Genomic DNA, 57,423 nt, shown 5'->3' on the forward strand with positions numbered 1-57,423 from the left:
GCTTCGTATAGAAGTCCGTCTTGATCGGAACGACTTCCGGAATCGCTTCTATGACCAGATCCGCGTCCGCTGCCGCAGCGGCCAAGTCGCTGTTGAAGGACATGCGGTCATAAGCGGCGTCGACTTCCGCTTGCGTCGCTCCCAGATCCTCTTGATAACGAGCTTTCAGCTTCTGAATGCGGTCCTTGGCCTTGCCAAGTGCCTCGTCGTTGATATCGTAAACCGTTACCCGGAAGCCCTTGAACGCCGTTTGATACGCAATCTGGCTGCCCAAGACGCCGCTTCCGGCAACCGTGATGTTCTTGTAATTCATAGCCATTCTCCTTCGCAATGTATGATGAACAGAAAGTATATGAATATCGAACAATTGTTTTGAACATTTATTCAAAACGTTTGTTCAACCCCCACTTTACTCTTCTAGCTTCCCCTTGTCAAATCCCGTTATTCCGTCAAAGACAAGCCAAAAACGCCCTCTGCGTCCGCATAAACGGACGACAAAGGGCGCCAGGTTCAAATTCCGTACGATAGGCTATTTGCCCATAGCCGATCTAACATAGGCCGTAATCAGAGGATGAGCTCGCCCGGCGAACGCCGAACGCTCCGGCTGGAACAGCGTCCCGATGAAGAAGGGATGGGAGTCGAGCTCCATAACCCGGATCTCGCCGTCCGAATCGCGGCCGGCAATCCGCAGCCCGGCTTGCTCCAGCTGCGGCGCGTATTCCTTAACCAAGCCGTAGTTGCAGGTGCCGAACTGCTCGACGATCTCCAGCACGCCGTAGCTTGCCGCCGCCTTCGTGCCCGGAACGAGCCGGAAGGCGAAGTCCCTCTCGCTTACGCTGCAAGCGAGCGGCGCCACCAGAAGCGCTGAACCCGCCGGATTCGTCTCCGCGTGATCCGCATCCTCTATACGAAGAACGTTCCTGGCGAATTCGATGATCAGGTGCTGGAAGCCTCCGCATGATCCCAGGAACGGCAAGCCGTTCTCTCTGGCATAGCGGATTCCGTTCAAGGCTCCCGTCATGCTGGCATAAGGGCTGGCTGGAACGCACCAGAGCGCCGAATACTTCGCCAATTGGCCCTCTACATCCCGCTCCAGGTTCGTTGTCGGAATCCAATCCGCCTCTACTTCGCATTCCAGTACCTCCGCCGCAAGCCACAGCGCTCTCGGAATCGCGATATGCGCCTTCACTTGCTCATCGTAATCGCCGATCAATCCAATACGCAGCATGACCGCCCAACCCTTCTATTGGCTTATTTTGCAAAAACAAGGCTTAATTCTACTTCACTTGACTCCGAGAATCCATGGTACTTCCGAATGGTTTGTACATTTATTTTCCATGAACAATCGACCTCTTGCATTATGAGGTTTACTCCGATAAACTTGAGTCAAGGTTTGGGTTTACCGAAGTAAACCTCCTAAGGAGGAATCGATATGGACAACAACAAGCTGTTCGACGCGGAATATAAATTCGTCAGCCTGATCTGGGAGCACGAGCCGGTGAATTCCACGGAGCTTGTGAAGCTATGCCAGATGAGCCTGGGCTGGAAAAAGTCGACCACTTATACGGTCCTTCGCAAATTATGCTCGCGCGGAATCCTGAGCAACGAGAATGCGACGGTTACGGCGATCGTTAAGCGGGATGAGGTGCAGAAGCACGAGAGCGAGGCGCTGATCGAGAGAAGCTTCGGCGGCTCCCTTCCGAAGTTCCTGACCGCGTTCCTGAACCAGAAGAAGCTGACCCCTCAAGAGGCGGAGAAGCTGAAGCGCATTATCGAGGAGGCTGCGGAATGAACGGACTTGTCGGTACGTTCACTACCGTCCTCAATATGAGCATTACCGCGTCGTATGCGGCCGCGGTCGTCCTGATTATCCGGCTGCTGCTGCGAAGGGCGCCGAGGGTCTATTCTTACGCGTTATGGTCGGTCGTGCTTCTGCGCATGGTCACCCCCGTTACGCTCGTCTCCGGCTTCAGCCTGCTCAGCTTGCTGAACGCGGGACAGAGCGACTCGGGCCGGCTGGAATACATTCCTCAAGATATCGACATGATGAAGCGGCCGGAGATCGCGACAGGAATCCGGCTCATCGACCGAACGGTTAATTCCAGTCTGCCGGGGGCCATTCTGACGCATAGCGCCAATCCCCTGCAGATCATCATGGCTTTGGCTTGCGCCGTCTGGATAAGCGGAGTTGTCATTCTGCTCCTCCATGGCCTGCTCGCATATTGGCGGACGGCAAACAAAATTCGAACGGCAACTCTAATAGGGGAGAACGTATACGAAACGGATCAGATCGCTTCCCCGTTCGCGTTCGGTCTGCTGCGCCCGAAGATTTACGTTCCGGTCGGGCTTAGCCAGTCGGAGCTGCGTTATATAACGGAACACGAGCGGGCGCACATCCGGCGGAAGGATCATTGGATCAAGCCGATCGCTTACCTGGCCTTGATCGTTCATTGGTTCAACCCTCTTCTGTGGATCTCCTACGGCAGAATGAGCAAAGACATGGAGATGGCCTGCGACGAAAGCGTTCTGAAGTCGCTCGGCGTGGATAACCGGCAAGGATATTCGCAATCGCTGCTGTCCCTTGCGTCGGGTCATTCGTGGGCGAGAGGCGGGCCTCTTGCCTTCGGCGAGAATCATGTCGCATCTAGAATCAAGCATATCGTTCGGTTCAGAGCGCCGAGCCCTAGAGGTCTAGCCCTCTCCTTCCTCGTTGTCCTGATCGCCGTCGCCGGACTTGCGGTGAACCCAGGAGCGCAGGCTGCGGAACCTCTTAGCGCTCCCCGTTCTCCAAAGATGGTCGAAGGTTATCCGATCCAAGAGCTGCTTCGCTATAAGACGCCTTATGTCGGAGCAGCCGGCAACGTCGGCAACCTGATTCAGCGGATGCCGCGCCCGGAGGGGCTGACCGGGGGAATCATGGAGCTTCACACCGTCGCCCCTCCTTATGGAGCTACTTTCCATTACAAGCCGGAAGCAGGGTTCACCGGCGTGATCCAAATAGAAGAACGGAATGCGGTCTTCTTCCGCAACGCGGCCATCCTGTTCAGCTTGATCGGCAACGTCGATACCATCCATGCCTATATCGAAGGAGCAGGCGGCGAGACATATACCGTCGCACGTTCTCAGGTCGAAGAAGCATTCGACGGGGATGTCCGCAAATATGCCGATGACGAGAGCAGCTTGGCTGCCTATATCGTCCAAGTCCAGGCTTATGAACTTAAGGCCCCATAACCTCCCTCTACGTAAGGCCGGATCGTCATCGATCCGGCCTTTTCGCCCATTGTTCGAGGGAGCACGGGGAGGATCAAGGCTCTCGGTGAATCCTCTTAACGGCATCAAGCCTCGAAGCCGCGGAACTTCGCCTACCGTCCGTTCATATATTGGATGGATAACCTGAGAAGGAACAGGAGGCTTTAAGGTGCCCTTAGTCTTGCGGTTTGACGCTAATGATACGGGAGCTATTACTTTTACCGGCAATACTTTGGGGCTGAGCCGATCGAATGTCGACGGCGTGCCCGGCACGCGCGATTTTATCGGGGCGTTCACGACGGTCGATACGTCCAGCCAGTTCGGCAGCTACCCGCCCGGGACGACCTCGGACTTCAACCTCGACAGCGCCAGCGCCATCTTGCGTTTGCCGGCCGGCAGCGAGGTGCTCTATGCCGAGCTTGTCTGGGCAGGGACGTATAACGTTACCGGCGGAACGAACAATTTCTTCGCCTTTATCGACAAGTCGGTTTCGATGAGGACGCCGGCAGGAATGACCTTCAGCATCGCTCCCGATCCCGCCACCGCTCAGATTTCCCATCGCAACGCGACCGACAACTACTTTAGGTCCGCTAATGTCACAGAGCTGGTTCGAGTGGCAGGCGCAGGAACCTACACGGTCGGAGGAGTCGTCGGGAATATCGACCTCGGCAACAGCACCGCGAACAGCTGCGGCTGGACGCTGTGCGTCGTCTATGAGAATCCGAGCTTGCCGTTCCGCAACCTGAGCTTGAACGTAGGCATCGTCGAGATTGCTACCGGAAGCGACCCTTCCGTGACGACGACGATCACCGGCTTCGCCACGCCGATCGAAGGACCGGTCAGCGGCCGCATGGCGCTATGCGCTCAAGACGGAGACGCCAACAAGAGAGGGGATCAAGTGCTATTCGGGCCAACGGAGGCCGATCTGGTCAACCTGTCCGGACCGAACAACTTCCTGAACAATTTCTTCGCTTCGCAGATTAACGACGACACCGGGAACCTGGACACGTCCGGAACGTTCGGCGACCGGAACCAGATCAACGGGGATCCGGGCACCCAAATCGTCGGGGGACGGCAGAGCTGGGACATCACGAACGTCGATATCTCCCAGACGCTGACGAACAATCAGACCTCGGCCGCCTTCCAGCTTCGCACGACCAATGACGGCTATTCGGTCATAGCAGTCGGCATCTATATCGATATCAACTCCCCGCGCATCACTATCGAGAAGAGCGTTGACGCCGAAGTCGCCGAGATCGGGCAGATCTTGACGTATACGGTCGTCATCGCGAATACCGGGACGGTATCCGCGAATGCGATGTTCCTGCTCGACAGCCTGCCGAACGATACCGTCTTCGTTCCCGGCAGCATCACGGTTAACGGGGTGTCGGTGCCGGGAGATCCGACGACCGGAGTGTCGCTCGGCTCCGTGGCTCCCGACGAGGCGGTTGTTGTCACGTATCAAGCGCTTGTCGTCTCTTTTCCGGAGAACGGCCTGATCTCGAACCAAGCGCTCGTCGACTTCCAATACCAGAGCGTGCCGGGCGGCGAGATTAACATGGGGGAGATTCCTTCCAACGTCGTCGTGACTCCTATCCTACCTCCCAACTTCAGCCTGACCATCGTCAAGACGGCGGACCGAACGACCGCCAACCCCGGGGATACCGTCCGCTATTCGATCACGGTAACCAACCCTTCCAATGCCCCCTTGACGAACGTCCGGGTCACGGATCCCGTGCTGCAATTCGAACAGCTCATTCCCTCCCTTCCTGCAGGCGAATCGCGAACGTTTACGGTCAACTCCGTCGTCCCCCCCGGAACGCCTGCGGGTACCGAGATCGTGAATACGGCAACGGCGACATCGGATCAGGCCGGCCCCGTATCCAGTACGGCCATCGTTACGGTGCTGCCGGTGCCTGACTTCACCATCGTGAAGACGGCGGACCGGACGACCGCCCATCCGGGCGATACGATCGTCTATACGATCGTCGTGACCAATACCGGCAATTCAACGCTGTCCTTCCTGCAAATCACGGACCCGCTGCTCGGCCTTGTCGAGACGATTCCTTCGCTTCCGCAAGGACAGTCCGTTCGTCTGCAGCGTTCCTTCACCGTGCCGCTCGACGCGGCCGACGGCTCGCGGATCGCGAACGTCGCTACGGCGGTTGCCGTGCATGCCCCGTCCAAGTCCACGGAGGAAGCGGTGACCGTCGTCGTTCCGCCTCTCACGGCAGCCAAGTCCGCTTCCTCCGACGAGGTCGCGGTCGATGGGCGGATCACCTATGCGATTCTCGTCACGAATGTCGGCCAGACGCCGCTCCTAAATGTCCGGCTTGCCGACGTTCTGCCCGAGCCGCTTGAGTTCATACCGAATACGCTTAAGGTGAATGACCAGACAAGACCGGGCGCCGACCCTGCCAATCTCGTAATCGGCACGATTCAACCGGGCGCTTCGGTTCGCGTCACGTTCCAAGCCCGACCGCAACGCGTCCCCGCGGACGAGAGAGTCACGAACCAAGCCGTTATCACCTTCCAGACGGCGCTGACCGGCCCGGAATTCACCGTGACCACGAATCCGACAGAGGTTCGCGTAACGGAAGAAGAGGAATAAGCTTGCCGATTAACTAAGAAACAGGCCGCCAGCCTTCCATACGCGGAGGCGGCGGCCTTTTGCCTTAAAGCAGCGCTTCGATATCCAATTCAAGCTCCCGGGGTTCCACCGTCGGTTCGAATCTCCCCCTGACCTTGCCATACCGGTCGATCAGGAACTTCGTGAAGTTCCATTTGATTCCGTCTCCCCCGGCGATCTCCGGAAACTTCTCCCTTAGGAACCGATCCATCCACTCTCCGCTCTCCGTTTGAAGGTCGAAGCCTTGGAATGGGGCTTGCCGGGTTAGATACGAATACAACGGATGGGCATTCGCCCCCCTGACCTCAATCTTCTCGAACAACGGGAACGTCAGCCCTCTGCTTGAACATTCCTGCTGGATCTCCGGATTCGATCCGGGCTCCCTTGCGTTAAATTGATTGCATGGGAAGCCTAGAATCTCGAATCCCAGCGCTCTCTTGCTCTCATACAATTTCTGCAGATCGGCGAACTGGCGAGAGTAGGCACACTGACTTGCGGTGTTGACGACTAACAGAACTTTTCCTCGATAATCCTCAAGCTCGATCTGCCGGCCGTCCATACGGACAGCGTGAAAAGAATAAATGGACATGCGGCCTTCCTCCCTTGTTAATCGAAGCGAAGATGAACTCCCATATCCATCCTACTCTCCCATTGCCTATAGCTGAAATATATTGTCACTATGAGATTTATAGCTTAGACCAATAGGCTGCGATTTCTTCGATCGAAGCGAGTCGCTTCGCTCGTTCTGCTCGTTGGCGAGTATCGACTTCCTGCATGCTACTAACGACTAACGGCCGGTTTACGGTGTTCCGCCTACGCTTTCGACCCACAGCTAACGGCTTAGCATACCGCTCACGGCTTACAGCTCACGGCCTACACTGCTTACCGTTCATGGTTACAGCTTATTGCATACCGTTAATCGCTTACCGCTTATCGCTAACGGAAATCCCAGCCCCTTACATTCCCGAAAATAGGCTTTCTAAATTCTTACGGAAATATGAGACGCTTATCTTGCATTTTAGCCTCGCCGAGAGGGGTTACCGTCCGCTAAGGGGCTGTGATTTCCTTTAAAATCCAAAACCTGTCTATTGGGACCTGTAAAGGTCTCAAATCTCCGTTACGATTCTGTTCCGTTACGATTCTGCTCCGTTACGATTCTGTTCCGCTACGATTCAGATCAAAGTGGAAGTACCGTCAACCTCGACTCTCTCCCGGTATTACTCCACCAACCCCCGGCGCCCCTCCTCGAAGTAATCGAGGCTCATCGCCTCCCTAACCTCTTGCATGGTCTCCTTGGCGATGGCGCGCGCCCGCTTGGTTCCGTCCATCAGAATCTCGTCGACGGCGCCCGGTCTTGCTTCGTAATGCGCCCGGCGCTCCCTCATGGGTTCGATAAGCCGCTCCAACGCCGACGTGATGAGCCCCTTGCACGCCGCGCAACCCATTTTCCCCTGGCTGCAGCCTTCCTTGATCTCCTCGGCGCCCTCCGGCCGGAAAGCTTGATGATACGAATAGATAGGGCAGATCTCCGGATGGCCGGGATCGTTCTTGTGAATGCGCGCCGGGTCCGTCGTAGCTCGTTTGATCCGAGCCGCGATCTCTTCGGTGGAAGAATCGAGCGGAATCGAGTTGCCGAGGCTCTTGCTCATCTTGGCGCTGCCGTCCGTACCGACCAACCGGGGCATATCCCCTACCAGCGCTCGGGGCTCGACCAGAATCGGCTTATACAGCTCGTTGAATCGGCGAACGATCTTCCGGGTCAACTCCAAGTGCGGAAGCTGGTCGTCCCCGACCGGAACGATGGAAGCCTTGCAGAACGTAATATCGGCCGCCTGGCTGACGGGATACCCCAGGAATCCGTAATACATCTCATCCAGCCCGCTGTTCTTCGACTCGGACTTGACCGTCGGGTTATGCCGCAGCGAATTCACGGTAACGAACATGGAATACAGAACCGTGAGCTCGGCGATCTCCGGAATAAGGGACTGGACGAAGATCGTCGCTTTCTCCGGATCGATGCCTACCGCCAAATAATCCAGAGCGACCTCCCGCAGGTGGCCCCGAATCCGATCCGGCTGGTCAAAATGGGTCGTCAGCGCTTGAACATCGGCCAGCAGCACGAAAGTCTCATATTGATCCTGCAATATAACGCGGTTGCGGAGACTGCCGACGTAATGGCCAAGGTGAAGCTTGCCGGTTACGCGGTCTCCCGTTAGAACTCGTTCTCTCATGGGTTAACATCCTCCTTGTTGGTAACAACAGAATGCAACAGAATGGTTGTATCGCCGACCATCGCCACCAGCCGCCCTCCATGGCCATCACCCCCTTTAAAGTCAAAAAAACTCCGTCCGATAAGGACGAAGTTGTCGTGGTACCACCTTAATTAGACCGTTCCGCTGCATGAGAAGCAGGCGTAACGATCCTCTCTTCACGGTGCGGAGACGATCCTGGATCGGTCTCGATACCGTCCCCTTGGTAACGGCGGGATGCCCGGCAATCCCCTACTGCGCCTTGCGGCGGTTCGGAGAAGCAACTCGGAAGGCCATTCGATCATACGCCGGACACCGGTTCGCAGCGACCACCGGCTCTCTGAGTCCTCTCTCGTATGCCTACTTACCCTTCTTCTGCGTTGTTGAAAATATTACGATTTATTTTATTGGGATTGGTTGGAAACGTCAATAGGGGGCATCCTGGACTCCGAATAAAATCCGGCATAGCCTCCATAATAGGGGAGTACATCATGGAAGGAGATGAGGTTCCGTGCTCGATAATCTGGAGAGCAACTATGATTGTTCCCATGCGGGGGATGACCTGCATCAGCTCAAGCAGGAGCTTGCCGAGCTTCGCGGCCAAGGCGCCGAAGACGCGGAGTCGCAGCAGCGGATCAACCGCCTGGAGAACCAAATTTCGTTCATCCAGAACAAATGCGACATCAACTCCGGCGGCTCTCGATAGGATATGGAACAAAAAAAGCACCCGAGGGTGCTTTTCTTATGGACGATGGAATCGATTTATTGCTCGCCTTCCCACTCCCGATGGAACCTGTCCAAGAATTGCTCCATATAAAGGTGCCTCTCCTCGGCGATCCTTCTGGCCGAAGGAGTGTTGAATAAGTCCTTCAGCTTGAGAAGCTTCTCATGGAAGTGATTGATCGCCGTCCCTTTATCGTTCCGGTACTCCTTGGCGGTCATGGAATCGCGGGGCGGCAGGCTTGGATCGTGAACGGGACGGCCCGTCCAACCGGAATAGACGAAGGTCCGCGCGATTCCGACCGCGCCGATGGCATCGAGGCGATCCGCGTCCTGCACGACCCGTCCTTCCAGCGTGCTCATCGGCGGGTTGGTTCCGCCATTGTAGGACATCGTGGAGATGATCTCCAGGATGCGGGCACGCTCCTCTTCGGGAAGGGGTTGGCCCTGCAGCCAGTCTCCGACCTTCCGAAGACCGGCTTCCTTCGATTCGTTCAGCTTCTCGTCCGCGACGTCATGCAGAAGGGCTGCCGTTACGCAGATAAAGGAATCGGCGCCTTCCTCCCGGGCAAGCCGCTTCGCCATCCGGGTCACGCGGTGGATATGCCACCAATCGTGGCCGGAAGAATCGTTCTCCAGCTCCGAGCGGCTGAACCTCTCGGCCGCTTCGATCACCCTCTGCTGCTCGTTGCTGTACACTCGCATTCCCTCCATAACCGTGTTTGATGTCAATTCGGTCTAACATAGAAGAAGCACGCCGCAATCGCTCGCGGCATGCCCTTATCCTCAATTCTTTACTTCGCCAGTACCGGCTGGTCCTTCTTCTCTTCCTGGACGGGCTTCCTGTACCACTTATTCAGCAAGACCGTCTGCACGATGATGAAGATTCCGCCTACCGCCCAATAAAGCGGCAGCGCGGCCGGCATGGCGAAGGCGAATATGCCCATCATGATCGGGGGAATGTACCCGATCACCGCCAGCTGCGGATTCGCGTTCTGCTGGTAGGAGGCCGTCATCTTCTGCGACACGCGGAATTGAATGAAATAAACCGCCGCCGCGATGAACGGAAGCACCATATCCGGCTTGCCCAAGCTGAACCACAAGAAGTTATGAGCCGCAATCTCCGGAGTCCGGCGGATCGCGTAATAGAAGCCGAGGGTGATCGGCCATTGGATCAGCATCGGCAGGCAGCCGATATTAAGCGGATTGACCTGATGCTTCTGATACAGCTGCATCATCTCGGCCTGCTGCTTGCCGCGAGCGTCCGCGCTCTTATCCTTCTTGTACTTCTCCTTCAGGGCATTCAGCTCCGGCTGGAGTACGGCCATCTTCTCTCTCATGGCGAATTGCTTCTTCGTCTGGTTCATCATAAGCGGCAGAATCGCCACTCGGATGAAGAACGTCATGACAATGATCGACAAGCCGTAATCCCCATGGAACGCATTGCCGAAGTACTTGATCAGGTTCGAGAAAGTATAAACGAAGTAATGGTTAAAGAACCCATGCGATGTCGAAGTAATCGGGTGAGACGGAGTGGCGGGCGCACAGCCGCTAAGCGCAAGAACCGGTATAATCGCAACGCACAATAGAAGAGCGAGCCTTGCCCGCTTGGAATGCCTTATTAATGAAATCACAGTCGTCCTCCCTATGGATGGAAATACGTCTTGGGATAGGGAGGACAAGGCAATCCGCGTCGTCGTCGGGAGCCTCTCTGCGCCTGATCGTCCGCACGATCCAACGGCGTACGCCGATGAACAGAGGCCAACTTACCGCAACCGATGGCGTCGAGCCGACCGCCACCGCTGCGTGGTTCCATTGGATCTCATGCGCGGAGAATAAGGTAAATGGAAGGGATGCGATCGAGCAGAGAAGGCCAAACGAGAAGACCAATTGAATAAGGTCAATCAACTGCTCCAGCTGCCCCACCGCAATCACCTCCCTCTAGAAGTCGTTCTTCAAGTCTATACGGGACTCATTATATCACGTTGCGCGAACATGCTAAATACGCCGCCCGAGCCGATCGGCGGCGTGTCGAATTCCGATAGGTTTCCGGCGCTACTCCCGGCAGATCATCAGCTTGTTCCCGTCCGGGTCCTTCACGACGAACCAATGATCATGCTCGATCTCCGTGACGAGCTCGACCCCGAGTCCCTTCATATAGTCCAACGAGCCTTGCAGGTCCTCCGTCATCAGCATGAAGGCGGGAGTCTCGATCGACGGAGCTCCTCCGGGCTCTTGCCCTCCCCACTTCGGCATCGTGTCCAGGATAAGACCGGCTCCATCCATGGGCAACGGGCACAAGTGGCCCCCGATAATCTCGCAGCTCTTCTCATCGATGCCGAGAACCCGGCAGTACCAGCCGCGAGACTTCTCGATATCGCGCACCGGGACAAAGATGCTGCCGACCTTGTTCTTGATCGGACTTGCCGATCCCATGCTTTCTTCGGACTGCAAGGGGTTGTTCATTGAGATCCCTCCGCTTATTATTCGGAAAGCTTTCGGTGCAACGAAGGGTCGGTAGCCCTCCGGCAAGCGCCGCCCGATCGGCTCGCTGTTCATTCCGGACACTCTCCTCTGGCAGAATGGGAAGATAAACCTTCACGACGACATCCTGTACGATGTCCATCCCCTGAACCGTGTCATATTCCGCGAACCATTGCCTCTCATCGTCTAGCCGATACCCGCCGCTTGCCGCGACCCAACGATGCATTCGCTCCAGAATGCCGGTCATCAGCCCGTAGGCTCCGGATACGCAGCAAGCGTACTTGCCAGCCCCCAATCGCTTCCGTTCCGATCCGGCGGAGTCGATCGGCTCCGATTCGTCCGTTAGTATGCCGTTCTCCCACCAGTACGGCTCCGAATCCGGATCTCCATAACGATAAGACATGTAATACCTTCCACGGGAGGCATGCTCTTGGCGGGCCGAATCGCTCTCGTACCAAGCGATCAACCTCCGTTCAGCCGTCTCCTGCGCCTCCTCCCCATATCCCCGGAAGAAGAATGCAGTTGCATCTGTCCGTTCGACAATCTCGATCGACGGATCGCGAAGCTTGCGCTGCACGGGCAGAAAAAGATTCATGCGAGCAACCTTGCCGTTGTAGGCGATGAATTCCTCGATGTATTGGCGGCGGCTTGTCTCGAAAGCGCTCTTGGGCAGCCATTCCGCCAGCAACCGATCCCATCCGTCCTGGATCACTTGCGGCGATAATGCAGCCACCTTTCTTACGGCATACATCCCTCCCTCGAACGGCACCTCCTCCAAGGAGACATCCATCGGCAGTCCCGCTTCACTCACGATTAGGATTCGGTAGCCATAGCCTCCAGCCGCATTATCCCGAGGGGGATCGACATTGTGGCCGAATATTCGCACTTTCGCGGCCTTATCTACCCCGCAGGCGGACAGCTTCTCGTGAACGATTCGGAAAGCCTCGTTCTCTATGCCCTCCTCCCTCTCGGCATGATGCAGATACGCATACGCCCTCTCCGGCATGAAGCGAATGACTTTGACGTCGGGGAAGCGATCGGCTTGCTCTTTGTCCTCCAAGTAGTCGACGCGTTCCCGCAGGCGAACCGGCTCGAAGCTGTAGTAAATAACGGCCTTGCGATAAGACGCCGGGGTCATTCCGACGATCTTCTTGAACACCTTGGCGAACGAATGATAGGATTCGAACCCGCTGTCCCACGCGAGCTCTTCCACGGAACGTTTGGAATTTCGAAGATGGCCGGCGGCGATGCTGATCCTTCTTTTGCGTATGTAGTCTTTGACCGGGTGGCCGGTAAGCGCGTAGAAGACCCGATACAATTGGGCGAGCGAGAGAAAAGACTCCTCGGCGATGCCGGCCAGATCGAGCTCCTCCTCCAGATGCTCCTCGATATAGTCGATCGCCTTCTGCACGGACTCCGCGTAGCTCATTTTCCCCACCCTTCTGCATAAGGCTTCTTCTTGATTCTCATTATAGCAAAAGGATAATCATCCATTTTGTTCAAATTTCTCAGAAAACAAAAGGATAGCACAAAAGGCCGCGAGCAATCGCCATTCGGCGGCTACTCACAGCCTATCTTGAAATAAATGAATTATTTTCTTAAAAGAAGATACAGGAAGTACGGGCCGCCGATGAGCGCGACCATGATCCCCACCGGAATGCCCGCCGGTTCGACCAGATGGCGGCCGACGGTATCGGCGAACAAGAGCAGCCAGCCCCCCATCAGAACCGCGACGGGGACATAGTGCTGGTGGCGGCGGCCGACGAGCGCTTTGGCGATATGGGGCGCCATCAGCCCGACGAACGCGATGCCGCCGGTAACGGAGACCGCCGCCGCGGCCAGCGCGACCGCGGTTCCGAGCAGCAGCAGCCGGTCCCGGTTGATGGAGACGCCGGCCCCGACGGCCACCGCTTCGTCCATCGCCAGCAGGTTCAAGGCATTCGACTTATAAAGCGTGTAAGGCAGCAGAATCGCGAGCCAAGGCAGCAGCGCCAGGATAAACGGCCAATCCGCTCCCCAGATGTTGCCGGCCAGCCACTTCGCGATAAAGTCCACCTTCTGAGGGTCGGTCGAGGAGATCAGCACGACCATTAACCCGTTCAAAGCCAACGCGAAGCCGACCCCGACAAGCACCAGCTTGACCGGCTGCAATCCAGACTCTCTGGAATAGGAGAATAGATAGATAGCGGCAGCCGTCAGCAGAGCACCCGCGAACGCGACGACCGGAAGAAGATAGGCGAAGTTGCCGGGATCGATCGGAACGAACAGGAAGAAGACGGAGATCGCGACGCCGGCCCCGGCATTGATCCCGATAACGCCGGGGTCCGCCAGGTCGTTCCGGGTAATGCCTTGCAGGATGGCGCCCGACAGGGCCAGCGCCATGCCCGCCAGCAGCGTCACGAGGATTCGCGGCATCCGGAAGGAGAACAGGACGAGATGCTCCTTCGCGGTGCCATATCCGAACAGCGTCGCTAGGAACCGGTCGAAGGTGAGCGCGCTGGAGCCGAAGCTCAATCCGACGATGATCGTCGCGACGATGAGCAGCAGCAGAGTGACAAGAACGACGGCTTGCTTCTTCTTAGCGGTCAGTGTCATGATAGCGACTTCACCCCTTTGCGCACGACGATCAAGAAGAACGGAAGCCCGAGAACCGCGATGATCGCCACGATCGGCACTTCGAAAGGAGAATAGATCGTACGGGCAAGCGTATCCGCGAGCAGCATGAAGGCGGCTCCCCAGACGGCCGACATCGGAATGACCAAGCGGTAATCCGTTCCGAAGATCGCTCTTGTGATATGCGGAATCATGAGTCCGATGAAAGCCATATTGCCGACAAGCGCAACGGAAGCGCCGGCCAGCAGAATAATCACGACGTAGAGAATGCCTTTGATATAAGCCGTTCGCAAGCCTAGGCCGACGGCGGACTCCTCATTCAAGCTTAGAATGGTGAGCGGCTTGGACAGGGCGGCGGCAACGAGAAGGGCGACGACGATAACCGGGCTGATCGCCTGGATCTGCTCCCAAGTCGTGCCGATCAATCCGCCCGCCGTCCACATCGTGACATTCTTGGATGTCTTGAATAGGAGGCCGATCCCATCCGCCACCGCATACAGGAAGGCGGATACCGCCGAGCCGGCGAGGACGAGCCGGAACGGCGAGAGGCCGCCTCTCTTAACGGCGCCGATGCCGATGACGAGCAGCATGCCGAGCGCGGCTCCGACGAAGCAGACCGTCATGATTCCGAAGTAGTTCAGCGCCGGAACCATGGCGACTACGAAGGCAAGCGCCGCGTTCGCTCCCGCGGTCAACCCGAGCAGGCCGGGGTCCGCGAGCGGATTCCGCGTCAGCCCTTGCATGATGGCGCCGCTCACCGCAAGCGCGGCCCCGACCAGCATCGCCGCAACCTCCCGCGGGTAACGAATCTCCCGGAGCATCGCGATTTTATCGTTGTCGCCGGCGCGGTTAAACAAGACAAGCCAGAGCTCGCGCACGGATACGCCTTTGGCGCCGAGCAGCATGGCCAGCCAGAACATGATCGCAAGCACCGCGACGCTGATTGCGATTCTTAAAGGATAAGATTTGGGGCTTCGGCCGCCTCGCATGATGCCATTCCTCCTTCAAGTCCATAACGGGCGCGAAGAAGACCGAGACCGCCTCTCTTGATGCCAGAGGCTTCTCGGCCTTCCTCCCCTTATTGCGTTAGAGAGATCGCTTATTTAAGGAAGCCTTCCTTGAAGATGTTCAGCAGATACTCGAGCGTCGTCGGATCGCTGTACGTGGATGCTTCGGTGTCGATCTCGATCACGCGGTTGTTCTTGACCGCGGGGATCTTCTTCCAGGTGTCCGTCTTCATGAAGGAGTTGTCTCCCGTCGCGCTTCTGCTGAGGACGAGGTAATCGCCGGCGTAATCGCTCAGAATCTCTGGGGAGAGCGTATAGTAGCCTGGTCCAAGAACGTCGGCCTTGACCTTCTCCGGCATGTTCAGCCCCATCGCTTGGTACAGAATCTCGGTGCCGCGAGCCCATGCGTCGCCGAAGACATAGAAGTTCTTGGAGTCCGTCTCGAATACGGATACCGTGGCGTTCTCGCCGATCTTCGCCTTGATCTGGTCGCCGATCTCCTTGGCGCGCTTCGTGAAGTCGTCCGCCCATGCTTGGGCTTCCGCTTCCTTGTTCAAGAGCTTGCCGATCTCGACCTGCTGCTTCAGGTAATCCAGCTTGCCCCATGAGAAGGCGACGGTAGGAGCGATCTCCTTCAGCTTGTCGATGCTCTTGCTGCTTGCGTCGACCACGATCAGGTCCGGATCCAGCTCGATGATCTTCTCGAGGTTGTCTTCGGACACCACTTCTACTCCCTTGAGCTTCTCGGTGAAGTGCGGGCTCTTGTTCGTCCACTCGTCGACGCCGACGATGCTGCCGCCGAGGGAGATGATGTTAGGAGCGTAGCCAAGAGCGACGATGCGCTTCGCGTTGGCCGGGACTTCAACCGGGCCGAGCTCGGATTGGTACGTGATCGTTCCGTTCTCGGAAGCCGAAGCGGACGGAGAAGCCGCCGGGGAAGCCGATTCGCTCGAGCTTGCGCTCGCGCTCGGGCTGGCGCTCGGAGAAGCCGCGCCGTTGTTGGAAGAATTATTGTTGCCGCAAGCGCTGACGATGACCACGGACAACATTAGCAGGAATGGAAGAAGAATTTTTTTGCTCATCTTGAGACCCCTTTATTCGCAATTGATATTGATTCTCAGTATCACATAAATTAATATAGCCAGATTGTTCAGGGTTGTCAATGCAATTCGCTCCCGCTGTCTTTCGATTCGAGCCTATCACCCGGATGTTTCACCAATTGGTATCTTATGGAATATGAGAGTAGAATAGAGAGGATTAATAGAGGGAAGGGGACTTTAGGATGGAGACGAAGTGGCTGGAATGGGCGAAGCAGATGCAGGCTATTGCCCAGACGGGCTTAACCTACGCCAAGGACGTGTACGATCGGGAGAGATACGAGAGCTTGCGGCAGCTTAGCATAGAGATTCTCTCCAGCTATACGGAAGTCGCCATGGAGCAAATCAAATTGACCTTCGCCAGCGATACCGGATACGCAACGCCGAAGGTAGATATCAGAGCCGTCGTGTTCAAGGACGACAAAGTCCTGCTTGTTCGCGAGAAGACGGACGGCGCTTGGGCGCTGCCCGGCGGCTGGGCGGATATCGGGTTATCCCCTGCCGAGGTGGCCGTGAAGGAAGTCAAAGAGGAATCCGGTTATACCGTAACTCCCCTCCGTCTGCTCGCGGTTCTGGACAAGAAGTTCCACCGCCATCCGCCCGAGCCTTACCATGTCTATAAGTTCTTTATTCAATGCGATATCGTCGGCGGAGAAGCGCAGGGAGGCGTCGAGACGAGCGAGGTCGATTTCTTCGGGGAAAAGGATCTGCCCGAGCTCTCCGTCGAACGGAATACGGCGGAGCAAATCGGGCTCATGTTCGAGTACCGGAGGGATCCGAGCAAAGCCGTCATCCTGGATTAAAGGTACCGGAATCTCTGCCTTCTCATCCATTGGGTCGCAACCCACTTGTCGCCCGTGACGACAGGGCTGCCCGCGTGAAGCGTTAGCTCGTTCAAGTGAGGATCGTTATAGAAGTATTCGAAGTAGACGGCGTTCCCTTTCTTCGGAGCTACGGCCAAACGCAGCGAGGGAAAAGCCGTCTCTCCGCCTTCCTCCACGTCGCTCAGGTAGATCACCAGCGTGCTGATCCGGTTGTTGGCGACATCGCCGGCCGTGAAGTAATCGTAGTGCGGCTGATATTGTTCTCCGGCCTGATAATGCAGTACCTGCAGCGGCTCGGCATGGGCGATCGGGACGTTCATTAGCTCGGAGACTCTAGCCTCGATGGCTTGAATCAGCTCGTTCTCGCCCTCTTCGAAGAACATGCTGCTGTTCGTTCGGATCTCGCTGACGGCGTGAGTCTTGCCGATCCTCGCCCGCTGCATGCGATCCTTCGCCAGCTCTACCAATGCATCGCATTCGGAGTCGCTTAGAACATTCTCCAGGATGAGAATAAGCGGCTCTTCCATTTTCCCTATTATCCTAATCTCTCGATCGGCCGTGCGAATAAAGTTGCCCGTTGGATTTACAATCGTCTGCTCTTTTACGGTCATCGATCTGTCCTCCATGTCTCATGCGATGGGGAAGCCTTCTGATGTTCGTGGTGTCAGATGATGTAACTATTTCTCCTCGGAACCGGGATTTCCTCTCGATACTTGCGGCTTCTCATAGACTTTTCTTCCTAGCCCGATAATGCTGAGGAGTTACGCCTACGACTCTCTTGAACAGGTTGGAGAAGCTGCCCAAGCTGGTATAGCCGACATTCTCCGCAATCTCGGTAATCTTGATCTCCGTCTCTTCGAGCAAGCGCTTGGCTTCTTGGATCCGTTCCTGAATCATCGCGTCGGACAAGGATAACCCGGTTTCCTTCTTGAACATCCGGGAGAGATAAGCCGGATTGAGGAAGACATGGGAGGCCAGCTCCTCCCGGGTAATCTCTTGGCTCAGCCGGGCTCGAATATAGGCGCGGATCTTAGCGACGACGGTAGATGAGATCTGGTTGCTGGCCTTTAGAAGCTGCACGGCTGCCCCGAGACAGTCTACGGCCCAGTCCTGCAGGTCGCCGAAGTGCTTCGGGAAGTTGTCCTCGTCGGCCAAGACCCTTAACGTCTCCGACTCGTGCATGGATAAGCCCTTCTTGGCCAACAGGGTATGAATGATAAACAGAATGCCGTGAATAAATTGACGATGCGACTCGTTCGTCCATGACTCCGTCTGGAGAGTCCGGAACCACGTCTTCACCCGGCGATCCAGCTCCTCTTGCTCTCCCAGCTCCAGGATCGTCGCCCATTCCGTGAACATCGCCATGGGAGCCGCCGCTGGCAAAGGATCCGTTGATTTGTCGGAAGAAGGATAAGACGGAGTGAACACCTGCCGGGAGAGATTACGGTTGCGCTGCTCCCTCTCCGTTACATAGGCATAGGCGCTAATGATCTCCGGCAAGAAGACGGACGGACTCATGTAGACGGACAAGGAGCAGCGAAGCAGTCGTTCGCTCTCGCTCAGGAATCGCCGGCAATTATTCATCATCAGCACGTGGTCGACGGACGGCCCTTCTCGTCTCTCATGGACGATTGCCAGATTCAGACCCGCATGATCTTGAAAAACAACCCCTTCCAGCTCGTTCAAGATCAATTCTCCCGCCAGATTGCGGAGGGCATATTCCATGATCGCCTCATCCCGGGCGCTTAAGTTCTCTTTCCACTTCTCCAGCCCGAGCAGAACCACGATGAACCGATCGCCCGGCTGGAGGCTGATGCCGTACGTTTCCGCGGACCTCTGCAGGGATTGCGGCATAAGAGAGGCTCGCTGGCTGAGGATGTCCTGCCAGAACCGCTCCACTAACAACGGCAGCTGATGCTCCCATCTTCCCCGATAATCCTGCATGAGCGCTTCGAAATGACGCTGTTCCTTCTGCTTGCTTGCCTCGGCGATGGCGTCTTCCGCCACTTTCCTCATCTGCTCATAGTCGACGGGCTTCAACAGATAATGAAACGCCCCGTGCTGAATGGCGGTCTGGGCGTACTCGAAGTCCGCATGGCAGGTCAGCATGATCGTTAAGGTGTTGGGCGAGTGCTGCTCTACCCAGGCCAGCAGGTCCAGCCCGCTTCCGCCGGGCATCTCGATGTCGCAAATCAGCAGATCGACGTCGTGCTGCCTCAGGCACTCCACGGCTTGCCCTACGTTCTGCGCCAGATGAACCTCCGTAACGCCGATTTTGTCCCACTCCACGCCTTGCTGCAATCCGATCAGAGCAAAATATTGGTCGTCGACGATCAAGACTCTGTACACGGAAACCGTCACCTCTTCTTCGCCATAGGAATTTTCATCTCCACGATCCCGCCGCCCTGAGGGCCATTGCGGAATGCTAGACTCGCTCGCTCGTCAAAGAACATGTTCAAGCGCCGGCGGACGTTCCATATTCCCAGATGGCGGTCCGTCGGCTCCTTCTCGTACCAGCCGGCATTAAGACTCTCCAGCCGCTCTGCGTCAAAGCCCGGTCCGGAATCGCCGATCTGGATGACCAAGCAAGGCTCTCCGTCGTTACCGGCTTCCGTGCTTGCCGTTATGGATACCTTAAACGGCAGCAGGTTATTGACGAAGCCATGCTTGATGGCATTCTCCACGAATGGCTGGACCAGAAGAGGCGGAACCAGCGTGTCCTCGAGCTCCTTCGGAAGCCGCTCTTCGAAAGTCAGCTTGTCCGGATACATGACCATCTGGATCTCCATGTAATGGCGGATGTGGTTCATCTCGCTGGCCAGCGTAATCCAAGAATCGTTGGTGCTCATGATGAACCGGAAATAAGAGACCAGATGGCCGATCATTTTCTTGATAAGAGGGTACTTCTGCAGCTCCACCAGGTGGAACACGATATTCAGCGAGTTCATAAAAAAGTGGGGGTTGATCTGAGCCTGAAGATGCTTAAGCTCGGCTTGCTGCACCTTCATCTTCTCTTCGTATACGTCGATCTTCAAGTCCCCGATCTGCTCGGCCATTCGATTGAACTGCTGCGTGATCAGCTGGAACTCCTTGGAGCTCCCTTCCTTCAGACGAAACTCCAGCTGCCCCTTGCCCAGGATACGCATCCCGCTTGTCAGCGTCTGGATAGGCCTGAAGACTAACCGGCTTAATAGAACGATCAGAATCACGAGAACGACGATAATCGCGACGGGGATGAACTTGATGACGCGCTGGAACAGGGGGAGTTCGTCCAACAGCGATTTCTCGTCCAAGAGGATGAACACGTTGAGATCCGAATAAAGCGAAGGCTTGTTCACGAACAAATAGGACTTGCCGTCATCGAGACGAACGGAGGCGCCGGTCCGGTTCGAAGAAGAATTCAATGCGCCGTGAATGCGCGTCAGATCTTGATCCGTGAATTTGCCCCACAGCAAATCCCCTTCTTTCGACACGATCCCGATCTTCTCGTCGCTCTTCACGGATTCCAGTTGAGTGAGCGGCTGCGCCAACGAGTCGATGCTGACCAGCACTCCGATGAGCAGCCTTCCGCTCTTGTCCGGCATCGCTTTGAACAAGGCCGGCTCGCCGCCGACGGCAACGGTCTCCCAGTTCGAGGAGGTCGGAAGCGCGGATGCCCGCAGCCGGTCGGACAAGCCGGAACGGATGTCATCCTTCTCCTGGTAGTATTCCTTCTGGCTGCTAAGGAAGAGCTCGTCCCTCGTCAGATGGTACACGAATACGGTGCGGATAATCGAGTAGTAGCTGACATCGCTGTACCATTGGTCCATAAGCTTGCGAATCGATAGATAATAGTTCACGGTGTCCGGGCCGCTCTCCGAGTAGAGCTCCAGCAGCATGCTCTCGCTGGCCGTGCGCACCAAATAGGCGTTAGTCTGCTCCAGCAGCTCGTCGAGCGAGCCGAGATGCAGCGTCAACGTATCCGAAGCGGACTTCGAGACCTTCTCGCGGACGATATTCGTCGAATAAACGTTGGTATAGTAGACGAAGAGAAACAGCGGCGTAACCAGGATCAGGACGAGAGCGCTTACTTTGAATCGCAACGATAATCTCATGGTCTCTCTCCTTCGCCTTAATCGTGCGCGAAAGGGGGAAGACCTGGGCAGGTCCTCCCCCTTGCTTATTCAAGATTGCTTCGCTTTCCACTCATCGTACTGCTTCTGAGCTTCGGTCCGGATCTTCTCGATTCCGTTAGCCTTTAGCTTCGAATTGTACTCGGCAAGCACCTTGTCCGCATCCAAGCTTCCCGTCTCGAGCAGAGGCCGGTATTCCTTGATGATATTGCTGATGACGGATACTTCGGTCTTGACGGGATCGGTATTGAAGTTAAAGCCGAAGGACTTCACCTTATGGGCGCTGTCGTTATATTCCTTGAACTTCTGCCATTTGTCAGCGCTTTCGCCATCCCACAGGTAAGTAAGCGTCTGATTGCCGATCATCCATTCGATACCCGGGTTCCATCCCGTATCGGTTCGCGTTGCCACGCCGTCCGGCAGCTTGATGAAGTTGTCCTTGCCCTCGATCTTTACATATTGCTTGCCCTCGACGCCGAAGTCGAACAGGTTGACCAGATAAGGGTCGGTATGAAGCAGGTTCAGAAGCATCATCGTGCGTTCCGGATCGACGGACGTGCGGCCGATGGCCATCATGGAGTTGCTGACGCTTGCCGTGCTGATCTCGGGTTCGTTGCCTTTGAGCTTCACGAGCTCGACGCCGGTCGCGCTGGAATCTTCCTTATCCGAACCCGGCTTGTCGGAGCCGAACTTCATCCAGGTCTTGCCGGCCTTCAGCGCGTCCTCCGCGCTTGTCTTGGTCGTTGCGGCATCCTTGTTGATGTAACCCTTCTTGAACCAATCGCTATAGAGCTTCCAACGGTAGATAGCCGTATCGGATTCCATGGAGCTGATCACCATCTTGTCCGTCTTCGTGTCCAGCACGATGACGGCCGGGGCGCCCGCTACCAGCTCGTAACGGAAATTCTCCTTCATGCTCTCTCTCGTCTTGTCGAAGTATGCGAGGGTATCGGAGCCGCTGCCCGACAGCCAGATCGGAGCATAAGCCGGTTCTTTCTCTTTGATCGTCTCCAGCCATGGTTCCAGGTCTTCCAGCGTCTGAATGGAGTTGACATCGAAGCCGTACTTATCGACGATGTCTTTCCTAAGCATGATGGTATGGCTCTCGCCGATCTCCTTGTTGGTCGGAATCGCGTAGATCTTGCCGTCTACGGTTCCGCCTTCCAGGAAGCGCGGGTCAAGCGACTGGGTAATGCCTTGTCCGTACTTGGCCAAGAGGTCATCCAGCGGCAGGAAGGCGCCCTTGGCGACGTTATTGGCGAAGTCCGCCCAGTTCGGAGCGAAGGTCAAGTCCACTTGCTCCCCGGACTGATAAGCGAGAACCATCTTCTCCGCCCAGGAGGACCAAGGGAGCCCTTGGAAGTCGATCTCGGCGTTGATCTTCTCCTTGAGATACTTGTTGATCTCGGCCACGACGGCCTTCGAATCCGGTTGAGGGAAGTTCCCTACGGTATACACTTTAAGCTTGCGGAATTTCGAGATATCCGGACCATTGGCCTTTGCCTCGCCGGATGACGTGCTTGTCGCCGCCGGTTGTCCGCTTGGCGATTCGGATGCCTTCGAGTTGCTGTCGTTATTGTTGCCGCATCCCGCGATGACCGGCATAGCCGCTACTAGCAAAGCCAGCGCCATGCCCCATTTTCTCGCTGCCTTCATTCGCTTGTGCCTCCCCAATATATTGTAATCATATATTCTAACCGGCATTTTCGCCAGAGTTAGACAATCAGCCTTTGACTGCCCCTATGGTCAGCCCTTTGGTGAAGTACTTCTGGAAGAATGGATAGACGAAGAGAATCGGGCCGATCGAGACGACAACCATCGCCATGCGCAGGCTCTCCGTCGGGACCGTTTCTCTCACCATCAGCGCCACGCCGGTTCCCGCCAATTGATTCTTGAAGAATTCCGCTTGCCGAATCATCTGGATCATGACGTACTGCAAGGAATACTTATCCGTATCGTTGATGAACAGCAAGGAGTTGAACCAGTCGTTCCAGTACATCAACGTCGTGAACAAGCCGATGGTGGCCAGAACCGGAAGCGAGATCGGGAGCACCAGTTGGAAGAAAATCCGCCATTCCGACGCTCCGTCCAGCTTGCCCGACTCGATCATCTCGTCCGGGACGGTCTGCTGGAAGAACGTTCGGGTAATGAAGATATAGAACGCACTCGAGAGGCCCGGAAGGATCAAGGCGATAAGCGAGTCTCTCAGATGCAAGTAATTAATGTAGAGCAGATAGAACGGCACCAGTCCTCCGGAGAAGAGCATGGTCAGGAGAAGGTAGATGTTGAAGGCCCGCTTGAACGGAAAATCCTTGCGGTACAGGGGATACGCATATAAGGCAATCAGCAGCACCGCCAACACGGTTCCTACGCAGGTCACGGTCATGGTAACCCCGTAAGCTTTAAGCAGCGTCGTCGAATTGGTGAACAGATAGCGGTAGGCGGAGAAGTCGAATTCGTCCGGCCAGAACTTGTAGCCCTTCAGCGTCAGCAGCTTCTCATTGGAGAAGGAGATCGCGACGATCAAGACGATAGGCAGGATACAGGCCAGGCTTAAAGCGATAAAGACGATATGAAGCGCGATCTCCGCCGTCCTGGATACCTTCTGATAGGATTTGATGCTCGCCGTATTCTTCATTTTCCATTCTCCATTCTAGAAGAGTGCCGTGTCCCGATTCAGTTTGCGGGCCAAGCTGTTCGCACCGATGACCAGGAAGAATCCGACAATCGATTGGTAGAAATTCGCCGCGGAGGACATGCCCAGGTCATTCAGCTGAATCAAGCCTCTGTACACATACGTATCGATGACGTCCGTCGTGGAGCGCAAAGCCCCGGAGTCCAGCGTCACGTGGTAGAACAGGCCGAAGTCCGAACGGAAAATGCCCCCGAGATTCAGAATCGTTAGGATGACCATGACCGGAGTAAGGAGCGGAAGCGTAATCCGGGTCACCTGCTGCCACTTGCTGGCGCCGTCCATGACCGCGGCCTCGTACAGCTCCTCGCTGATTCCGGTAATCGCAGCCAGGTAGATGATGCTGCCGATGCCGACGGAATGCCACATCTTGGTCAGCCACAGAATATAAGGCCACGCTTGAGGGTGCATATACGCATTGACGGAGGAGTGACCGAACAGGGGGAGCACGTACTTCACGAGAAAACCGTACTCCGGATGAAGAAAGGCATAGACGATATAGCTGACAACGACCATCGACAGGAAGTTCGGCATGATCATGACCGTCTGATAAAATTTCGAAGCCAGCTTGGCCCGAACCTCGTTCACGGCAATGGCGATCGCAACGGAGAGAATCAGTCCCGTTATAATGAAGACCACGTTATAGCCAACCGTGTTGACCGTTACCCTCATGGCGTCGGAAGTGGCGAAGAGGAACCGGAAATTGTCCAGCCCCGCCCAGGGACTGCCCAATATTCCATCGACGTAATTGATGTTCTTAAAGGCAATGAAGACGCCGAACATCGGGATATAGCAATTGACGAAAAATACGACCGTGGTGGGCAGGAGCATGAGCAGCAGCACTCGGTATCTCACAATGTTGCGCATTAGCCGGACAAGGCTTCCCTGTCGGCTCGAAGGCGCCGGTTTGGTTGAAGAATTCACAATGGATGGATTCGCCATGGCATGCAACCTCGTCTTCTTGATCAGGATGAGTTCATTATAGGGGCATCCCCTTCCCGTTCTCTCCATCGCAGATGACCTGTTTTATTCGAAAGTGACTTCTTGCCTTTCGTCGCTCCTGTATTTCGCTGACATACAGCTGTCAGTCGCCCCCCCTTATACTCGGTATTGCAGGGGAGTTCGAAGGGCTCCGCCAATCCGATTCGGGAGGGAATCCTCATGTATTCGACCATTCAAAGCTTCATAACCGAGTACCGTGACGAGAGAAAATTCACCGAGAATATCCTAAGCTCCTTAACGGACGCCTCCTTAAAGCAGGAGATCGCCCCGGGGTTCCGCACGCTTGGAACGCTGGCGTGGCACTTGGTGCCGAAGGGCGGAATTCTGGCGCCGACCGGGCTTGTCTTCGAAGCCCCGCCGGAGCGGAGCGAGGCGCCGGAATCCGCCATGGAGATCGTTGCGGCTTACCGGACGGCCTCCGCGGCGCTTATGGAGGCCGTTCAGTCGCAGTGGCAGGACGAGAAGCTGCAGGAAACCGTCAACCTGTTCGGCCAGCAATGGAAGAACGGCTTTACGCTTGGGATTTTCCTCAAGCACGAGATCCATCACCGGGGACAATTAACCGTCCTCATGCGCCAGGCGGGGCTTCCCGTCATCGGAATATACGGTCCCTCCAAAGAAGAGTGGATCCGCATGGGGCTGGAAGCTCCGGCATAAAACAAACAAAGAGCTCTCCCTTCCTTCTCGGAAGAGGAGAGCTCTTTGGACTGCTGAGACGTTGATGAGATGCTGCTGAGACGCAGCGAATGTAATCGATTTTTCGAATACAATTCTCTAGAATTCGGCAAAATGACTCATTGTATATGAAATATCGCATACAATTTGGGATTTCTTAGGGATAAGGCTGATTGTATTCGATTTTTCGAATACAATCTCTGAATTCCGTTGCTTGGCGGCATTTAAGCTCGAAAAATCGCCTATATTCGAAAGGTGAACCTAGGTCGTCAGCGGGGGAGCGCGCGAAATCTACTTCTCGTAAAGGCGGTAGATTTGTTGCGGCGCGCTCTCTGATGGCATCCGCCAGATGCTCCGGCTCGAGCACCTTCACGTCGGCTCCAAAGCTCAACAAAGTCCCGTATAACCACACGTCCTCCGCATGCTCGGTCCTCACCATGAGGCAGCCATCCTTCGCGACCGTAATCTCCTCGGGCGGGAAGTACTCTTCGACCCCCTCCCGTCCTACAGATTCACTCCGATCAGCGACTGAGCTTTCTCCGGATAGTCCGTGATCATGCCGTCGATCTGGAACTTCAGCACTTCCTTCATGTCCTGCCTCTCGTTGACGGTCCATACCCACACCTCGCGTCCGTCGGCATGCGCCCGGTTTACGAACGCGTCGGTCAGCATCACTTTCTCGATCGTGTAGAAGTCCACGTCCATCGACGATAAGCTGCCGAGCGCGAAGTACAGGATCCGCCCGATCTTGATCTCGGGATCGATCTCGCGAATTCGCTTGAGGGAGTCGCCGTCGAACGACTGGATGCGTACGTCTTGCTCGATCCCGGCCTCCTTGACCAGCCGGACGACCTCATCCGCCAGAGCCTCGCTCGCCCCATACGGCTTCAGATCGAGCAGCAGCTTGACGTGCCCCTGCGACAAGGCCAGCACCTCTTCAAGCGAAGGAATGCGCACCTTGTTGCCGTTCTCGTCGTCGCCGATGGACAATTGGCGAAGCTGCGCGAACGTGAGATCGGACACTCGCGACTTGGAGCCGGTCATGCGACGCAGGTTGGCGTCATGGTTGAGCACGGCGACCCCGTCCTTGGTCAGCTGAATATCCAGCTCCACGACCTGCATCCCCTTATCGATCGCCGAGACGATCGAAGGCAGCGAGTTCTCCGGCGCGACTGACGTATCGCTTCTATGGGCGGCGATAAGCACGCTCCACTTCGCATATACCAGGCTGTCATTCGCCCGCAAGCCGATGAAGATGGACAACGCGACGTAACAAGCGGCGACCGACACGTAGATGATGCGCTTGTGCTTCAGCCCTCTCCACCAACCGACGATACGGTTCTCCAGTCTGCCTAACCCGCTGCGGCGAACCTCCAGGTGATCCTTCGCTTTGATTCCCTTTTTCCAACCGAGCCCGTAAAAGAGCCTTGTGAGCATGAACATATTGATCGGCAAGAGAAGCAGCGTCAACAGGTATGTCAGCATCGTGGACAACGTCAGGGAGTAATGGTGGGACACGAGCGCAAGGACGTCCATGTTCAGCCAGAAAGGAATATGGCTTATGGCCGATACGAGCGCGGACGTTGCCGCAATGATCGCCGCATTGAACAGGATGAGCGAGCCGAACAGCTGGAGCCAGCGCCCCTTCGTCAGGAGAAGGCTCATTCGGATGGCCTGCCCCAGCCTCAAGTCCTCCAAGACGATAAAGTGCAGCACGAAAATCCATCGCAGCAGCGTATATAACGCGCCTACAAGAATGAGGACGTAGACGAGGGTCATCGTATACGAAGCGTCCAAGATATGATGCTGGATGAAAATAGGAGCATTGAACAGCGCATAGAACGAGGCCGACAGAGGGGAATCGACGAACGGAATCAGCAGCAAGAGCAGCACCATCAGCTGGAACACGCCGAAGCCTAGCAGCCTGGGCGTCTTCCGCAGCGCCGTCCATATCGCGTCCGCGATCGCGATATCCTTCCCGAAGTAACGCTGTTGGACCATTACGATCAGCACGAACAATTCGATCAGCAGCGCGAAGGAAGCCACCAGTCCGATGAGGGTCAGCCCGGTCAATCCCTCATAGCTCATTCCGATCCGGTAAACCTCGCCGTTAAGCAGCGAGCCGGAGCCGAGGACCCGAAGAATCCGGTTGAACAGAAACGTGATGATCGGAATGATGAAGGCGCTCGTGACGAGCATGTATAGGAGTTCGAACAGAAGCAGCTTGGTGGAGAAAGCGCGAAACTCCCGCACGCTTCGACCTATCAGTTTAAGCATAGAGAATCATCCCAGTCGAATGTGTTAGTATTTATCTAATTATAGATTTGTTTCACGGCTTGCCAAGCGCTTTATGTACCAGGATGCGAAGGAGGCAGCGCGATGAGAGTCTTCATCCTCTTGCTAACCGTATTATTCCTTGCCTGCCGTCAGAACCAATACAAAAAGAGCCGCCGACGAGAAAACGTTTCTTATCGCGGATTCCTGACGATATAATGATAGTTAGAACTTGCTCGACATAGCCATCAAGGGGGAACCAACATGACGATTAACATTCTTGAGCGCAACAATGTCAAACTAGTCGGACAAGGCGACCGCACGATCGTATTCGCTCACGGCTTCGGCTGCGACCAGGAGATGTGGCGTCACCTCGTTCCTCTATTCGAGCGCGATTATCGAATCGTCCTCTTCGATTACGTCGGATCGGGGACTTCCCAGCTCCGCTATTACGATCCGATCAAATATAACGAATTGACCGGCTACTCCCAGGACGTGCTCGAAGTCATGGAGGCCTTGGACTTGAGCGACGCCATCTTCGTCGGGCACTCCGTCAGCAGCATGATCGGGCTTCTCGCCGCTAACCAGGACCCCGCGCGCTTCGGGAAGCTCGTCATGATCGGACCGTCTCCGCGATATATGAACGATCTGCCGGATTACTACGGCGGCTTCGATCGGTCGGAGATCGACGAGCTGCTGACCATGATGCAGATGAACTTCATCGGCTGGGCCAGCTACCTGGCGCCTATCGTTATGCAGAACCCCGAGCGCAGAGAACTGTCGGACGAGCTGGAGAAGACCTTCTGCTCCCGTGACCCCCATATCGCGCGCCAATTCGCGGAGGTCACGTTCTTATCCGATTGCCGCGAGGAGCTCAAGCACTTCTCGATCCCTTCGCTCATTCTGCAATGCTCCGATGACAGCATCGCCCCCATCGAAGTCGGCCATTATCTGCACGACCATCTGAAGGGAAGCACGATGCGCATCATGAACGCCAAAGGCCATTACCCGCAATTAAGCCATCCCGAGGAGACGGCCGCCCTAATTCGGCAATATCTGACTCCTTAATCGGCAAAGGAAGGAATTCTCGTTCATGGATCCGCTATTAGACCAAGCCCCCTGCGGCTACTTCTCGATCTCGGACACCGGGATCATCCGCTTCGCGAATCGGACATTAGCGAACATGCTTGGGTTGGAACGAGAGGACATGCTGGGCAAGCATATCGAATCGTACTTATCCAACACGAACAAGCTGTTCTTCCATACGTACTTCTACCCTTTTATGCAGCTGTACGGGCACGTGAACGAGATGTACCTGTCGCTCCGTTCCAGCAGCCAGCCGGACGTGCCCGTGCTGCTCAACGGCGCCCGTCAAGAGCATGAAGGCGAGACGGTAACGGTCTGCGTCGTCGTGGAGATGCGCAAGCGGCTTGAGCATGAGAAGGACATTCTGGAGACCAAGAGGCGTCTCGAGCAGCTGGTGCAAGAGACGAACGAGGCGAACCGGAAGCTCGAGCTCCTGCATCGGGAATACGAAGCCAAGCAGCAGGAACTCCTGAGCATGAACCTGCAGCTGGAGACCCTAGCCTTGACGGACCCGTTGACGGGACTGAAGAACCGCCGTTTTTTCCAGGAGAGTCTGCTTGCCCATATCGCTTCTTTCCGCCGTTCGCAGGCTCCGTTCTCGATCCTCCTGATCGATATCGACCGGTTCAAATCCATAAACGATACCTACGGGCATCCTGTCGGCGACCTCGTGCTTACCGAGCTGGCTCGGCTGCTTCAGGCTTCCTCCCGCGAGACGGACGTCGTTGCCCGCTTCGGAGGAGAAGAGTTCATCGTCCTTCTGGAAGGGGCCGATCAGACGAGCTCTGTCCGCATTGCGGAGAGATACCGCGCGGCGATCGAGGCCACTCCCATGGGGAAGCTGAACATCACCGCCAGCATGGGCGTTGCGACGATGACGGCGGAGGATACCTCCGAGACGCTCATCGACAGGGCCGACCAGGCCCTGTACCAGTCGAAGGAGAACGGCCGGAACCGGGTTACTTCTCTATAGGCTCGGCATAAACGCATCGCTAATGCCCATTAACCCGTCTCCATATCGAATGGAAACCGCATGGGATTCGCGCCCCTTCTCTTGATAGATTCGATAGAGGAACGGGCCGGCGTATTCGAGCTTAAGGCCATCGGTCGAACCGAAATAGAGCCGATACATCTTGATAAGCTTGCTTGCGACCTCCTCCGGCACTCCGAGATCGTCTTCGACGAGGAAAGCGGCAAGCTTCTTCGCGTCCCCGGCTTGGATTAGTTTTAAGTATTTCGCCATGTAGTCGTCCGCGTAGACCAGGTAGCGGAAGTACGCCCACTTGTAGCCATACTGTTCGCCGGCCTTGGATAGGACGATGGGCTCCCGTACGGTTGCCTCCGCGCCGTCCTTCTTGCCCGTCAGCTGGTAGACCGGACCCGCCCAACGGTCTGCATTTTCTACATCTTCCTTGTAGCCAATCGTTCCTAGATCGAGTTCGCGCTCGATTTTCTCGATGGCTTCCTGCGCGAATTCGACGCTGAACCAGCCGTTATAGGATTCCGGATCCGTCGCTAGAAGCAGCTTCTGCAGAGCGGCCGCATCGCTATTGTTTATTGCCTCCGCCAGCTTGTCCATCGCCTCGTCCGCTCCGCTCTTCATTGATTCCGAAGCGCTCGGGTTGGAAGAAGAGTAGTCACTGGCCTTGGCCAAATCCACAATCGTCCCGGCAGCTGCATCATACGTGTACTCGCCTTCAAACCTGGTATCATTGTCGCCAGACCATTGGAACTTAAGTCGCAGCTCTGTATTCCCCAGCCATTCTTTGGCCTGAATATAAGGATCGGGCCGGGATTCGTTGATCGTCGCTCCTTCTCCCCAATAGGCACGAATGGCATCCAGTCCAGGAAGCGCGATCTCCTTCTTCTCCTGCGCGTCCACGATGATCGTCTCTCCATGCTCGCGAGCTTCATAATAGACGGATACATAACGGCTATCGGGCGACCACTTAAATTCCTGTTTATAATACCCCGGCTCCATGGACCAGATGGTCGCGTCGGAATGGGCATCCCGCAATCGAATGCCTTCCGCCGGATACGATCCGCCTGCAGCGATGTTCGTGTTCTGCCCGTACGATTCGATGATGAAGCTGCCGTCGGGGGACGGTTGGCTAACAAGCTCAACGACCGGTTCCGCATTCGCTTCCGTTGCCGGACCGGCCGCAGCATCGTTCTTATCCCGATCCGGCGAATCCGCGGACCTTACGGCCGACCAAACGATCAAACCGATAATGACGGCTAACAAGATCGCTATTATCGCGTCTTTTCTCCCGATTCTCGCGCCCACCCGCTAACATTCCTCCATATTTTACATTATTCTCTATTTTGTACGATAGCAGAAGGGGTCGGGGATTGATATAATCTTTACCAACATTTAAAGGGGGGAAATCCATTGACCGGCAGAGAAACCGAGGGGAAGGACAGAACCGCTCTAGTCACCGGAGCCTCCAGCGGGTTCGGCTTGCTGATCGCGCTCGAGCTGGCTCGGAGAGGATTTCTTGTCTCGGCGGGCATGAGAGATCTCGCGCGCGGCGGAGAGCTGATGGCCGCCGCCCGGCAAGCCGGCATCGAACCCAGGATCGTCCCCGTTCGCTTGGACGTGACGGATGCTTCGTCCATCGAGGCAGCGGCCGACGATATACCGGCTCGATACGGAGGCCGCCTGGATGTGCTCGTCAACAATGCCGGGATGGCTGTGGGCGGCTTCATCGAGGAGGTGCCGATGGAGGCATGGCGCGCCCAATTCGAGACGAACTTCTTCGGGCTCGTCGCCGTCACCCGAGCTTTCCTGCCCATTATGCGCCGGCAAGGCGGCGGGAGGATCATTCAGATTGGCAGCGTCAGCGGGCTGATGGGATTCCCCGGCTTCGGGCCGTATTCCTCTTCCAAGTTCGCGGTCGAGGGCTTCAGCGAGAGCCTGCGCCACGAGGCGGCGAAATACGGCGTCCAGGTTGCGCTTGTCGAGCCCGGCTCGTTCCGGACGCCGATCTGGAGCAAAGGGCTTGCCGGAATGCATGCGGAGCCGGAATCTCCGTACCGCGAGGAGTTGGATGCCTTGCTCGCTTATACGAAGAGAACAGCCGCTAATGCTCCCGATCCCCAGGCGGTCGCCGATCTGGTGGGACGGCTCGCCGAGCGGCGCAAGCTCACCCGGCTGCGCTATCCGGTCGGCCGCGGCGCCGGAATGCTGCGGTTAGGCTCGGCGCTGCTTCCCTGGCGGTGGATCGAGGCGGCGGTTGGGCGGGCTTTGAAGGAGTAAGGCTGTAACGGAAAAGGCCGGGCCCCTGACGGGTTCCCGGCCTTTGACGATTCATGGGGGGGTTATTTTCTGCAATTGAATATTATTATAACCCGATTGTATTGCCACGCCGGACAGGTCCTCTACGCCGGTAATAGATAAATAAATGGTATCGCCCGCTTGTACGGTATCTTTATACCAGGAACCGACGTCAAGTTGAACTTGCTTACCGTTGCCCAGAAGCGTGGCGTTGGTTGGATAGATCGGCGTAGAAGGAGTACCGCCAGATCCCGGCAATTCAGGTGTAGGGGAGGTACCCGGTCCCGGGGGTACGTTGCCCACTATTCCTAACATGTAATTGCTAGGCACCTCCGCGGTCTCTTCATCTACTGCCATGTTGAAGGTTACGATTAGATACTGAGACGTTGTGTCATAGCTAAGATTCGTGACCGTAAGTTTCACGACCGCCGCTGGAGGAGTCGTCACCGCCACTTTCTGCACATCGGATACGTTGCCAGCCGCATCCTTGACCACCACGTAGATATCGTAATCCGTCGCGTCGGCAGGCAATGGCCCGACGGACAATGTTAACCCTTGCGTTGTAATAGTCGCGTACTTGGTGGAAAGGGCAGCCCCGTCGGATCCGTTTCCATGAATGATCTGATCGCCGGTCGGCTCGTCCGAATCTTTCTCCACGGCAACGGCATAGACGGTCCCTGCTTCATTCGATTCGACATCGATTTGTACGGTCTTGCTGCCATCCAATTGCGCAAAGCCAGCCGAAGCCGAGATCATTGGCTTGGTATTATCGATGATGGTGTAGCTCTCGCTCATGACCGAGCTATTCGTCATGCCGGACTTGACGGCAATGGCTTTGATCGTAACTGCTTCCGTAATATAGATTGCTCCGCCATATTCCTCGCTGCTTGTCGTTGGTACGCTTCCATCGGTCGTATAGTAAAGCGTGGCACCGGACGTTGCGCTGCTTAGAGCTACGCTTGTCCCAACTGCTAACGGACCGCCCGCCGGATTTGCTGTCGGTTTCGCGACGGCGGCTTTAACCGGAGGATTGTACCCCGATGACGGAGACGGAGTCGGCTCCGGCGAAGGACTTGGCTCGGGAGACGGGCTTGGCTGCGGCTGCGGGTTCTCTTCTTTCTTCTTCTCTTCATAAGCTTGTTGCCCGCCATAAGCCCCCACGACAAGGTCGGCGCGGGTGGCAAGCTTGGCGCCGTCAATGTCTTCCGGCAGAACTTTTTTGTCGATGGCTTGTTTTATCGCATCCGCATACCAAGGAGAACCGGTCGTGTCGACCTTCACATCTAAACCGCGGACGAGACCGGTAGCTAGTTCGCCCAAAGTCACGTTGCCGCTCGGGTTAAAGGTGTTATTCCCTACGCCTTCCAGCAATCCTGCCTTCTTCGCCGCCTCGATGTAAGGAAGGGCCCACGAACTGGCGTCGGTCGATTGAACATCGCTGAAGCTGGAGGTGGATACCGATTGATCCACGTTGACGCCATAAATGAGACTTAGAACCTTGGCGAATTGAGCTCTCGTCATGTTCTGATCGATACCGAAAGTATCGTTGCCGACGCCTTCGAATACGCCTTTCGAAAGCAACGCATCGATCTTGGCCTTAAGAGCCGCATCGATGCCCGCCAAGTCCTTGAAGTCGGCCGAAGACTTAACGGAACTATCCTCTGCCGTGACGACCGCGCTTGGCAGGAGCAAGCTAAGGCCCAAAGTCAGAGGCAACCATCTGGAAAGCTTCCCCTTCATGCGAAATAACCCCTTTTTACCATTGAATTAGTTCATTCATCCTAGGACTTATTTCGGAATTCGCTTCTCTTTTCATTACACTATTTTGGAAATTTTTTAGTGGCTAGATCCGTATACCCGTCTCCGCCGTATGCGAACGTTACAGGAATTGCCCGCGAAACGGAGAATTATTGTAGGAAGGGAGACAAGTGGATTGGAGGACCAGCAATGGTATACCTGGCCTTATTGCGAGGAATCAACGTAGGCGGCAACAATAAGATCGATATGAAGCAGCTCAAGCAGTCGTTCGAGAGGCTTGGCCTGTCCCATGTCGTGACGTATATCAATACGGGCAACATCATTTTCTCGGACGGGCTTCATTCCCCTGCGGAATTGGCCGTCATGCTCGAAGAAGCGATCCTTAGCGACTTCGGCCTCTCCATTCGAGTGATGATCCGTACGCTTGAAGAGATTAAACGGATCACCGAGAAGATACCCGCCGATTGGACGAATGACACGGACATGAGAAGCGATGTGCTGTATTTATGGGAGGAGGTCGACCGGGAGTCGGTGCTGGAGGAGCTGCCCATCAAGCCGGAATTCGATCGGGTTATTTACGCTCCGGGCGCGATCCTGTGGTCCTATGATAGGGTGAACGCGACCCGAAGCGGCATGAACAAGATCATCGGCACGGCCTTCTACCGGCAGGTTACCGTCCGCAACGTCAACACGGCCCGCAAGCTGTACGAGCTGATGCAGGCTAACGGCGGTTGACTCCCTCTTTATCTTATGAATTTACGGAAGAACACCGCCATGGCCCAAGGGCTGCTGGCGGTGTTCTTCTGCATTCATATGGTTTCCGATTCCGCCTGCAGCTTCTCTCTTCGCTGCCAAACCAGCAAGTGTCCGAATCGGCCGTCCACGCGCTCCGCGATGAACAGGATCAGCATCAAGCCGAGCAAGACGGCGCTGACCGAGAGCGGGATGACCCAATGATGAGGCGAATGGGAGAAGAAGGGGACAAGAGAAACGGCCACGATCGGCGGCGCGTTCCATTTGAACTTCCGGATCAACCAGATGGTAATCAGCACATTCGCCAGCACCGTAATGGGGCTCGGATATAAGTAGAACAGGATCGTTCCGATAGCGGACGAGACGAACGCCCCCACCGTAATTCGGGCAATCTCTCGATAAAGGAAGGTTCGCGAGATAAAGAGAAAGCTGAAGGCTCCGAGCGTCGGGAAGAACAACGTATCCAGGAACGAGAAGTGCAGCGAGAACCAGTAGATGATCATGATGTAGATGCCGATGGCGATTGTCTTCACTTTCATTGTCGTTTCCGTGACCTCCTGCGTAACTCTCTTTTATGTCCGATTCATTCTATCACTTTCCTCCCATCCGTCAAGCATCATCGGCGATCCGGTACAAAGTCGAATAAGAAGCAAATCGCGAGCAAACCAAATAGAGCCGCCAGAAGCCTGGCGGCTTTTCTCGTCTAAGCTCTCTTAACGCTTAGTTCCGGAACGAATGCGGAAAAACACGCCGATATCTTTCTGCTCCGTAATGACGAACCCGTGCTGCAGCAGACAGAGTACGGCATCCTTTACGGGGGCTCCTACTTTTAGAAACCGGCTGCAAGGGGCTGCGCTGCCTATAATGCGAACTTGGCCGATGTTTGCAAAGTTTTTCTTGCTTCTGACGATGACGACCACATCCGGAAACCGGCTCATGATACCAACTCCTTATGAATAAGGGGATACCATAAGGTATTTCTCATCCTTCCGGAATGCTTGGACACCATGCGGCATTCCTACACCCGGTTACGCTCCATCCATGCGGTTGCCCAGTCCACCAGCTGTCTCTGGCGGATCAACCGGACAGGCGCGTTCCCTACCTGGTGCACGGCGATGCCATGCTCCCGCTCGAATTCGGCGCCAAGCCGGACAAAATCCCGATCGTCGACCGCCTGCGTCGAATAGGTCACCCACCTGCGCTCGCCGTCAACGATCATGGCGCTGCTCTCCTCCGAGTGCGTCTTGCCGGGAAAATCGGCCCGGGTCTCCGCGAGATGGAGCGAGGTGTTCTTGTCGTGTCCGACACCGAGGAGCAGAACGTGGCCATCCAGCTCATACAGCTTGTCGAGAGGGGAGCCTTGGCCGAAAATATTCCTTAGATCATGGTTCGCCGTCAAATATTCCGCATGCTTGCCCACGGCCGCGAAAGACCGCGCCGGGTGGTCGGAGCGCATCGCTCCCGGCCAGGTGCGAAGCATCTCGGCGACAACGCCCATTCCGATCGCCGGGGTTACCTCCTTATCGTAGGCGGGCCATTGCTCCCGGATCATCGGCCACCAAGCCTCCTCCGCATCCCAGTGAACGCCGGTCGCCGGATCGAGGTTCTTCCACGTTTGCGCCGGCATCATCACCGTCCCTTCCTCCCCGACGAGCGCGAGCAGCGCGCGGATGACCGTCTCCGCTCCGCCTAAGACGTAACCGAGGCTTCTCAGAGAAGTATGGACGATCAAGGTCTGCCCTGCCGACACCCCGTACCCTTCAAGCTGCTCGATGAGGTCTTGTTTCGTCAGAATCACCCTAGTCTGTTTTCCCTGCTCCTCCATATGATTCCCTCCCAAATTGGACAACGCAAAAACAACCCGCGCTGCATGAGCGGGGTTGTTGCTGGCTGCTCGCCAGAAAAGCATTGCCCTTATGATGTAGATGAAGTTACTTCCCGAATTATACATAATTGCCCTAAAATATACAATCGGTCCCGTTCGCTTCGGATGGCGGCATGCATTGGTTATTACAGCGCATTGCTTAGCTTCTTATAGATAGCCGACATCTGTTCCCGTTCTTCTTCCGTGAGGATCTCGAACAGCTTCCGGCGCAGCATTTGGCCGTCTTCATTCGCTTTCTGAACGACTTCGACGCCTTTGCTCGTGATGGCCAGGTAGATGATTCTCCGGTCGGATTCGTCCACGATTCGTACGGCCAGCTTCTTCTTCACGAGCTTATCCGACAGATGAGTGAGAGTCGGAGGCGTCAACTCTAGCGCCCGGGCGATATCGGACGGACGGCTGTTTCCGTTATTCTTCAGATGGCCGAGGACGAGTATATGGGTAATGCCAAGATCTTCATTGAATAACTTGCTCCACTGAACGATCAAGGTATTCGTTACTTTATCCATGTTATGAAGGATTTCGAATATCGTCTGCTCACTCATTAAAGTAAGTCCTCGCTTCCTATAAGTAAGAGCCTCTAATGGGAATTAGAGGCTCTTCTTATCATACATGCTATTGTGCCGAGAAACCACCGTCGATAATCAATTCGGCGCCCGTGATGTAAGCCGCGTCATCCGAAGCCAGGAACAAGGCCGCCTTCGCGATATCGATAGGCTGCCCCAAGCGCTGCAGCGGGGTTCCTTGGATCAAGCGGCCCAGAAGTTCCTTCGACGTGCTCAAGGCTTGGGTCATCGGCGTCTCGATAATGCCCGGGAACAAAGTGTTTACGCGAACGCCTTGACGGCCGAAAGTCGTCGCGGCCGCTTTGGATACCGCGCGAACCGCCCCCTTGGAGGCGGAGTAGTGGTTAAACCCTTGTCCGATCTGAGCCGTATAGGAAGAGATATTCACGATGGAGCCTTTGTTCTGAGCGGCCATGTAAGGAGCGACATGCTTCATGCCGGCGAACGGGCCGAAGCCGTTGATGGACAGCATCTTCTGCCAATCGTCCAAGTTGATTTCTTGATAAGGCTTCTCCGAGGAGATGCCCGCGTTATTCACCAGAATATCGATTCTGCCGAAACGTTCGTTAACGTCCCTCGCGAACTGCTGCCAATCTTCGTCGGAAGCGACGTTCAGCTTCATGCCGTACACGTTCGGCTTCTGGCTTGCCTTCTCCAGAGCGGCGTCGTTGATGTCCGCGGCGATAACGATCGCGCCTTCCTCCGCGAAGAGGTCGACCATGCATTCGCCGATTCCCGAAGCGCCGCCCGTGATAATGGCCACTTTATTGTCTAATTTGCCCATGATGTGTGTGCACCCCTTAGCGTAATTTAATGGATCCGCCGTCAACCATGACCGTTTGGCCTGTTACATAATCCGAATCCGAGCTTGCCAGGAACACGGCAACTCGGCCGATATCCTGCTCGGGATCGCCAAGGCGGCGCAGCGGGATCTTGTTGATCATCGCATCGTATAATTGCGGAGCGTTCTCGCGCCATTGCTGGACGCCCGGCGTCAAGGCGATCGGCGAGATCAGGTTGACGTTGATGCCTTCCGGTCCCCACTCGTTCGCGGCAACCCGCGAGATTGCGCGGATCGCTTCTTTGGCAGCCGCGTACGAGGTCTGAGTCACTTGCCCGTCGATTCCGGCGCCCGAAGCGAAGTTGATCACTTTGCCTTGCGTTTTTTTCAATTCCGGATAAGCAGCTTGCATGAAGTGCAAAGTAGGATAGAAGCCCGTCCCGAAGCTCAGGTCGAACATCTCCTGAGTGGTTTCCATGAATGGAGCCTGTCTGGAGACATGGGCATTGTTCACGAGGATATCCAGCTTGCCGAACTTCTTGACGACTTCGTCTACGATCTGCCGAATGTTCTCTTTCTTCGAGATATCCTTGATGAACAGCATGCCTTCCGTATATTGGTTCACCTCGGCGAGGGTAGCTTGTCCCTTCTCCTCATTCACGTCCACGATCGCGATATGCGCGCCTTCCTTCGCCATGGCCAGAGCCATTCCTCTGCCGATGCCCGAAGCGCTGCCCGTAATGATTCCGACTTTGCCTTGCAATCTCATGATCCTTTACCTCCCGGAACTATTATTTAGACGTCTAATTATTCAACAACTAAATAATATCAGCTCTATTTTTTCATTGCAAATAGCAACTTTATCGTCTAGTTCCAGGTACCTTCCTTTTCTAGCTTCTTCTTCCCTCTGAAGGCGGCCAACACGCAGAACATATTGATCGCAAGCATCGCGATTATCGCATACAGCACCGAAGTGTAGCTTCCGGTGAAGTCGTACACGTAACCGTAGGCCGGCAGCGCGACGATCGAGGAAACGGCAAGCCCCATCGAAGCCGTCGAATAGATCTGGCTATACTCCTTGTTCCCGAACAAGCTGGACGTCAGGGCAGGTCCAAGCGTGCCGATCGAAGAGGAGATACAGCCGAACAGGCCGACGGCTGCGGTGATGAGGGTTGTGCTGGTGTCAGAGAACAACAGCAAGCAGATCGCGAGCAAGCCGATCGCCATGGCGATAAGAGCCGTGTTCCGGGAACCGATTCGATCGCTTAGGAAGCCGATCGCCAAGGAACCGATCAGAACGCCGACCATATACGTCCCCATGACGTTGCCTGCGAAGGATACGCTGAACCCCTTATTCGACAAGTAGGTCGGGATATGCATCGAGAAGCTGGCAATGGAGGTCACCAAGAAGAAAAAGACGATGAGGAAATAGAAGGCGGCCGATTTTCTCGCGACGGCCATGCTGACGCCCTTCGGCCCCGCCTCTTCGCCTGCAGCGCCGCTATTGGACTTGCTGCCTTCTTGCGCCCCATAAGGAAGCAAGCCTTTGTCCTGCGGCGATCTCTTAATAAGCAGCAGAATGACCGGGATAACGATAAGGATAGCCGAGACTCCGGTGGCGATATAACCGGTTCTCCACCCTTGCCCGGAAATGACGTTGCCGACGATCGGCTGGGCGATGGCGCCGATGCCTCCGCCCGCCGCGCTCATGATCCCAAGCGCCAGCCCGTTGCTTTTCTTAAACCACTGATTGATAATAACCGGACCCGCGATAACCGTGATGAACACGCCGCCTACCGCCAGAGGAATGGCGAGGAGATACCATCCCCAGACGGAATGCATCAGGCCGAACGTCGCGAATGCCCCTGCCTGCAGGAGAATCCCGACAATGAGAACCAACCTGGTATCATACTTGGCCATCAGCTTCCCGCCGAAAGGAAGGAAGATCATGGTCACGATTGCCGAAACGCTAAAGTATAAGGTCAGATTGCCCATCCCGATGCCCAATTCTTCGGTGATCGGCGTCAGGAACAGGCTGGCGGAGTTGTTCAGGCCCCCTTTGCCCAACCCCACGATGATGCAAAGACCGACTAGGATCCACCACGCGTAGTGGATTTTCTTTTTAGGCTGATTCATGATGCGCTCCTTTGTCCGCTTGTTCTATCCTTGCGCTTGTTTGGCGAACTCCTTGAAGTCCGCAATGCTTGGATTGGCGATGTAGTGCCCGCCTTCTACTTGGATCGTCTGCCCGGTGATGAACTTGGACTCGTCCGAGGCCAGGAATAGCACCGTGTAGCCGATATCATCCGGTTCCCCATGGTAAGGCAGGGCATTATACTTGGCGAAAATGTCCAGTACGGCAGGAGCCATATTGTTCTTAGCGGCAGGAGTCAGGATCAAGCCTGGCGCGACCGCGTTACAGCGGATGTTATCCTTGCCGTACTGCGTAGCGATGTACTTGGTCAGATTTACGACGCCAGCCTTCGAAGCCCCATATGCCGCGCGAATGGAATCTCCCGTGAATCCAGCCATCGAAGCGGTGTTGATGATCGAGCCGCCGCCAGCCTTCGCCATATGCGGAATCGCATACCGGCTGCCGTGCAGAACGCTCTTCAGATTGACGTTCATCAATCGATCCCATTCTTCGAGGTCCATGTGCACGACGTCCAGGTCCTTCTTGAGGTTGGTCGACCCCACGTTGTTGAATAGGATGTCGATCTGACCATACGTACGAACCGTGAATTCCACCGCTTCTTCGATGGATTTGCCGTCTCCGGCATCGAGGAATATGGCGCTTGCCTCTCCTCCTTGCGCTTGGATATCCTCAGCCGCCTTCTTGGCGCCCTCCACGTTAAAATCGGCTACGACGACCTTTGCTCCTTCTTGCGCCAGCAGGGTTGCCGCCGACAAGCCGATACCGGATGCTCCTCCCGTGATCAGCGCTGCTTTGCCTTCCACTCTACCCATTGTTCGATTGCTCCTTCCTCTATTGGCCTATAAGAATTTGAAAGCGCTTCCCATCCCATGCGAAACCGATTCGCCCTTTCGCTCTGAAAGCCGTCCATCTCCTTGCTTCAGACAAAAAGTCTCCTTGGTTTCGACTTATTTAGATGTCTAAATATTAGGCATTTAAATATTATCAGAACATGTCTGCGTTTGCAATCGCAAACCTTTCACAGGATGGACACAATGCCTCCCTGTCAAAAAGCATCGCCGCGTGTACAAGCCACGCGGCGATGCTCGCTTTGCTTAATAGTTCTTGTACATGCCGACCGACTGCGGAGCCGTATAATCGAAACCGTATTTCCGATAAATGCGGTCGGCCGGAACGTCGGCGATCAGGCTCGCATAAGAATTCTTCGGCGCATGCTCGTCCAAGTAATTCATGATCTCGGACATGATAATTTTGCTATATCCTTTCCCCTGATGGTCCGGGCTTACGGCGATGTCCACTATCTGATAGAAGCAGCCGCCGTCTCCGATGATTCTGCCCATTCCGATCAGCCGCTTATCGGAATCCCTCAGGACAACCGTAAAGATAGAGTTCCGCAGCGCTATCCTAGCGCCTTCTAAGTCCCTCGGACTTAATCCGGCAGCTGCTCGCAAGGCGAGATATTCCTCCGGCTCGGGCGATGTATGCGTCACCTCGATGTTCTTTTCCAATTCCAAACCCCCTATCGGAAGCGTACAAGAGTCGTTTGCTTTAGCTTGCTCCGTTTAGAGAGGCGTATGATTTAGAAAGTGATGTTACTTCGATTTTCTAAGTAGCGTCGACCTCCGTGCCCCCCATTCGCTTCTGTTACTTCGATCTTCTAAGTAACACAGACTTCGGGATGTCGCTAAATGATCCAGAACGCCTTGCTGGGTCTTCTTCGCGAAGATGATAACGATTACAACCAAGTATTGAATATCGCTAACAAATCGGATATGATGAAGCCGATCATACAAGTTTGTCATCGATCATACAATGCTATGCTCGTACGATCTCCAACACGGCTCAAGTCACGCATGCAATCGCTTGTTCGGACTTATCATTATTCGTGGGAGGGTGGCAAGGTTATGGCATTTGTAATCACGGAAGCTTGTATTGACGAGAAGGCGGCAGACTGCAAGGACGTGTGCCCGGTCGACTGCATCTCGGAAGGTCCCGATCAGTTCTTCATCGACGCGGACGTCTGCATCGACTGCGGAGCTTGCGAAACGGCTTGTCCGGTAGGAGCCATCTTTTACGAGGATGATCTGACCGCCGAACGGAAAAAGTTCGTAGAGAAGGCCCGAGATTTCTATCAAAGTCAATAAGCAGCGAGAAAATGCGGAAAGGGGCCTCCCGAATGGGAAGGCCCCTTGTTTGATGAATGGCAATCGCTCGTTTGCTCTTTATTTATGAAGCATGTGGAACACTTGCTCGACGTCCTTGTCTCCGCGGCCGGACAGGTTGACGATAAGAATCCGATCCCGGCTCATCGTCGGCGCAAGCTTCTTGGCGTAGGCTACCGCATGCGCGCTCTCCAGAGCCGGAATGATTCCCTCGACGCGGGACAGCTCCTGGAAGGCTTCCAGCACTTCCTCATTGGTAACGGTCGCGTATTCGGCGCGGCCCGTCACCTTCAGATGGCTATGCTCCGGTCCGATGCCCGGATAGTCGAGCCCGGCGGCGATCGAATACGTCTTCTTCGGCTGGCCCTCTTCGTCCAGCAGCACCAGGCACTTGAAGCCGTGAAGGATGCTCGGCACGCCTTGGGTCAAGGACGGCGCTTGGTCGGGTTCGACGCCGATCAGGCGGACGCTCGGCTCATCGATGTAGTGGGCGAACGCGCCGATCGCGTTGCTGCCGCCGCCTGCGCACGCCAGCACCGCATCCGGAAGACGTCCTTCCTTCTCGATGATTTGACGCTTCGATTCTTCGCTGATGATCGATTGGAAGTGCTTGACCATGGTCGGGAAGGGATGCGGTCCGACGGCGGACCCGAGCAAGTAGAAGGTGTTCTTGTAGTTGCGGACCAGATCGTCCAGCGCCTCGTCCACCGCGTCCTTCAGGCGTCCTTGGCCCTTATGTACCGGAACGACCGTCGCGCCGAGAAGCTCCATCCGGAACACGTTAAGCGCTTGGCGACGCGTATCCTCCGCTCCCATGTAGATCACGCATTCCATATTGAACATGGCGCAAGCCGTTGCCGTTGCGACACCGTGCTGGCCTGCGCCCGTCTCTGCGATGATTCGCTTGGCGCCCATGCGCTTGGCGAGCAGAATCTGACCGATGGCGTTGTTGATCTTGTGCGCCCCCGTATGGTTCAGGTCCTCGCGCTTCAGATAGATCTTGGCGCCGCCCCAAGCCTCGGTCAGCCGCTCCGCGTAGGTCAGCGGGTTCTCGCGGCCGACATATTCGCGCAAGTAGTAACGGAGCTCTTCCTTGAATTCCGGATCGTCCTTGAACTTGTAGAACTGCTCGCTCAAATAGTTCAGCACTTCCTGCAATTCCGGCGGAACGAAGCTGCCTCCGAACTCTCCGAAGTATCCTTCTTGCTGCACCTGTTGGCTCATCTGCAAGCGCCTCCATTAGTGGTTATGGTATTTTTTTCTTTACCCATCATACCAGAAATCTCGCCTTCGTTCGCCTTATTCGGCTTGAGAGAGCGAGAGAATAGGGTTAACCGCGAAGAGGGAATGAATATTGCCGTCCGGATCCGCGAAGAATCCCGTCGTATGCCCCCAGGACATCGGCTTCGGCTCCGTAATCGGCACGGCTCCCTTGGAGACGATCTCCTCATAAATCCGCCGGACGGCTTCCGGGGATTCGCACTCGAAATTCAGCTCGAACGCCTGCCCCTTGCGCTCTTCGATAAAGGAAGGATGCCCGTTCGTGTTGTCCGCCATCACCAGGATCGAACAAATCGCAAGCCGAACTCCTTCGTTCGCCAATTCCACGTAATGATCTTCTTCTACGGCGATACGGAATCCCAACACATCCCGATAGAAGCTAGCCAACCGGGAAACATGATTGGACAATACCGTTATCCCTTCTAATCGCACCCTCATCTCGTAACTCTCCTTTGGTGGAAGCACCTCTTTGATCACCTCAATATCACTTTAGAGTCTTTTTGTCCTTAAGTCACCCACTATCTGCTAAAGCATAGGTCGGGTTCGAGACATGGAATGCCGCGATGTTAAGCCAATAGCGCAACTGCGTTAAGCGAATGTAAAAAAACGGACTACGCCTTAATTCCCATACATTTCCGTGCGGGTAGTGTGCTAGAATAAGCCAAACAATCGGAGAGAGTGTGTGACATGACGGACATTACGTTTAAGGCCTATGCCATCACGAACGAGATCGACCTCAACAAAATCGCCATTCATTGCGGGATCCCCAAGAAGTTCACGTGGGAGGAGCCTCTCGCCCTGAAGGGCGAAGCTCTGGAGAAGATTCTGCAGAAGAAGGTCAACGATTCCCAGGAGGTGCTCGTCTTCTCCTTCGGAAGCGTCGTCTTCCTCAACGATGCCGCCAAAGAAGGGTTCCTGCCCTTCGTTCGTTACCTGCGGACGATCGAGCCGGACATCGACGAGAACGATGCCGACCGCTATACGGACGATTACAGCCTTCGGACGGACGGCAAGGGCTTGACGGAGCTGACCGACGAATACGTCGTGGTTACCGAGATCGAACCGTTCCATCAGGAGCTGATCGCGACGGTCCTGGCGAAGTCGGTCGCGCTGGAGAAGATCGAGGAGCAGCTCGGCAAGATCCACGACAAGCTGGAGAACATGATCGACCGGTTGGATAAGAGCAATCTGCGGCTGGGCAAGAAGGAACTGGCGCGCACGACGGCATCCATCATGCGGCACGAATACAACACGATCTCCTATATCATGATTCTCGACAAACCGGACATCACGTGGACGAGCAGCAGCGCGGGCGAGTTCTACGATCGGATGATGGAGTTCTTCGAGATGAACGACCGATACGCGATCATGAAAAGCAAGACGGAGGTGCTGTACCGCATCATGGACGGCTTCTCGACGATCAGCCACTCGATTCGCGGCCTGTTCGTGGAGTGGGTCATCGTCATCCTGATCGTGAGCGAGCTCGCGATCGCCATTCTTCAGTTGATCGGTTGGATCGATTAAACAAGCCGTTTTCTATCCAGCTTCCCCAGGTGGGTATACGGCAGTTCCCTGGCGAAGACGATCTCTCTCGGCATCTGGTACCTCGCGAGCTTGGCCTGAAGCCACAGGCGCAGCTCCTCTTCCGTCGTTGCCGCCTGCGGTGCCAGCACGACGACAGCCTTGAGCCGCTCGCCGAACAGCTCGTCGCGGACGGCGATTACCGCCCCGTCCTCAACCCCAGGGTGGGCGAGCAGCGCTTGCTCCACTTCATAGGGATAGACGTTCTCGCCCGCCGAGACGATCATGCTGTCCGCTCTCCCGCATAGAAAATAGCGGCCGTGCTCGTTGCGGTAACCGAAATCCCCGGTTTCGATCCAGGCTTCGGCACGGTTCCGCATCGACCAGCGATTCCTGACGCAGATCTGGCCGACTAGGCCGACTTCAACCTGCTTCATCCGCTCGTCCATGACTTTCACGCGTCCTCCGCCGATTTTTGTGCCGATCGTTTCGGGGAACCGGGTTAATTCCTGCGCCGTGGCGATCGTAATCAGCCCCGTCTCCGAGGTGCCGTACAGGTTGTACAGCACCTCTCCCAATCGCTCCAGCGTCTCCTTGGCCAGCTTGGGGCTAAGCTCCGCGCCGCCCGTAGCGATGCATCGCAGCGACTTCAGATCCTCCGCTCGGGTATTCAGCATCTTGCGGAGCATCAGAGGAACGACCGTCATCGCCTCGATCCGATGCTCTCGAACGATTCGGCAAGCGGCGTCCGCATCGAAGCCTGGCCGAATCACGACTTTCTTGCCCAAGGCGCAGAACAAGAGCAGGACCGCGATCCCGTAGCCGTGATAGATCGGAGTGGCGATGTACGCGCTGCTATGGCTCAGGATTCGCAGCCTTGTAAGAAAGGTATAGAAGGGATCCAAGTAATTGAATAAGGAAGGCTTATGATACGCCTTTCTCGCTTGGCCCGTGGTGCCGCCGGTTAGAAGCGCCAACCTTCCGGACGAGGAGCGGCGCCTCTTCCGCTCCGGATGCCGGGCGATGCCGATCTCCTCCAACGCTTCGACGTCGCTCAGGAGCTTCGTTCCGTTAGAAGAAGACGGCTCCAGCAGCGCTTCCCGTTCCTCGTCATAGATCAACAGGTCGAAGCCGTTCCTTTCGAGAAGCCGGTTCAGCTGTTCCCCGCTCATCTCCGCATTCAGCAGGTAAAGATCCGCGCCCGTAGCGGACACCGCGTAAATCGCTCGGACCAGCAAAGCGTGGTTTCTGCACCATAACGCTGCCTTGCTGCCGCCCGACAGCCGGTACTTGTCCCTCAATGCCGCGGATAGCGCGTCGGATTGGACCAGCAGCTGACGATAGGTCAAGGTCTCCCGCTCGTCCGCGACCGCGGCCTTCTCCCCATGGACCCCCGCAGCGAACCGAAGCAGCGCCATGAGATTGATTCCGTCTTGAAGAATGGCTGCCGTCAACCGGCAAAGCGACCGAGGCGAAAGCAGCTTGATTCGGTAAAGAACGTAGACCAGCTTTAGGATCTTCATGCCCGCTGCCCTTTGCGGCGCAGCTTTCTCGCATTTGAGGATTCCCAATACCTTCTGAACAGCACGGAAGCCAACTGGCCGACAATCAACCACCAGGGTTTGACGATTTTCTTCTTGGCATAGATGGAGCGGCCGATCATCCTCGCGGCGTGCTGCGGCGACATCGCCGGCATCTTCCGATAGGCGGCCGTCGGCTCGATCATGGGCGTTCTTACCAACGGGAGATAGATCGACGTCGTGAAGACTCCCTTCGCATTCAATTCGGGGGCTGCCGATCGGAACCAGGCGTCGAAAGCGGCTTTGGATGCCTGATAAGCCGCCCAATTCGGGACGGGAAGCAGCAGGGCGTTGACGGTCGAGACGTTGATGATATGGCCTTGCTTGCGAACCAGCGTGGGAATGACCGATAAGAGCAGACGAACCGGCGCCAGATAGTTGATCGAGTTGGTACGGGTAAAGTCGTGATAACGGTCCAAGGATTGTTCGATCGATCGGCGGATGGAATGGCCTGCATTGCTTACGACGATATCCAGCCCGTCCGGGAGCCTCTCCAGAAAGCCGAGCAGCTCCGCCATCTCCTTCTCGTCCCGAAGATCGGCCGGGAATACGCTAACGCGCGCGGATTTCGTCTCGATCAGGTTCTTCATGGCGATCAGCTTGTCCGCTCGTCTGGCGACCAAGATCAGATGGACGTTCATCGCGGCCAGCAAATAAGCAAGCTGCTCTCCGATTCCGGAGCTTGCGCCCGTGATCAGGACCGTCTTGCCCTCCAGCTTGCGCGCGAGCTTCTGTCTATGGAAGGCAGCCTGCGGGAATAACAGGCGTTCGATTAGGCTGTAGGGTTGCATGGAAGCTCCTTTCATGCCGATGGGGCAACGACGATGAAGGCACGGCGGCCGCTGCACGGCTGTCTCTGTCGAATTAGACGAAGGAACGGACTATTTTGACGATTGCCCTCGCTATAAGAATTCAACAACAGTTTTGTAAATCCTTTCCACATTGGCCGCCCCGTCTAAAAAAAGAGTTCGAAAAATAATCCGAAAGCTTCTGAGGGGCAGGACATTGTATAACCGTTAAAAATTATATTTACAGGTTAACAAGAACGGTGTACACTCCAATTATAACCAGTAAAACAACTTTTAAAGGTTATGAGGAAGGTGAAGCGCATGTTGACCATTCAGAAGCTTCCATGGGCCGGCATTCTCGCGCAAGACGGAACGACCACGGTTGCGATCGACCCGATCTACCATTTTCCTTCGCATCTCGGTCAATCGCACGAAACGCTTTATCCGCTAAGCGAATTCGGGGCGGTCGATGCCGTGCTGGTCACCCATCATCACGGCGACCATTTCGATCCGCAGGCCATTCGGGACTATTACGGCCGGGACATTCCGGTATACCTGCCGGAGGAATCCGTCGCCCTGGCGATCGAGGCGGGGCTGGAGAACGTTCACGGCGCGGCGCCGGGTCAGTCGTTCGCGATCGGCACGCTGCGCGCATTCGCCGCTCCGTCGGTGGACGGCACGGGGGACGCTCAAGTCGCATGGATCGTAGAAGGCGGCGGCCGGAAGCTCATCCATGCCGGGGATACGCTCTGGCACGGGTATTGGTGGAAGATCGCCGCGGATTACGGTCCGTTCGATGCCGCTTGCCTTCCGGTGAACGGAGCCGTCCTTGAGCTTCCCCGAATGTCGCCGCCAAGCGGGCAGCCGATCTGCCTCACTCCGGAGCAAGCCGTGTCCGCGGCGGTTGTCCTCGGAGCGAAGACGCTGGTGCCGATTCACCACACGGCCGTCCATTTCCCTCCCGTCTATCGGCAAACGCCGGACATGATGAACCGTCTGACGACAAGCGCACATGGTAAAATCGAACTGAGCGTGCTGACCACGAAATCCGAACTTATCCTATGACGGTTAGGCTTGCTTCCTTCGAGGAACGGCTACCCCGGCAATCCATCGCACCAGGAGATGAACATTATGCTTCAGACCATCAACCGAATAGGCGGCCTCTTGTGGATCAACTTGGCCAACACCGTCCGCATGCAAGAGAAGAGCAGGACCGATCGGCTGCTCGACCCGCCTTCCTTATTGGAATGGCTCCGCGATAACGAGTTGCCGGATTCCGTACGAGAGCTTCCTCTTGAGCAGTTGCGCAAGGAGCTGACCGCGCTTCGGGAACTGTGCGATCGTGTCCTCGAAGATCTGGCCCGGCATGGCAAGTTGTCCGAACCGACCTATGATGCTCTCCAAGTCAGGGCCGAGAAGCTGATTGTCGGCGTGAAGCTGACGATGACCGGCGAAGGGCCGGACCTCGAATATACGGGCCGCAGCGGATCGGAGGCTTTGAGCCTGCTCGTTCTCCGATCCATTGCGGACACGCTGCGGACCGTCCCCGCGGAGCGCATCCGCAAATGCGAACACGAAGATTGCATTCTGCGCTTCGCGGACATCTCCAAGGGCGGAAGAAGACGCTGGTGCAGCATGGAGACCTGCGGCAACCGGCACAAAGCGGCTGAATTCTACGCGAAGAAAAAACAACAGGCTGAAGGTTAAATGATCCTCAGCCTGTTCGTTCTTGCATGGCATAAAAGCCTTTAAAGCCAGCGGCAAGACGTTTTATATCGCCTCCGACGCCTCTCTCGCCAGTCGTTCCATCTCCTCCGCGTATAAGCCCCGCCGATCGTCCGTCCAGCCCGCGCGCTCCGCCATGGCGCCGATGATCGGCCTGCTCCATTGCCGGACCGAAGCGATATCGAAGAACAGCCATCCCGTTCGCCGAATCAGGAAGTCCTGCGGCCTAACAGCCATCTCTTCGTCCATCGCATACCACAGCTCGGCAGCGATCCGAAGCGGCAGCCCGTGACGGTCGGCCCATGCCGCCTTCTCGGGGTCCGCGGCAAACTCATACAGCGCATTCGCGTTCGATCCGTAGAATCTCGCGATTTCTTCGGCGTCTTTGGCGGAATATCCCCTCTTGATGCCCTCGGCCGTACGTTCCTTCACGAACCGTTCAAAGTTCTCCGAGCCGCCGACATCGCCGCCGGAGATTCGCAGCTCCTTGGTGCGGCAGCCTCCCGCAGCGCCGTTCCGCGCCCCCTCGGCAGCGAGCCGCTTCACGACGTCGTCGACGACCGATTCCGCCATTTTCCGATAACCCGTCAGCTTGCCTCCCGCTATGGAGATGAGCCCGGAAGGAGAGTGGAAGATCTCGTCGCGCCGCGAGATCTCCGAAGGATCCTTCCCTTCCTGTTGGATTAGGGGCCGCAGGCCCGCCCAGCTGGATTCGATATCGCTCTCCGTCAGCCTCAGATCCGGGAACATGAAGTTTGCCGCGTTCAGCAGATACGCGCGGTCTTCTTGCGTCGCCGTCGGGCGATCGATCGCACCGGCGTAGTTGGTGTCCGTCGTGCCGAAATACGCCTTGCCCGCCCGCGGAATCGCGAAGACCATTCGGCCGTCCGGCGTATCGAAGTACACGGCTTGCCGCAACGGGAATCGGGCCTTGTCGAAGACGAGATGCACGCCCTTGGTCAAACGCAGCGTCTTGCCGGTCTTAGAGCCGTCGAGCCGACGCAACTCGTCCACCCAAGGACCTGTCGCATTGACGACTTTGGCGGCCGTCACTTCGTAGCTTCCGCCGTCGATCTCGTCGCGAACGGCAGCGCCCCTCAAGCGGCCTTCGTTGTCGTAAGTCAAGGAAGTCACGCGTGCGTAGTTGATCGCCAAGGCGCCGTATTCGACAGCCTTCTTGATGACTTCGATCGTCAAACGGGCGTCGTCCGTCCGGTATTCGACGTAATATCCTCCGCCCTTCAATCCGTTCTTCTTCAGCAACGGCTCTCTCCGAAGCGTCTCTTGGGCGCTCAGCATGGAACGGCGCTCGCTTCGCTTTACGCCCGCCAGTAAATCGTATATGCGCAGGCCGACCGAGGTCGACAGCTTGCCGAATGTCCCTCCCGCATAAAGCGGAAGCAGCATCCACTCCGGCGTCGTCACGTGCGGTCCGTTCTCGTAAACGATCGCGCGCTCCTTGCCTACTTCGGCGACGACGCCGATCTCAAGCTGCTTCAGGTAACGCAGACCGCCATGAACCAGCTTCGTGGAGCGGCTGGATGTCCCCGCCGCGAAATCCTGCATCTCGACGAGCGCGACGCGGAGCCCCCTGCTTGCCGCGTCAAGGGCGATGCCCGCCCCGGTGATGCCTCCGCCGATGACAAGCAAGTCGACGGTTCGCCTGCTCATCTCCTTCAATATCTCATGCCTACCCATTCCGACCCCTCCTCTTGATTGCCCTCTCCCGGAGCAAAAGAAAAGACCACGCTAACCGCTCCCCAGCAAGTGAACTGCCCCGGGAACCATTAGGTGGTCTCTCCAATACTCCAACCGTTATTAACTTTGCGTAGATCATACCATCATTATCCCGCGAAGGCAATGGCGGCTTTAACCGCGCGAAGCCAACCGGAGTACAGCTGCTGCCGTTCGGCGTCCTCCATGCTCGGCAAGTACTCGCGGTCGACTTGCCGCAGACGGACGATCTGCTCCCGATCCGCCCAGTAACCGACCGCAAGTCCGGCCAGGTAGGCCGCGCCAAGCGCGGTCGACTCGTTCGCAACCGGTCTCTCGACGGGTACGCCGAGAATGTCGCTCTGGAACTGCATGAGGAACCCGTTCTTTACGGCGCCGCCATCTACCGCGAGCTTCGATAGCCGGATACGCGAGTCTCTCTCCATGGCCTTCAGAACGTCCTTGGTCTGATAGGCGAGCGACTCGAGGACAGCCCTCACAAGGTGAGCCTTGGTCGTTCCCCGCGTCAGTCCGAATACCGACCCCCGCACGTCGCTGTTCCAATACGGGCTGCCAAGACCAACGAAAGCGGGCACTACGTAAACGCCTTCCGATGAGGCAGCCTGCTCTGCGAGAAGCTCGCTCTCCGCCGCGTCGGAGATCATCTCCAGTCCATCGCGAAGCCACTGAATGGCTGCTCCTGCGACGAACACGCTTCCCTCCAGCGCGTACTCAACCTTGCCGTCCACTTCCCATGCGATCGTCGTCAGCAAGCCTGAAGAAGAGCGTATGGCCTCGGTCCCTGTATTCATCAGCATAAAGCATCCGGTGCCATACGTATTCTTAACGGTTCCAGGGGCGAAGCACCCTTGGCCGAACAAGGCCGCCTGCTGATCGCCCGCGGCGCCGCCAATCGGAATGGCCTGCCCGAACCATTCGGCATCCGTCCATCCATAAACATTCGAGGAGGGCTTGACCTCCGGCAGCATCGATCTCGGAATCTTCAGCAGCGCCAGCAGCTCGTCATCCCATTGTTTCTCGTAAATGTTGAATAGCAGAGTTCGGGAAGCATTCGAGACGTCCGTCACGTGAACGCGGCCGGCCGTCAGCTTCCAGATCAGCCAGCTGTCGATCGTCCCGAACAACAGCTCTCCCCGTTCCGCCTTCTCTCTCGCGCCCGGCACCCGCTCCAGAATCCAGGCGATCTTGGTCGCGGAGAAGTAGGCATCGATCCGCAGTCCGGTTTTGCTTCGGATCGTCTCTTCTGCTCCTTCCCGCTGCAGCCGCTCGCAGATGTCCGCGGACTGACGGGATTGCCAGATAATCGCCGGATAGACAGGCTCTCCCGTCGACTTCTCCCATACGACGGTCGTCTCCCGCTGATTCGTGATGCCGATACCGGCGATTCGGTCCGCAGCGACGTTCGTCTTCGCAAGCAGACCGCGTATGGCGTCGATCGCCGACAACCAGATCTGCTCCGGATCCCCTTCTACCCATCCGGAATGCGGGTAGCTCAATTCCATCTCTCTCTGTTCCATCTCGACAATCCGGCCCAGAGAGTTCACGAGCAGGGCCCGTGTGCTCGTCGTGCCTTGATCCAAAGCGAGCATAAAGCGCTCCATTCGCGATGATCCACCTCCCGCTGCTTCATTGCCCCGGGCTACGCCTTCCATAGCTCCCGCCTGGAGGTCGTAATCGCCGAGGCTCCGGCTTCCAATGCGAGCCGCACATCCTCCTCCGTCCGGATAAGCCCTCCCGCGATAACCGGTATGCCCGTCCGGTGCATGACCTCCTGGATCATGCCGGGGAGGATGCCCGGCAGCACCTCGATAAAGTCAGGCCGGGTCTTCTCCAGCAGCGCATAGCTCTTCTCGAGCGCCCCCGTGTCGATGAGGAACAGCCGCTGGATCGCGATCCGTTTATTCTGCTTCGCCTTCAGGATCACGCTGGCTCGTGTCGAGATCAATCCGGCTGGTTTGACATGCTGGCACAAATACTCGGCCGCATACTCGTCGTTCTTGAGCCCGTCGACCAAATCCGCGTGCAGCAGCACCTTCTTGCCATGTCTCTCGGCATGCTCGACCATAACCCTCATCTGGCCGAGATGCCCGCCCAGCAAGACCACATTAGTGAACGGTTCCGGCAGCGACACGGCCGCCTCCAGCTCTTTGGCCGACTTGACGGCCGGCCATATGGACTGGATCCCCATTCGCTCCCCTCCTTTGTTCAAGCGATCTACTGGCAACAAAGCTTGTTGCTCTAATTCATTAGCAGGGTGTGTACGATCTGCGTGGCGATCGGATGGGAACCATATTGCTCCTTCAGCTTCCAAGTCGTTACGACCAACCGGCCTCGCTCGCTTCTCTGAACGACGAGAGAACCGCCGGCTTGCCCGATCCAGCCTTGGAAGTAGCCCGACACGATCTCGCTCGATTCCGCCAGCATCTCATTGCCGAACATATAGACGATGCGGCCAACCGTGCCCCCTAGCTTATTGTAATTGCTAAACGGAATAATGTAATCCGGATAAAGTCCTTCCATCTCCCAGCCCATCTCGTGACGCAAAGGAATCCCTTCGAAGAAGGCGGGATCGACATAGTTGAAGGAAGACGTACGATCCCAGCTCTCGCCCCGCACAAGCTCGCGGAACGTGAACTGCCCCTTGTCCGATAAACGGTCGCCTTCTTCCGCCAGGAACACGACTCGCCCTCCGTCGCGGTAGTAGGCGAGTACAGAATCGTCCAGCACGGACGTAACGACCGAGTTGGCGGATTCGAAGCCGTTCGTTAAGGTGAACCCGTTCGCCTCCAATAATCCACGGAAGGCATCGTCCATTTGGTAAGGGTATACCACCTTAATCGCATTGCCGTCTAGGCTTCTCCTACGAGGCGATACCGTCAGTTCTTCCTCGTTCGCCGCCGCGACGACTCCATCGAGCTCCAGGCTGAGCCGGAGCGTCTGGAACGAAGCCTGTTCGACCAGCGGCGCCGTGAAGCGAATGGCTTCGGATAATCTGACATGCGCCTCGTTGCCCGCTTCGACAGGGATGACGCCCCCGACTCCCGTGCCCGGAATCTCCCATCTGACAACTCCTTGCAGCCTGCGCAGGTCATGATTGGAGATGACCACATCCGCCGCTTGGTTCTCGCCGCTCCACATATTCCGCGTAAGTCCGTCGGCCATCACGATCAGGCCTCCGTTGAAGTCGGCCGCCCGCTCCATGCCTAGCTTCAAGCTTCGGGTGTAATCCATCCACCCGTTCGTTTCCCATTCGATGTCGGTGAATTCGGTAACCACATACCCGTTGATGCGAGGGTTCTTGCGCATCTCCTCGATCAGAGACTTTACCGCCCGGAACATTCTTCGCTGGGAATGAACGGACAGATTCTCCATGTCCCCGAAGATCCGATCCAATTGGAACTTGCTGAAATTCCCGTAGGCCGTCAGCGGCATCTTGAAGTCCTCGCGGTGGGTATCGTCACCGAGATTCGCGAACCAGGATGGCGCTTGACCATAATGGTCCAGCAGCTTCTGAACGCTCGGCAGTCCCCAAACCCCGAACTCGGACACGATGATCGGCTCGCCGTTAGGCGAGTATCCCTTGACGTAGTTGCTCTCCGGGTTGCCCGCCATATAGTCGTCGATGTCCGCCTTCCATTCCGCGGTCTGCTCGGGAAGAACGAAGTAGCGATGATAGTCGTTGATGTCCGTCTTGACATGAATCCAGCCGGAATTGTCGCAGATGAGCCGGGTCGGATCCAACCGCTTGATCTCGTCGTACAAGGCGACCACATGCTCCTGCTTGTCCCTGTCGTTCGCCAAGTCCCACTCCAAGCCCCATTCTTCGTTGTACAGAGACCAGATCAGGATGGACGGACGGTTGTAATCCCTGCGGATCATTCCCAGCAGCTCGTCCCGGAAGCGGCGCTGGCTCTGGCCCGACCACTTCACGACGTTAGGCGGCTCCGCCCAGATCAGCATGCCCATCCGATCCGCCCAGTAGAGATAGCGGGGAATCTCGACCTTGATATGCTTCCGCAGCAGGTTGAAGCCCATCTCCTTGGCTTTCCTTATCTCGTCCTGAATCCACTCGTCCGAAGGAGCGGTATAGATCGTATCGGGATAGAAGGCCTGATCCAGAGCCCCTCGCACGAATAGTGGCTTGTGGTTCAGATACAGCTGTCCGTCGGAGAAATCGATGCTTCTCATTCCGAAATAAGTCTGATACTCATCGACAACACTACCGTTCGCAGAATCCTTGAGCGTAACGGTAAGATCGTAGAGATGCGGCGTTTCGGGAGACCACAGCTTTGCGCCAGGGATGGAAATGGCCAGCTTTGACTCGTCTCCTTGAACAGCGGCTTGAGCGAGCGCCAGCTCCGAACTGGAACTCAAATGCTCCGTCACCCGATATTCCACGATCAAGGAGTCTCCCAGCCCGCCGCCGGATACCTCAATGCTAACATTAGCCACGGATCCGTCGATGTCAGGATTTACCCGAGCATGGCGCACGAAGCGCGGCGACCGCGTCTCCAGCGTAACCTCCTGCCAGATTCCGCTTATTCTCGTATACCAGCTGCCTTGCTTGCCGATCGGAATCTCCGCGTTGTCCTGCGGATCGTACACCCTGACGGTCAACCGGTTCTCCGCTCCAGGAAGAAGCGCCTCCGTCACGTCGAATTCGAATGGCGTAAATCCGCCCTCGTGAACGCCTGCAAAGCTGCCGTTGACCCATACGCTCGCTTGAAAATCGACGGCCCCGAATAGAAGGAAGACTCGTTTGCCTTGAGGCCAATGGTCCACCCTGAACTTTCTCTCATACCAGGCCGTGCCGCAATACTGAACGTGCTCCGCTTCCCTCTGCCAGATGTGCGGGACTTCGACCGATTGTGCTTCCGGCAAGCCTGTCGCGGGCCAGCGCTGTCTCTCTCCATGATCTTGGCGATCAATCTGGAAACTCCATACTCCGTTTAAGCTCTGTGTCTCTCTCATGGTTCTCCCCCGTTATTTAATGCCTGTCATGGATATGCCCTTAATAATGTGCCGTTGGAACAGCAGGAAGACGAGCAACGCTGGAAGGCTGGCCAGCACGTTCGAGGCCATCGGCACCGCCAAGTCCGTAGCGAATATGCTCTGGAAGGTCGGAATGCCTACCGGCAGCGTCATCATCGAATTGTCCTGCGCGATCAGCATCGGCCACAGCAGGTTGTTCCACGACTGGATGAAAATAAAGATGCTGACTGCGGCCATCGAGCTGCGAGAAAGCGGCCAAACCATTTTCCACCAAATCTTGAACATGCCCGCGCCGTCGATCTTGGCGGCTTCAATCAGCTCACCGGGCAGTTGATCGATGAATTGCTTCAGGATCAAGAAAGCGAGAGGAAGCATCATGCCGGGCCAGATCAAGGCCTTATAGCTATTGGACCAGCCCAAGGCGGTCACCATGTCGAATAAGGGAACGACGATCGACTCGACCGGCACCATCATTCCCGTCAGGATGAGCGCGAACAGGACTGTTTTCCCCTTAAAAGGAATACGCGACATCGCGAACGCCGCCCAGGAAGCGAACACGACAGTGACCGCCGTCTGTACGACGCCGACAATTACGCTGTTCAGCGTCCATCGCCACATCATCGCGGTGCCGTCCGGCTTCAACACTTTCTCGAAGCTGTCTAGCGAGAACGGGGTAGAGAATAATTTTCCGATAATCGTGACCGTCGAACCGGGCTGCTTGAATGCCGATATCAGCATCCAGAGCAAGGGGGCGATCATGATCAGCGACAAGCCGTACCCGATAACGTACGCGCCGATTCTAACGAAGTTGATTCTGCGTCTCGCAGGACTCATCTTGATTCACCTCATCTTATTTCTTGCTCATGAGCAGCTTGTATTGACCCAAAGATATGATCGCAATGATCAGGAACAGCACGAAGGACACCGCAGAAGCGTATCCCGCATCCCACTGCCGGAACGCGATCTGATAGATATAGTGAACGAGCGGCGTCGTCGAGGTTCCCGGTCCGCCTTTCGTGATAAGCCAGGTTTGCCCGAACAGCTTGAAGGAATTGATCGTCTGCAGGATGACAATCAGCACCGTGACTCCCTTCAACGAAGGCATGGTGATAAAGCGGAATTGCGCCCATCGATTCGCTCCGTCGATATCCGCGGCTTCGTATAAATCCTCGGGAATCTCCTGCAAGCCTGCCAGGAAAAGAATCATGTTGAATCCGACCGTCCACCAGAGAGTGGCGATCAAGATGGACAGCCAGCCCATGCCCCAGCTCCCGAACCACGAGAAGCCCATCGTCTTCCCGAACGAATTCATCGTCTCGGCAATCAAGCCGGTGCGGGACTGCAGGATGAACACCCAGATGCTTCCGATAACGGATACGGAGAGCATGTAGGGCATGAAGTAGGCCGTTCTTAACCAGGTCGTTCCCCTCAGCTTCATGTTGACCAGCAAGGCCATTCCAAGCCCGAGGAGCACGATCGAAGGCGTCGAGATCAGAATGAAGTACAGCGTATTCCAGAGAGAACTCCAGAACTTGTCGTCGTCCATCATGTAGCGGTAATTATCCAAGCCGACGAACTTCTTGGGCGCGCCCAAGCTTCCGGTCGTCAGGCTGGTCAGGAAGCCTTTGATGATAGGATAGATCCAGAACCACAAATAAACAGCCAGAAATGGAGCCAGAAAAGCAAAAGCAGTCAGGTAATTCTTCAGTATGGGTCTCATCGTTCTCTTCATCGCGGGTTCTCACTCCTTCA

Annotated in this window: 54 protein-coding genes (1 of these 54 cut by a window edge); 14 read left to right on the forward strand and 40 right to left on the reverse strand. The window is 56.2% G+C overall.

Annotation, left to right across the window (positions count from 1 at the left end):
* Both ELR57_RS09585 and ELR57_RS09590 read right to left on the reverse strand, forming a co-directional pair.
* A protein-coding gene (locus tag ELR57_RS09585) for a 3-hydroxyacyl-CoA dehydrogenase (RefSeq protein WP_126958826.1) crosses the window boundary here: on the reverse strand, positions 1-313 show its beginning. It extends 587 nt beyond the left edge of the window; only the first 313 of its 900 coding nucleotides appear in the window; the start codon lies at positions 311-313; its stop codon lies beyond the left edge, outside the window.
* A 216-nt stretch (positions 314-529) separates the two neighbouring features.
* Positions 530-1,228 (reverse strand): CTP synthase C-terminal region-related (seleno)protein, encoded by a 699-nt coding sequence (locus ELR57_RS09590; protein ID WP_126958828.1) that lies wholly within the window; start codon positions 1,226-1,228, stop codon positions 530-532.
* Between the two features lie 204 nt (positions 1,229-1,432).
* Here ELR57_RS09590 and ELR57_RS09595 point away from each other — a divergent pair, with 204 nt between their 5' ends.
* From ELR57_RS09595 to ELR57_RS09605, 3 genes are all read left to right on the forward strand, one after another.
* Positions 1,433-1,792 (forward strand): BlaI/MecI/CopY family transcriptional regulator, encoded by a 360-nt coding sequence (locus ELR57_RS09595; protein ID WP_126958829.1) that lies wholly within the window; start codon positions 1,433-1,435, stop codon positions 1,790-1,792.
* The gene (locus ELR57_RS09600) at positions 1,789-3,231 is read left to right on the forward strand and encodes a M56 family metallopeptidase (protein WP_126958831.1); all 1,443 of its coding nucleotides are present in this window, start codon (positions 1,789-1,791) and stop codon (positions 3,229-3,231) included. Before ELR57_RS09595 ends, ELR57_RS09600 begins: the two co-directional genes overlap by 4 nt.
* 187 nt (positions 3,232-3,418) lie before the next feature.
* The gene (locus ELR57_RS09605; protein ID WP_126958833.1) at positions 3,419-5,860 is read left to right on the forward strand and encodes a DUF7507 domain-containing protein; all 2,442 of its coding nucleotides are present in this window, start codon (positions 3,419-3,421) and stop codon (positions 5,858-5,860) included.
* Positions 5,861-5,924: 64 nt separating this feature from the next.
* On the opposite strand, the gene ELR57_RS09610 is transcribed toward ELR57_RS09605, so the two are convergent.
* Complete coding sequence (locus ELR57_RS09610; RefSeq protein ID WP_126958834.1) at positions 5,925-6,467, reverse strand: glutathione peroxidase; 543 nt, start codon at positions 6,465-6,467, stop codon at positions 5,925-5,927.
* Positions 6,468-7,095: 628 nt separating this feature from the next.
* Positions 7,096-8,109 carry a tryptophan--tRNA ligase gene (trpS, locus tag ELR57_RS09615; RefSeq protein WP_126958836.1) on the reverse strand — a complete coding sequence of 338 codons (1,014 nt, stop codon included), beginning with the start codon at positions 8,107-8,109 and terminating at the stop codon, positions 7,096-7,098.
* A gap of 529 nt (positions 8,110-8,638) precedes the next feature.
* Here trpS and ELR57_RS09620 point away from each other — a divergent pair.
* Positions 8,639-8,833, forward strand: coding sequence for a DUF2524 domain-containing protein (locus ELR57_RS09620; RefSeq protein WP_126958837.1), 195 nt, complete (start codon positions 8,639-8,641; stop codon positions 8,831-8,833).
* Between the two features lie 56 nt (positions 8,834-8,889).
* Here the strand turns inward: ELR57_RS09620 and ELR57_RS09625 are convergent, their stop codons facing one another.
* The 7 genes from ELR57_RS09625 to ELR57_RS09655 form a co-directional block, all read right to left on the reverse strand.
* On the reverse strand, positions 8,890-9,552 hold the full coding sequence (locus ELR57_RS09625) for an HD domain-containing protein (RefSeq protein WP_126958839.1): 663 nt from the start codon (positions 9,550-9,552) through the stop codon (positions 8,890-8,892).
* Between the two features lie 89 nt (positions 9,553-9,641).
* Positions 9,642-10,481, reverse strand: coding sequence for a membrane protein insertase YidC (yidC, locus tag ELR57_RS09630; RefSeq protein ID WP_238162469.1), 840 nt, complete (start codon positions 10,479-10,481; stop codon positions 9,642-9,644).
* Positions 10,482-10,902: 421 nt separating this feature from the next.
* A complete protein-coding gene (locus ELR57_RS09635) occupies positions 10,903-11,283 on the reverse strand; it encodes a VOC family protein (RefSeq protein WP_238162478.1) in 381 nt (126 codons plus the stop codon).
* Entirely contained in the window at positions 11,177-12,760 is a 1,584-nt protein-coding gene (locus tag ELR57_RS28275) for a helix-turn-helix domain-containing protein (RefSeq protein ID WP_126958842.1), read from the reverse strand. The genes ELR57_RS09635 and ELR57_RS28275 overlap by 107 nt, the downstream gene beginning before the upstream one ends.
* 161 nt (positions 12,761-12,921) lie before the next feature.
* The gene (locus ELR57_RS09645) at positions 12,922-13,926 is read right to left on the reverse strand and encodes a FecCD family ABC transporter permease (protein ID WP_126958843.1); all 1,005 of its coding nucleotides are present in this window, start codon (positions 13,924-13,926) and stop codon (positions 12,922-12,924) included.
* Entirely contained in the window at positions 13,923-14,933 is a 1,011-nt protein-coding gene (locus ELR57_RS09650) for a FecCD family ABC transporter permease (RefSeq protein ID WP_126958845.1), read from the reverse strand. The genes ELR57_RS09645 and ELR57_RS09650 overlap by 4 nt, the downstream gene beginning before the upstream one ends.
* 110 nt (positions 14,934-15,043) lie before the next feature.
* Positions 15,044-16,033: an iron-hydroxamate ABC transporter substrate-binding protein gene (locus ELR57_RS09655; protein WP_126958847.1), complete on the reverse strand. Its 990-nt coding sequence runs from the start codon at positions 16,031-16,033 to the stop codon at positions 15,044-15,046.
* A 200-nt stretch (positions 16,034-16,233) separates the two neighbouring features.
* On the opposite strand from ELR57_RS09655, the gene ELR57_RS09660 reads away from it, so the two are divergent.
* A complete protein-coding gene (locus ELR57_RS09660) occupies positions 16,234-16,851 on the forward strand; it encodes an NUDIX hydrolase (RefSeq protein ID WP_126958849.1) in 618 nt (205 codons plus the stop codon).
* On the opposite strand, the gene ELR57_RS09665 is transcribed toward ELR57_RS09660, so the two are convergent.
* The 6 genes from ELR57_RS09665 to ELR57_RS09690 all read right to left on the reverse strand — a co-directional run bounded on the left by ELR57_RS09665 (position 16,848) and on the right by ELR57_RS09690 (position 24,543).
* Positions 16,848-17,483 (reverse strand): 2OG-Fe(II) oxygenase, encoded by a 636-nt coding sequence (locus tag ELR57_RS09665; RefSeq protein WP_126958851.1) that lies wholly within the window; start codon positions 17,481-17,483, stop codon positions 16,848-16,850. The genes ELR57_RS09660 and ELR57_RS09665 overlap by 4 nt on opposite strands.
* A 112-nt stretch (positions 17,484-17,595) precedes the next feature.
* Entirely contained in the window at positions 17,596-19,221 is a 1,626-nt protein-coding gene (locus ELR57_RS09670) for a response regulator (protein ID WP_126958853.1), read from the reverse strand.
* A gap of 8 nt (positions 19,222-19,229) precedes the next feature.
* Positions 19,230-20,966 carry a histidine kinase gene (locus tag ELR57_RS09675; RefSeq protein ID WP_126958854.1) on the reverse strand — a complete coding sequence of 579 codons (1,737 nt, stop codon included), beginning with the start codon at positions 20,964-20,966 and terminating at the stop codon, positions 19,230-19,232.
* Between the two features lie 69 nt (positions 20,967-21,035).
* Positions 21,036-22,640: an ABC transporter substrate-binding protein gene (locus tag ELR57_RS09680; protein WP_158629978.1), complete on the reverse strand. Its 1,605-nt coding sequence runs from the start codon at positions 22,638-22,640 to the stop codon at positions 21,036-21,038.
* 67 nt (positions 22,641-22,707) lie between these two features.
* The gene (locus ELR57_RS09685; RefSeq protein ID WP_126958858.1) at positions 22,708-23,622 is read right to left on the reverse strand and encodes a carbohydrate ABC transporter permease; all 915 of its coding nucleotides are present in this window, start codon (positions 23,620-23,622) and stop codon (positions 22,708-22,710) included.
* A gap of 15 nt (positions 23,623-23,637) precedes the next feature.
* On the reverse strand, positions 23,638-24,543 hold the full coding sequence (locus ELR57_RS09690) for an ABC transporter permease (RefSeq protein WP_126958859.1): 906 nt from the start codon (positions 24,541-24,543) through the stop codon (positions 23,638-23,640).
* 294 nt (positions 24,544-24,837) lie between these two features.
* Here ELR57_RS09690 and ELR57_RS09695 point away from each other — a divergent pair, with 294 nt between their 5' ends.
* Positions 24,838-25,335, forward strand: a complete 498-nt coding sequence (locus tag ELR57_RS09695) for a DinB family protein (protein WP_126958860.1) — start codon at positions 24,838-24,840, stop codon at positions 25,333-25,335.
* Between the two features lie 175 nt (positions 25,336-25,510).
* Here ELR57_RS09695 and ELR57_RS09700 read toward each other — a convergent pair whose 3' ends face one another.
* Positions 25,511-25,969: a WCX domain-containing protein gene (locus ELR57_RS09700; RefSeq protein ID WP_126958861.1), complete on the reverse strand. Its 459-nt coding sequence runs from the start codon at positions 25,967-25,969 to the stop codon at positions 25,511-25,513.
* A complete protein-coding gene (locus ELR57_RS09705) occupies positions 25,858-27,630 on the reverse strand; it encodes a glycerophosphodiester phosphodiesterase (RefSeq protein ID WP_126958862.1) in 1,773 nt (590 codons plus the stop codon). Before ELR57_RS09705 ends, ELR57_RS09700 begins: the two co-directional genes overlap by 112 nt.
* 261 nt (positions 27,631-27,891) lie before the next feature.
* Here ELR57_RS09705 and ELR57_RS09710 point away from each other — a divergent pair, with 261 nt between their 5' ends.
* Together ELR57_RS09710 and ELR57_RS09715 are read left to right on the forward strand one after the other, a co-directional pair.
* Positions 27,892-28,695: an alpha/beta fold hydrolase gene (locus tag ELR57_RS09710; RefSeq protein WP_126958863.1), complete on the forward strand. Its 804-nt coding sequence runs from the start codon at positions 27,892-27,894 to the stop codon at positions 28,693-28,695.
* Positions 28,696-28,720: 25 nt separating this feature from the next.
* Positions 28,721-29,686: a sensor domain-containing diguanylate cyclase gene (locus ELR57_RS09715; RefSeq protein ID WP_126958864.1), complete on the forward strand. Its 966-nt coding sequence runs from the start codon at positions 28,721-28,723 to the stop codon at positions 29,684-29,686.
* Here the strand turns inward: ELR57_RS09715 and ELR57_RS09720 are convergent.
* Positions 29,681-31,000 (reverse strand): hypothetical protein, encoded by a 1,320-nt coding sequence (locus ELR57_RS09720; protein WP_126958865.1) that lies wholly within the window; start codon positions 30,998-31,000, stop codon positions 29,681-29,683. The genes ELR57_RS09715 and ELR57_RS09720 overlap by 6 nt on opposite strands.
* Positions 31,001-31,105: 105 nt before the next feature.
* Between ELR57_RS09720 and ELR57_RS09725 the strand changes: the two genes are divergently transcribed.
* Positions 31,106-31,972 (forward strand): SDR family oxidoreductase, encoded by an 867-nt coding sequence (locus ELR57_RS09725; RefSeq protein WP_126958866.1) that lies wholly within the window; start codon positions 31,106-31,108, stop codon positions 31,970-31,972.
* 51 nt (positions 31,973-32,023) lie between these two features.
* Here the strand turns inward: ELR57_RS09725 and ELR57_RS09730 are convergent, their stop codons facing one another.
* Positions 32,024-33,730: an S-layer homology domain-containing protein gene (locus ELR57_RS09730; protein ID WP_126958867.1), complete on the reverse strand. Its 1,707-nt coding sequence runs from the start codon at positions 33,728-33,730 to the stop codon at positions 32,024-32,026.
* 207 nt (positions 33,731-33,937) lie between these two features.
* Between ELR57_RS09730 and ELR57_RS09735 the strand changes: the two genes are divergently transcribed.
* A complete protein-coding gene (locus tag ELR57_RS09735) occupies positions 33,938-34,483 on the forward strand; it encodes a DUF1697 domain-containing protein (RefSeq protein WP_126958868.1) in 546 nt (181 codons plus the stop codon).
* A gap of 74 nt (positions 34,484-34,557) precedes the next feature.
* Here the strand turns inward: ELR57_RS09735 and ELR57_RS09740 are convergent, their stop codons facing one another.
* From ELR57_RS09740 to ELR57_RS09780, 9 genes are all read right to left on the reverse strand, one after another.
* Positions 34,558-35,040, reverse strand: a complete 483-nt coding sequence (locus ELR57_RS09740) for an HPP family protein (protein ID WP_126958869.1) — start codon at positions 35,038-35,040, stop codon at positions 34,558-34,560.
* A 174-nt stretch (positions 35,041-35,214) separates the two neighbouring features.
* The gene (locus tag ELR57_RS09745) at positions 35,215-35,439 is read right to left on the reverse strand and encodes a hypothetical protein (RefSeq protein ID WP_126958870.1); all 225 of its coding nucleotides are present in this window, start codon (positions 35,437-35,439) and stop codon (positions 35,215-35,217) included.
* Positions 35,440-35,519: 80 nt separating this feature from the next.
* The gene (locus ELR57_RS09750) at positions 35,520-36,326 is read right to left on the reverse strand and encodes an AAC(3) family N-acetyltransferase (protein ID WP_126958871.1); all 807 of its coding nucleotides are present in this window, start codon (positions 36,324-36,326) and stop codon (positions 35,520-35,522) included.
* A 185-nt stretch (positions 36,327-36,511) separates the two neighbouring features.
* Positions 36,512-36,931, reverse strand: coding sequence for a MarR family winged helix-turn-helix transcriptional regulator (locus ELR57_RS09755; RefSeq protein WP_126958872.1), 420 nt, complete (start codon positions 36,929-36,931; stop codon positions 36,512-36,514).
* Positions 36,932-37,001: 70 nt separating this feature from the next.
* A complete protein-coding gene (locus ELR57_RS09760) occupies positions 37,002-37,736 on the reverse strand; it encodes an SDR family NAD(P)-dependent oxidoreductase (RefSeq protein WP_126958873.1) in 735 nt (244 codons plus the stop codon).
* A gap of 16 nt (positions 37,737-37,752) precedes the next feature.
* Positions 37,753-38,502, reverse strand: coding sequence for an SDR family NAD(P)-dependent oxidoreductase (locus ELR57_RS09765; protein ID WP_126958874.1), 750 nt, complete (start codon positions 38,500-38,502; stop codon positions 37,753-37,755).
* Between the two features lie 98 nt (positions 38,503-38,600).
* Positions 38,601-39,869, reverse strand: coding sequence for an MFS transporter (locus tag ELR57_RS09770; protein ID WP_126958875.1), 1,269 nt, complete (start codon positions 39,867-39,869; stop codon positions 38,601-38,603).
* Between the two features lie 24 nt (positions 39,870-39,893).
* The gene (locus ELR57_RS09775) at positions 39,894-40,700 is read right to left on the reverse strand and encodes an SDR family NAD(P)-dependent oxidoreductase (protein ID WP_126958876.1); all 807 of its coding nucleotides are present in this window, start codon (positions 40,698-40,700) and stop codon (positions 39,894-39,896) included.
* Between the two features lie 282 nt (positions 40,701-40,982).
* Positions 40,983-41,396, reverse strand: coding sequence for a GNAT family N-acetyltransferase (locus ELR57_RS09780; RefSeq protein WP_126958877.1), 414 nt, complete (start codon positions 41,394-41,396; stop codon positions 40,983-40,985).
* Between the two features lie 396 nt (positions 41,397-41,792).
* Between ELR57_RS09780 and ELR57_RS09785 the strand changes: the two genes are divergently transcribed.
* Positions 41,793-42,032 (forward strand): DUF362 domain-containing protein, encoded by a 240-nt coding sequence (locus ELR57_RS09785; RefSeq protein WP_126958878.1) that lies wholly within the window; start codon positions 41,793-41,795, stop codon positions 42,030-42,032.
* A gap of 78 nt (positions 42,033-42,110) precedes the next feature.
* Here ELR57_RS09785 and trpB read toward each other — a convergent pair whose 3' ends face one another.
* Together trpB and ELR57_RS09795 are read right to left on the reverse strand one after the other, a co-directional pair.
* Positions 42,111-43,274: a tryptophan synthase subunit beta gene (gene trpB, locus ELR57_RS09790; protein WP_126958879.1), complete on the reverse strand. Its 1,164-nt coding sequence runs from the start codon at positions 43,272-43,274 to the stop codon at positions 42,111-42,113.
* A gap of 75 nt (positions 43,275-43,349) precedes the next feature.
* Positions 43,350-43,769: a VOC family protein gene (locus ELR57_RS09795; RefSeq protein WP_126958880.1), complete on the reverse strand. Its 420-nt coding sequence runs from the start codon at positions 43,767-43,769 to the stop codon at positions 43,350-43,352.
* 249 nt (positions 43,770-44,018) lie between these two features.
* On the opposite strand from ELR57_RS09795, the gene ELR57_RS09800 reads away from it, so the two are divergent.
* A complete protein-coding gene (locus ELR57_RS09800; protein ID WP_126958881.1) occupies positions 44,019-44,855 on the forward strand; it encodes an RMD1 family protein in 837 nt (278 codons plus the stop codon).
* On the opposite strand, the gene ELR57_RS09805 is transcribed toward ELR57_RS09800, so the two are convergent.
* Positions 44,852-46,375, reverse strand: a complete 1,524-nt coding sequence (locus ELR57_RS09805) for an AMP-binding protein (protein ID WP_192896557.1) — start codon at positions 46,373-46,375, stop codon at positions 44,852-44,854. The genes ELR57_RS09800 and ELR57_RS09805 overlap by 4 nt on opposite strands.
* Complete coding sequence (locus ELR57_RS09810) at positions 46,372-47,223, reverse strand: SDR family NAD(P)-dependent oxidoreductase (RefSeq protein ID WP_126958882.1); 852 nt, start codon at positions 47,221-47,223, stop codon at positions 46,372-46,374. The genes ELR57_RS09805 and ELR57_RS09810 overlap by 4 nt, the downstream gene beginning before the upstream one ends.
* 318 nt (positions 47,224-47,541) lie before the next feature.
* Here ELR57_RS09810 and ELR57_RS09815 point away from each other — a divergent pair, with 318 nt between their 5' ends.
* Together ELR57_RS09815 and ELR57_RS09820 are read left to right on the forward strand one after the other, a co-directional pair.
* Positions 47,542-48,285: an MBL fold metallo-hydrolase gene (locus ELR57_RS09815; RefSeq protein WP_238162470.1), complete on the forward strand. Its 744-nt coding sequence runs from the start codon at positions 47,542-47,544 to the stop codon at positions 48,283-48,285.
* A 66-nt stretch (positions 48,286-48,351) separates the two neighbouring features.
* Complete coding sequence (locus ELR57_RS09820) at positions 48,352-48,927, forward strand: CGNR zinc finger domain-containing protein (protein WP_158629979.1); 576 nt, start codon at positions 48,352-48,354, stop codon at positions 48,925-48,927.
* Positions 48,928-48,990: 63 nt separating this feature from the next.
* On the opposite strand, the gene ELR57_RS09825 is transcribed toward ELR57_RS09820, so the two are convergent.
* The 6 genes from ELR57_RS09825 to ELR57_RS09850 form a co-directional block, all read right to left on the reverse strand.
* Positions 48,991-50,643 (reverse strand): glycerol-3-phosphate dehydrogenase/oxidase, encoded by a 1,653-nt coding sequence (locus tag ELR57_RS09825; protein WP_126958884.1) that lies wholly within the window; start codon positions 50,641-50,643, stop codon positions 48,991-48,993.
* 146 nt (positions 50,644-50,789) lie between these two features.
* Complete coding sequence (gene glpK, locus ELR57_RS09830; RefSeq protein ID WP_126958885.1) at positions 50,790-52,280, reverse strand: glycerol kinase GlpK; 1,491 nt, start codon at positions 52,278-52,280, stop codon at positions 50,790-50,792.
* A 38-nt stretch (positions 52,281-52,318) separates the two neighbouring features.
* Positions 52,319-52,867 carry a glycerol-3-phosphate responsive antiterminator gene (locus tag ELR57_RS09835; protein ID WP_126958886.1) on the reverse strand — a complete coding sequence of 183 codons (549 nt, stop codon included), beginning with the start codon at positions 52,865-52,867 and terminating at the stop codon, positions 52,319-52,321.
* Positions 52,868-52,917: 50 nt separating this feature from the next.
* Positions 52,918-55,650 (reverse strand): glycoside hydrolase family 2 protein, encoded by a 2,733-nt coding sequence (locus ELR57_RS09840; protein WP_126958887.1) that lies wholly within the window; start codon positions 55,648-55,650, stop codon positions 52,918-52,920.
* Between the two features lie 12 nt (positions 55,651-55,662).
* Positions 55,663-56,505: a carbohydrate ABC transporter permease gene (locus tag ELR57_RS09845; protein ID WP_126958888.1), complete on the reverse strand. Its 843-nt coding sequence runs from the start codon at positions 56,503-56,505 to the stop codon at positions 55,663-55,665.
* A gap of 16 nt (positions 56,506-56,521) precedes the next feature.
* Positions 56,522-57,403, reverse strand: coding sequence for a carbohydrate ABC transporter permease (locus tag ELR57_RS09850; protein WP_126958889.1), 882 nt, complete (start codon positions 57,401-57,403; stop codon positions 56,522-56,524).
* Positions 57,404-57,423 lie beyond the last annotated feature (20 nt).

The organism is Cohnella sp. AR92 (genome assembly GCF_003990975.1).
GTDB lineage: Bacteria > Bacillota > Bacilli > Paenibacillales > Paenibacillaceae > Cohnella.

Bases quoted from the DNA above. Each gene is read 5' to 3' on its own strand.
- ELR57_RS09590 (WP_126958828.1), bottom strand. From the start codon at position 1,228: ATGCTGCGTATTGGATTGATCGGCGATTACGATGAGCAAGTGAAGGCG.
- ELR57_RS09595 (WP_126958829.1), top strand. From the start codon at position 1,433: ATGGACAACAACAAGCTGTTCGACGCGGAATATAAATTCGTCAGCCTG.
- ELR57_RS09600 (WP_126958831.1), top strand. From the start codon at position 1,789: ATGAACGGACTTGTCGGTACGTTCACTACCGTCCTCAATATGAGCATT.
- ELR57_RS09610 (WP_126958834.1), bottom strand. From the start codon at position 6,467: ATGTCCATTTATTCTTTTCACGCTGTCCGTATGGACGGCCGGCAGATC.
- trpS (WP_126958836.1), bottom strand. From the start codon at position 8,109: ATGAGAGAACGAGTTCTAACGGGAGACCGCGTAACCGGCAAGCTTCAC.
- ELR57_RS09625 (WP_126958839.1), bottom strand. From the start codon at position 9,552: ATGCGAGTGTACAGCAACGAGCAGCAGAGGGTGATCGAAGCGGCCGAG.
- ELR57_RS09635 (WP_238162478.1), bottom strand. From the start codon at position 11,283: ATGGGATCGGCAAGTCCGATCAAGAACAAGGTCGGCAGCATCTTTGTC.
- ELR57_RS28275 (WP_126958842.1), bottom strand. From the start codon at position 12,760: ATGAGCTACGCGGAGTCCGTGCAGAAGGCGATCGACTATATCGAGGAG.
- ELR57_RS09645 (WP_126958843.1), bottom strand. From the start codon at position 13,926: ATGACACTGACCGCTAAGAAGAAGCAAGCCGTCGTTCTTGTCACTCTG.
- ELR57_RS09650 (WP_126958845.1), bottom strand. From the start codon at position 14,933: ATGCGAGGCGGCCGAAGCCCCAAATCTTATCCTTTAAGAATCGCAATC.
- ELR57_RS09655 (WP_126958847.1), bottom strand. From the start codon at position 16,033: ATGAGCAAAAAAATTCTTCTTCCATTCCTGCTAATGTTGTCCGTGGTC.
- ELR57_RS09660 (WP_126958849.1), top strand. From the start codon at position 16,234: ATGGAGACGAAGTGGCTGGAATGGGCGAAGCAGATGCAGGCTATTGCC.
- ELR57_RS09665 (WP_126958851.1), bottom strand. From the start codon at position 17,483: ATGACCGTAAAAGAGCAGACGATTGTAAATCCAACGGGCAACTTTATT.
- ELR57_RS09675 (WP_126958854.1), bottom strand. From the start codon at position 20,966: ATGAGATTATCGTTGCGATTCAAAGTAAGCGCTCTCGTCCTGATCCTG.
- ELR57_RS09680 (WP_158629978.1), bottom strand. From the start codon at position 22,640: ATGAAGGCAGCGAGAAAATGGGGCATGGCGCTGGCTTTGCTAGTAGCG.
- ELR57_RS09685 (WP_126958858.1), bottom strand. From the start codon at position 23,622: ATGAAGAATACGGCGAGCATCAAATCCTATCAGAAGGTATCCAGGACG.
- ELR57_RS09690 (WP_126958859.1), bottom strand. From the start codon at position 24,543: ATGCGCAACATTGTGAGATACCGAGTGCTGCTGCTCATGCTCCTGCCC.
- ELR57_RS09695 (WP_126958860.1), top strand. From the start codon at position 24,838: ATGTATTCGACCATTCAAAGCTTCATAACCGAGTACCGTGACGAGAGA.
- ELR57_RS09700 (WP_126958861.1), bottom strand. From the start codon at position 25,969: ATGGACCGTCAACGAGAGGCAGGACATGAAGGAAGTGCTGAAGTTCCA.
- ELR57_RS09705 (WP_126958862.1), bottom strand. From the start codon at position 27,630: ATGCTTAAACTGATAGGTCGAAGCGTGCGGGAGTTTCGCGCTTTCTCC.
- ELR57_RS09710 (WP_126958863.1), top strand. From the start codon at position 27,892: ATGACGATTAACATTCTTGAGCGCAACAATGTCAAACTAGTCGGACAA.
- ELR57_RS09715 (WP_126958864.1), top strand. From the start codon at position 28,721: ATGGATCCGCTATTAGACCAAGCCCCCTGCGGCTACTTCTCGATCTCG.
- ELR57_RS09730 (WP_126958867.1), bottom strand. From the start codon at position 33,730: ATGAAGGGGAAGCTTTCCAGATGGTTGCCTCTGACTTTGGGCCTTAGC.
- ELR57_RS09735 (WP_126958868.1), top strand. From the start codon at position 33,938: ATGGTATACCTGGCCTTATTGCGAGGAATCAACGTAGGCGGCAACAAT.
- ELR57_RS09740 (WP_126958869.1), bottom strand. From the start codon at position 35,040: ATGAAAGTGAAGACAATCGCCATCGGCATCTACATCATGATCATCTAC.
- ELR57_RS09745 (WP_126958870.1), bottom strand. From the start codon at position 35,439: ATGAGCCGGTTTCCGGATGTGGTCGTCATCGTCAGAAGCAAGAAAAAC.
- ELR57_RS09750 (WP_126958871.1), bottom strand. From the start codon at position 36,326: ATGGAGGAGCAGGGAAAACAGACTAGGGTGATTCTGACGAAACAAGAC.
- ELR57_RS09755 (WP_126958872.1), bottom strand. From the start codon at position 36,931: ATGAGTGAGCAGACGATATTCGAAATCCTTCATAACATGGATAAAGTA.
- ELR57_RS09760 (WP_126958873.1), bottom strand. From the start codon at position 37,736: ATGGGCAAATTAGACAATAAAGTGGCCATTATCACGGGCGGCGCTTCG.
- ELR57_RS09765 (WP_126958874.1), bottom strand. From the start codon at position 38,502: ATGAGATTGCAAGGCAAAGTCGGAATCATTACGGGCAGCGCTTCGGGC.
- ELR57_RS09770 (WP_126958875.1), bottom strand. From the start codon at position 39,869: ATGAATCAGCCTAAAAAGAAAATCCACTACGCGTGGTGGATCCTAGTC.
- ELR57_RS09775 (WP_126958876.1), bottom strand. From the start codon at position 40,700: ATGGGTAGAGTGGAAGGCAAAGCAGCGCTGATCACGGGAGGAGCATCC.
- ELR57_RS09785 (WP_126958878.1), top strand. From the start codon at position 41,793: ATGGCATTTGTAATCACGGAAGCTTGTATTGACGAGAAGGCGGCAGAC.
- trpB (WP_126958879.1), bottom strand. From the start codon at position 43,274: ATGAGCCAACAGGTGCAGCAAGAAGGATACTTCGGAGAGTTCGGAGGC.
- ELR57_RS09795 (WP_126958880.1), bottom strand. From the start codon at position 43,769: ATGAGGGTGCGATTAGAAGGGATAACGGTATTGTCCAATCATGTTTCC.
- ELR57_RS09800 (WP_126958881.1), top strand. From the start codon at position 44,019: ATGACGGACATTACGTTTAAGGCCTATGCCATCACGAACGAGATCGAC.
- ELR57_RS09805 (WP_192896557.1), bottom strand. From the start codon at position 46,375: ATGAAGATCCTAAAGCTGGTCTACGTTCTTTACCGAATCAAGCTGCTT.
- ELR57_RS09810 (WP_126958882.1), bottom strand. From the start codon at position 47,223: ATGCAACCCTACAGCCTAATCGAACGCCTGTTATTCCCGCAGGCTGCC.
- ELR57_RS09815 (WP_238162470.1), top strand. From the start codon at position 47,542: ATGTTGACCATTCAGAAGCTTCCATGGGCCGGCATTCTCGCGCAAGAC.
- ELR57_RS09820 (WP_158629979.1), top strand. From the start codon at position 48,352: ATGCTTCAGACCATCAACCGAATAGGCGGCCTCTTGTGGATCAACTTG.
- ELR57_RS09825 (WP_126958884.1), bottom strand. From the start codon at position 50,643: ATGGGTAGGCATGAGATATTGAAGGAGATGAGCAGGCGAACCGTCGAC.
- glpK (WP_126958885.1), bottom strand. From the start codon at position 52,280: ATGGAGCGCTTTATGCTCGCTTTGGATCAAGGCACGACGAGCACACGG.
- ELR57_RS09835 (WP_126958886.1), bottom strand. From the start codon at position 52,867: ATGGGGATCCAGTCCATATGGCCGGCCGTCAAGTCGGCCAAAGAGCTG.
- ELR57_RS09840 (WP_126958887.1), bottom strand. From the start codon at position 55,650: ATGAGAGAGACACAGAGCTTAAACGGAGTATGGAGTTTCCAGATTGAT.
- ELR57_RS09845 (WP_126958888.1), bottom strand. From the start codon at position 56,505: ATGAGTCCTGCGAGACGCAGAATCAACTTCGTTAGAATCGGCGCGTAC.
- ELR57_RS09850 (WP_126958889.1), bottom strand. From the start codon at position 57,403: ATGAAGAGAACGATGAGACCCATACTGAAGAATTACCTGACTGCTTTT.